This is a genomic window from Pedobacter sp. ISL-64, from assembly GCF_018613605.1.
GTDB lineage: Bacteria > Bacteroidota > Bacteroidia > Sphingobacteriales > Sphingobacteriaceae > Pedobacter.
This window is the reverse complement of sequence record NZ_JAGGPU010000019.1, coordinates 57672-115342: the sequence shown is the minus strand read 5'-3', so window position 1 is coordinate 115342 and position 57671 is coordinate 57672. Positions and strand designations below refer to the sequence as shown.

At 37.8% G+C, this 57671-nt stretch carries 41 protein-coding genes (1 of these 41 only partly in view); 12 read left to right on the top strand and 29 right to left on the bottom strand.

What is annotated here, in order from left to right; all coding sequences use genetic code 11:
• Positions 1-587, top strand: partial view of a GlxA family transcriptional regulator gene (locus J7E57_RS20660; protein WP_215125498.1) — the 3' portion only. It extends 400 nt beyond the left edge of the window; only the last 587 of its 987 coding nucleotides appear in the window; its start codon lies beyond the left edge, outside the window; the stop codon is at positions 585-587.
• Between the two features lie 257 nt (positions 588-844).
• On the opposite strand, the gene J7E57_RS20655 is transcribed toward J7E57_RS20660, so the two are convergent.
• The 22 genes from J7E57_RS20655 to surE form a co-directional block, all read right to left on the bottom strand.
• Positions 845-1027 (bottom strand): hypothetical protein, encoded by a 183-nt coding sequence (locus J7E57_RS20655; RefSeq protein ID WP_215125497.1) that lies wholly within the window; start codon positions 1025-1027, stop codon positions 845-847.
• Positions 1028-1110: 83 nt separating this feature from the next.
• Entirely contained in the window at positions 1111-1500 is a 390-nt protein-coding gene (locus J7E57_RS20650) for a LiaF transmembrane domain-containing protein (protein WP_215125496.1), read from the bottom strand.
• Between the two features lie 362 nt (positions 1501-1862).
• Entirely contained in the window at positions 1863-2552 is a 690-nt protein-coding gene (gene rpiA, locus J7E57_RS20645; RefSeq protein ID WP_215125495.1) for a ribose-5-phosphate isomerase RpiA, read from the bottom strand.
• A gap of 557 nt (positions 2553-3109) precedes the next feature.
• Positions 3110-5071 carry a hypothetical protein gene (locus J7E57_RS20640; RefSeq protein WP_215125494.1) on the bottom strand — a complete coding sequence of 654 codons (1962 nt, stop codon included), beginning with the start codon at positions 5069-5071 and terminating at the stop codon, positions 3110-3112.
• 11 nt (positions 5072-5082) lie between these two features.
• Positions 5083-6486 carry a DUF1080 domain-containing protein gene (locus tag J7E57_RS20635; protein WP_215125493.1) on the bottom strand — a complete coding sequence of 468 codons (1404 nt, stop codon included), beginning with the start codon at positions 6484-6486 and terminating at the stop codon, positions 5083-5085.
• 166 nt (positions 6487-6652) lie between these two features.
• Positions 6653-8941 (bottom strand): GH92 family glycosyl hydrolase, encoded by a 2289-nt coding sequence (locus tag J7E57_RS20630; RefSeq protein WP_215125492.1) that lies wholly within the window; start codon positions 8939-8941, stop codon positions 6653-6655.
• 35 nt (positions 8942-8976) lie between these two features.
• Entirely contained in the window at positions 8977-9648 is a 672-nt protein-coding gene (locus J7E57_RS20625) for a basic secretory protein-like protein (RefSeq protein WP_215125491.1), read from the bottom strand.
• A 338-nt stretch (positions 9649-9986) separates the two neighbouring features.
• Complete coding sequence (locus J7E57_RS20620; protein ID WP_215125490.1) at positions 9987-10967, bottom strand: basic secretory protein-like protein; 981 nt, start codon at positions 10965-10967, stop codon at positions 9987-9989.
• An 82-nt stretch (positions 10968-11049) separates the two neighbouring features.
• A complete protein-coding gene (locus tag J7E57_RS20615; protein ID WP_215125489.1) occupies positions 11050-12021 on the bottom strand; it encodes a hypothetical protein in 972 nt (323 codons plus the stop codon).
• A gap of 61 nt (positions 12022-12082) precedes the next feature.
• Complete coding sequence (locus J7E57_RS20610; protein ID WP_215125488.1) at positions 12083-13915, bottom strand: RagB/SusD family nutrient uptake outer membrane protein; 1833 nt, start codon at positions 13913-13915, stop codon at positions 12083-12085.
• Positions 13916-13925: 10 nt separating this feature from the next.
• On the bottom strand, positions 13926-17129 hold the full coding sequence (locus J7E57_RS20605) for a SusC/RagA family TonB-linked outer membrane protein (RefSeq protein ID WP_251029989.1): 3204 nt from the start codon (positions 17127-17129) through the stop codon (positions 13926-13928).
• Between the two features lie 132 nt (positions 17130-17261).
• A complete protein-coding gene (locus tag J7E57_RS20600; RefSeq protein WP_215125487.1) occupies positions 17262-17822 on the bottom strand; it encodes a discoidin domain-containing protein in 561 nt (186 codons plus the stop codon).
• A gap of 659 nt (positions 17823-18481) precedes the next feature.
• A complete protein-coding gene (locus J7E57_RS20595) occupies positions 18482-19363 on the bottom strand; it encodes an ROK family protein (RefSeq protein ID WP_215125486.1) in 882 nt (293 codons plus the stop codon).
• Between the two features lie 68 nt (positions 19364-19431).
• Positions 19432-21699, bottom strand: a complete 2268-nt coding sequence (locus J7E57_RS20590) for a GH92 family glycosyl hydrolase (protein ID WP_215125485.1) — start codon at positions 21697-21699, stop codon at positions 19432-19434.
• A gap of 19 nt (positions 21700-21718) precedes the next feature.
• Positions 21719-23899, bottom strand: a complete 2181-nt coding sequence (locus J7E57_RS20585; RefSeq protein WP_215125484.1) for a hypothetical protein — start codon at positions 23897-23899, stop codon at positions 21719-21721.
• Positions 23900-23932: 33 nt separating this feature from the next.
• Entirely contained in the window at positions 23933-26377 is a 2445-nt protein-coding gene (locus J7E57_RS20580; protein WP_215125483.1) for a glutaminase family protein, read from the bottom strand.
• A 212-nt stretch (positions 26378-26589) separates the two neighbouring features.
• Positions 26590-27594, bottom strand: coding sequence for a LacI family DNA-binding transcriptional regulator (locus J7E57_RS20575; protein ID WP_215125482.1), 1005 nt, complete (start codon positions 27592-27594; stop codon positions 26590-26592).
• 196 nt (positions 27595-27790) lie between these two features.
• A complete protein-coding gene (locus J7E57_RS20570) occupies positions 27791-29446 on the bottom strand; it encodes a RagB/SusD family nutrient uptake outer membrane protein (protein WP_215125481.1) in 1656 nt (551 codons plus the stop codon).
• Positions 29447-29457: 11 nt separating this feature from the next.
• The gene (locus tag J7E57_RS20565; RefSeq protein WP_215125480.1) at positions 29458-32682 is read right to left on the bottom strand and encodes a SusC/RagA family TonB-linked outer membrane protein; all 3225 of its coding nucleotides are present in this window, start codon (positions 32680-32682) and stop codon (positions 29458-29460) included.
• Between the two features lie 190 nt (positions 32683-32872).
• On the bottom strand, positions 32873-33976 hold the full coding sequence (lpxB, locus tag J7E57_RS20560; protein ID WP_215125479.1) for a lipid-A-disaccharide synthase: 1104 nt from the start codon (positions 33974-33976) through the stop codon (positions 32873-32875).
• 181 nt (positions 33977-34157) lie between these two features.
• Positions 34158-34430 carry a stationary phase survival protein SurE gene (locus J7E57_RS20555; RefSeq protein WP_215125478.1) on the bottom strand — a complete coding sequence of 91 codons (273 nt, stop codon included), beginning with the start codon at positions 34428-34430 and terminating at the stop codon, positions 34158-34160.
• A gap of 12 nt (positions 34431-34442) precedes the next feature.
• Positions 34443-35288 (bottom strand): 5'/3'-nucleotidase SurE, encoded by an 846-nt coding sequence (gene surE / locus J7E57_RS20550; protein WP_215125477.1) that lies wholly within the window; start codon positions 35286-35288, stop codon positions 34443-34445.
• Between the two features lie 222 nt (positions 35289-35510).
• On the opposite strand from surE, the gene J7E57_RS20545 reads away from it, so the two are divergent.
• Complete coding sequence (locus J7E57_RS20545) at positions 35511-38444, top strand: M16 family metallopeptidase (protein WP_215125476.1); 2934 nt, start codon at positions 35511-35513, stop codon at positions 38442-38444.
• Positions 38445-38688: 244 nt separating this feature from the next.
• On the opposite strand, the gene J7E57_RS20540 is transcribed toward J7E57_RS20545, so the two are convergent.
• From J7E57_RS20540 to J7E57_RS20520, 5 genes are all read right to left on the bottom strand, one after another.
• Positions 38689-40986 (bottom strand): DUF2357 domain-containing protein, encoded by a 2298-nt coding sequence (locus tag J7E57_RS20540; RefSeq protein WP_215125475.1) that lies wholly within the window; start codon positions 40984-40986, stop codon positions 38689-38691.
• 5 nt (positions 40987-40991) lie between these two features.
• The gene (locus tag J7E57_RS20535; RefSeq protein WP_215125474.1) at positions 40992-42908 is read right to left on the bottom strand and encodes an McrB family protein; all 1917 of its coding nucleotides are present in this window, start codon (positions 42906-42908) and stop codon (positions 40992-40994) included.
• A gap of 389 nt (positions 42909-43297) precedes the next feature.
• Positions 43298-44347, bottom strand: coding sequence for a glycoside hydrolase family 130 protein (locus J7E57_RS20530; RefSeq protein WP_215125473.1), 1050 nt, complete (start codon positions 44345-44347; stop codon positions 43298-43300).
• 67 nt (positions 44348-44414) lie between these two features.
• Positions 44415-44600: a CsbD family protein gene (locus J7E57_RS20525; RefSeq protein WP_029276197.1), complete on the bottom strand. Its 186-nt coding sequence runs from the start codon at positions 44598-44600 to the stop codon at positions 44415-44417.
• 102 nt (positions 44601-44702) lie between these two features.
• Positions 44703-45803 carry a trypsin-like serine protease gene (locus J7E57_RS20520; protein WP_215125472.1) on the bottom strand — a complete coding sequence of 367 codons (1101 nt, stop codon included), beginning with the start codon at positions 45801-45803 and terminating at the stop codon, positions 44703-44705.
• A 413-nt stretch (positions 45804-46216) separates the two neighbouring features.
• On the opposite strand from J7E57_RS20520, the gene J7E57_RS20515 reads away from it, so the two are divergent.
• Positions 46217-49225, top strand: coding sequence for a SusC/RagA family TonB-linked outer membrane protein (locus J7E57_RS20515; protein WP_251029988.1), 3009 nt, complete (start codon positions 46217-46219; stop codon positions 49223-49225).
• Between the two features lie 11 nt (positions 49226-49236).
• Entirely contained in the window at positions 49237-50604 is a 1368-nt protein-coding gene (locus tag J7E57_RS20510; RefSeq protein WP_215125471.1) for a RagB/SusD family nutrient uptake outer membrane protein, read from the top strand.
• Positions 50605-50667: 63 nt separating this feature from the next.
• Here J7E57_RS20510 and acs read toward each other — a convergent pair whose 3' ends face one another.
• A complete protein-coding gene (gene acs, locus J7E57_RS20505; RefSeq protein ID WP_215125470.1) occupies positions 50668-52563 on the bottom strand; it encodes an acetate--CoA ligase in 1896 nt (631 codons plus the stop codon).
• Between the two features lie 300 nt (positions 52564-52863).
• Between acs and rpmB the strand changes: the two genes are divergently transcribed.
• From rpmB to rimO, 8 genes are all read left to right on the top strand, one after another.
• Positions 52864-53097 (top strand): 50S ribosomal protein L28, encoded by a 234-nt coding sequence (rpmB, locus tag J7E57_RS20500; RefSeq protein ID WP_025145121.1) that lies wholly within the window; start codon positions 52864-52866, stop codon positions 53095-53097.
• 44 nt (positions 53098-53141) lie between these two features.
• Positions 53142-53324 carry a 50S ribosomal protein L33 gene (gene rpmG / locus J7E57_RS20495; protein ID WP_010599807.1) on the top strand — a complete coding sequence of 61 codons (183 nt, stop codon included), beginning with the start codon at positions 53142-53144 and terminating at the stop codon, positions 53322-53324.
• A gap of 83 nt (positions 53325-53407) precedes the next feature.
• Positions 53408-53563: a DUF4295 domain-containing protein gene (locus J7E57_RS20490; protein ID WP_010599808.1), complete on the top strand. Its 156-nt coding sequence runs from the start codon at positions 53408-53410 to the stop codon at positions 53561-53563.
• A 119-nt stretch (positions 53564-53682) separates the two neighbouring features.
• Positions 53683-53910, top strand: a complete 228-nt coding sequence (locus tag J7E57_RS20485; protein WP_116250259.1) for a hypothetical protein — start codon at positions 53683-53685, stop codon at positions 53908-53910.
• On the top strand, positions 53911-54327 hold the full coding sequence (locus J7E57_RS20480; RefSeq protein ID WP_215125469.1) for a type II toxin-antitoxin system VapC family toxin: 417 nt from the start codon (positions 53911-53913) through the stop codon (positions 54325-54327).
• Positions 54327-55289: a signal recognition particle-docking protein FtsY gene (gene ftsY, locus J7E57_RS20475; RefSeq protein ID WP_215125468.1), complete on the top strand. Its 963-nt coding sequence runs from the start codon at positions 54327-54329 to the stop codon at positions 55287-55289. Before J7E57_RS20480 ends, ftsY begins: the two co-directional genes overlap by 1 nt.
• 98 nt (positions 55290-55387) lie before the next feature.
• Positions 55388-55762, top strand: coding sequence for a GxxExxY protein (locus J7E57_RS20470; RefSeq protein WP_215125467.1), 375 nt, complete (start codon positions 55388-55390; stop codon positions 55760-55762).
• A gap of 92 nt (positions 55763-55854) precedes the next feature.
• Positions 55855-57186 carry a 30S ribosomal protein S12 methylthiotransferase RimO gene (gene rimO / locus J7E57_RS20465; protein WP_215125466.1) on the top strand — a complete coding sequence of 444 codons (1332 nt, stop codon included), beginning with the start codon at positions 55855-55857 and terminating at the stop codon, positions 57184-57186.
• Between the two features lie 78 nt (positions 57187-57264).
• Here rimO and J7E57_RS20460 read toward each other — a convergent pair whose 3' ends face one another.
• Positions 57265-57609 carry a hypothetical protein gene (locus J7E57_RS20460; RefSeq protein WP_215125465.1) on the bottom strand — a complete coding sequence of 115 codons (345 nt, stop codon included), beginning with the start codon at positions 57607-57609 and terminating at the stop codon, positions 57265-57267.
• Positions 57610-57671: the final 62 nt, after the last annotated feature.

Below are 57671 nucleotides of genomic sequence, written 5' to 3'. Positions count from 1 at the left end.
TGTTTGCCAACCAGTTTAGAGAGATGTTTCCTGAAGTAGAGCTGGTTGATGGTAGTATTATTACCGATGCTCAGGGTTTATACTCTAGCGGTGGTGCAAACTCTTACTGGAACTTACTTTTATACCTGGTTGAAAAACATACGGATAGAGATACCGCCATTTTAGCGGCAAAATACTTCGCTATTGATATCGATCGCGAGAGTCAGCTGGCTTTTATGATGTTTCAAGGACAGAAGGGGCATGAAGATGCAAAAATCAAAAAGGCACAGGAATTTATTGATGGCAATTACCAGGATCGGATTACGGTAGATCAACTGGCCGATATGCTGGCATTGGGTAGAAGAAGTTTTGAGCGGAGATTTAAAAGTGCGACCAAAAATACAGTAATTGAATACATTCAAAGGGTTAAAATTGAGGCTGCCAAGCGAAGTTTCGAGTCGAGCAGAAAAAACATAACTGAGGTGATGTTTGATGTAGGTTATACAGACACAAAATCGTTTAGAGATGTTTTCAAAAAAATTACCGGTTTAACACCGATTGAGTACCGGAACAAATACCATAAAGCCGTACCTGTTTTGCAGGTTTAACTCATTTATAGAAAAAAAAATAAAAAAAATTAAGCTGCACACAATATATTCTATTTACAGCGTTTATGTATGTGAGAGCGTTAATTTAGATGACGGGGATACTGCCTAAGGGTGGAATCCCCGTTTCTTTTTTGTTTGTCATTCTGAGGGATAATTTATTGTATAAAGTCAATATAAATGATAGATGGATAAAGCAGGTGAATAATCTTGAAATATCGTCATTTCGACCGCAGTGGAGAAATCTTTTAAATTTGATCTCAATAACTTGGTACAAAGATCTCTCTCCCGAAAGTTCGGGACTGCGCTACAGTCGAGATGACGCCCCTTCTATTGGGGTCTATCAATTGTAGCGTAGTCGAAGGATCTCTTAAACAGATTTCTCCGTTCCGCTTCACTTCAGTCGAAATGATGGTTAAGTAGCTAAATAATCTATCACGCATTTTTAGGCACGTTGTTTCAAATAAAAAAAAGGGGCATTGTTAAAAAATGTCCCTTTTTAAGATATATGATGGAGTTAAGAATTTTAGCTTTCTTTATCAGTAAAATCAACAGGTTTCTTTTCAAAATACTGATCGAAGTTTTGCACTTTTTTAGGTTTTAGAATTACATACAATCCTAATCCGATTAATATTAAAGCTGTACTGATTCTTGACAGGTCGAAATCAAAAATAGTTATCGCTCTAAGGGTAAATAAACCACCTATTATAGTTAAGGCTAACCAGCTGCTGCCCTGGAAGTTTTTGCGGTAACCCATCCACAAACCTACGCCTAACATGATGGTGTGCCATTTCAATATCCAGTATGGAACATCTATACCAGAATTTCTTAACAAGAACACCGAACCGATTGCGATGATTAAAACACCTAAACCAAATTGTTTATCTGCGTGATTTTTTTTGATTAAATTTTCCATGACTGTTTGTTTTTATGATTCAAATGTATCACGAATACCAATGCCGGGGAATGGCTTTTCCCTCAGTTGTGATGTTTTATCGGTGAGTGAAATAAAACTGTCGGTAAAAAAATTATGAAATTTTGAGGGAGGGAGGATTTATCGGTGAAAATGTCAGTTTTGCTGCGTAAACACCAAAGAAGACGGAATTAAAACTTAATTTTCTTAACTCCTTAATGTTAAAAATTTGGATCACCATGAAGAAGTTAATATAATTAAGAGAAATAATCTCAATCATTAAGATTTTGTCGTCATTCCGCTTAACAATAACGAAATAAGGGGCACAAATGAAACTAATGGCTAATGAACAAATGAACCAACTATCATTCGAAAATGATTATATCCGTTCCTTCGCTCATAATTACTTTTGAAGTGATGTTAATGAATAATCCATGAGCCAATAATCCGTTAATCTGGTTCAGGTTAGCAGATAATTTTGCAGGATCATCAATAAGGCCGAAATCGGCGTCGATAATCAGGTTACCATTGTCGGTAATAAATGTTTTGTTAGCTACAGACCTCAATATACCCTTTCCACCAAGCTCATTAATCTGATCGGACACGTATTGATAGGCCAATGGAATTACCTCAACAGGAACAGTAAATACGCCCAGTTTTTTAACTTTTTTCGAAGCATCGGTAATGATGATGGCATTTTTACTCAGTGAAGCAATTATCTTCTCTCTAAACAGCGCCCCGCCTCCGCCTTTAATCAGATCGAGTGATTCTGCAAATTCGTCGGCTCCATCGATGCTGATATCAATTTCGCTTAAATGCCCGAGATCAAGAATTTCGATGCCCAAAGATTTCGCGAGTTCTTCTGTTCGGATGGAACTTGCAGCAGCTTTTATCTTTAGCCCATCTTTTACACGTTTACCTAATTCTTTAATGGCAAAAGTCGTGGTAGATCCCGTACCTAAACCTACTACATCACCATCTTTAACAAATTTTACTGCAGCCAGGGCAGCCGCTAGTTTTTCTGCATCTTGTTGCGTTTTATCTATAGTAGCCATAAAGTAAAAATAGGTTTAAATGATAAACATCGCAAAAACGAAAAAAAATTTACTACTGATGCAATAAATCGTTTTTATAGCGTTTATGTATATGAGAGCGTTAATTTAGATGATGGGGATTCTGCAATAGTGGAATCCCCATTTCTTTTTTAGGTATTTTAACGTCCCAATAAGCAGATCGTCATTGCGAGCAGGCTTCTTCAGCCGTCGAAGCAATCTTACAACGACCGCTGTTATAGCCAAAACATTAAGATTGCTTCGTACCTCGCAATGACGGAATTTTCTGATAATAGATTTCTCTCCCGAAGGTTCGGGACTGTGCTTCATCCGATAGCTATCGGATCCAAATGACGATGACTCACAACGACTCAACTACCTCACACAAATCAAGGCGGAAAAATTTTACGCACAATACAATAAATCGTTTTTATAGCGTTTATGTATATGAGAGCGTTAATTTAGATGATGGGGATTCTGCAATAGTGGAATCCCCATTTCTTTTATAACAAAAAAACGGCTGGTATTTCTACCAACCGTTTCCTAACAATTAAACTCACTTATTTATTTAAAGAATTTATCCAGCCTGCAATTTTTAAAGCTTCTGCTTTGGTTACTTGTGGCATTGGAGGCATTTCTGTTGAGTAACCCGGCCAATTTTGTGGCTGTGGGTTGTGGATCAACTGAAATATTTTCTCTGCTGAATACTTACGTTTTGCAATTTCTACGAATGGCGGGCCAATCTGTCTTTTGGTTTGATTGTGGCAGGCCAGACAAGTATTTTTTGTTAATAAACCCTCAACTTCTTTAAAGGTAGGTGCTTTAGTCGTAGTTGTAGGCTTCACCGGAGTAGCCGCTCCTTTTGCTTCAGGCGCTTTCCCGGTTGTTGCCTTTGGAGCGGTTGTTTTCTTAGCAGGAGCATTTACCGGTGCCGCCGAGTTTTTAGTACTTACTTCACTGGTAGAAAGTTTATTTCCATCGGGAATCTGGTTCAAGGTATAATAAGCTACCGGATGAACTAAAGAATAAAAACCATCTTGAGATCTTAAACCATCTAATGTTAAGGTATGGATATAATATTGACGAAGGTTTTGTACAATAATTCTGGCTTTTAAACCATCTGCTGAAACTTTAACCCCTGATATTTTTAGTTTCTCGGTGTTTACAGGAGGTGAACCATATACAGGATGATATTTGTAAATAAAGCTTTCTGCATCATATGAAGCTAAATCTTCAGCCGATTTACGATCTACAGGCATGGTAAACTCCACTTCAAAACCATCAGGCATTGCCCTAACCGCTTTCATTTCGAAAGGGGTTTTATTATTGTATATCAGTCTTTCTAAACCTTCGTTAGCATCACCTGCCGATCCCCAACCGCGGTTGGTTTCACCAACAAATAACGAACCGTCAGTACCCCACTCTAATCTCAATACGCCTGAACGGAAACCTTTACGGAAAAGGAAGGCGGCGCCTTGTTCCTCACCTTTAACCGTTTCCATAAAAATCCTCGAAATGATACTCATTCCCTGATCGCCGACTAAAATCTGACCAGCAAACGGGCCGAATGTATTTGTAGGAATTTTAACAGGTTCTGCAGAAGAGATTCCCAAAATACCATATGGCAACCAAACCGATGGCAAACGTAATTCAGGGAATACTTTCTTCATCTCGAATAAGGTTTTGAATGTTTCATTTACCCTATTTTCTGGTTTAATGTATCTTCCTTGTTCGTTTTTGGTTCTACGCTCGTCTATTTGCGAGTAAAAGAAATCTGACTGCAGTTTAACCGGAGAGTTTGGTAAATTGGTCCATCTTAAACTGGCCGGATGCCCCATAAAATCACCTTTATTTACTTTCCATAAACCACCTGAACCTACCCAGTCGCCCTGATTTTCAGTATAATAAAACTGGCCATCAATAGTGCCAATCCCCGCTGGCGAGCGAAAACCCGCAGCATAAGGACTCATTTTACCATCTTCAGTAATGTTCATGGCCCAACCACGCATCGGCACACGGCTTTCTGCTCTCCACCATTCTTCATCGCCAAAGGCCACGTTTCCGGTAACCATAAAAGTACCATCGGGCATTAACTTCGGCCCAAAACTATATTCGTGATAATGTCCGCTTAACGGCCATGCATAAATGGTTTCGTAAACATCGGCTTTGCCATCCTGATCTTTATCAACCAGTTTGGTCAACTCGCCGCGCTGTGCTACATATAATGCACCATTTTTATAGGCGATGCCCAAAATTTCGTGCAAACCATAAGCAAACCTGCGCCAGTAAGGCTTGGCACTTGTAGGGTTTTCTACAATGTACACTTCTCCTCTACGGGTAGAAATGCCTAAATCGCCATTTGGCAAAGTAATCAGACCACCAACTTCTAAAATAGGGCCTTCGGGTACGCGTACTTTATTTATTCTGAAAAAATCTTCTTCTTTCGGTGTTTCTTGCGCAAAAACTGTAGTAAAGCTAAAACTTAATGCCAGTATTGCTAATTTTTTAAATGTATTTCTCATTGTCATTCCAATTAAAACAAAATGGTATAATTTAACTTAGTTCCAATAGCTACGATAACTTCTTTCTTGCCATCAACTTCTCTGATTACTGGTTTAGCAGATCCTTCAGCAAGTTGGATATAGTAAGATTTATCATCAAACAGGTATAAACCTTTGGCTACTTCTTCGATATTAGAAGCGGTTGCCAATAGAAAATATAGATCTTTTGATGCTTTATCAACGGCAATCTCTCTTGTTAAACCTTGTCCATTCTCCATCACTTTAATGGCATCGGTAACATTTGTTCCATTAATGATGTACTTAAACTCCGGACGGTCTTGTTTATCCATTATATAACCTTTGGTTCTGAAACCAGTACCAGTAGTATCAGCAATCCACTTATCCTGATCGTTCGCTAATTTTGCAATGGCTAAAATTGGCTTTTTAGTAAAACGGGTAACACTGCCCAAAGCACGCGAGGTACCATTTCCACGGCCATCCCACATTGGTGTAGCATCGATAAAATCGCCATGCCATCCTTGTAATAATGTACCATTATCTAAATCGTAGCTATAAGCAACTTTTTCTGGTCCGCCTACCGAAATAGCATGTACCGAACGTACTCTTGGCGCAACATCAACAAAACTTCTGATCATGTTGTTGCTTGTTGCTTCAATGTAAATTGGATCTGCCCCACCGTTTTGGTTTGGTTTTGGAATTTCTGATAGTTCGTTAATCTGGATATTTCTAAACGCTACCGAACCGTGATCGCCCTGTAAACGTAAAGGTCCTTTTGCTTTTTCGGCTCCTGCTGCTCCTCTCGTTGCACCAAATAGCTCAACATTTTCGTGAATCAGTACACCGTTTAGTTCTGTACTGATAATTTTAGCATTTTGCGTTTTCTTTCCTGATGCATCAAATTTTGGTGCCTGGAAGATAATTTTAATGTGCTGCCATAAACCTGGCGCTTTACTTGCATTTTGACGGGGAGCAACACCTCCAAACCCTTTTTCGGCTTCAGGTTTGCTATCATCCCAACGTTGGTAAATACCACCATTGTTTGATGAACTTGGGTTTTTCAGTCCCCATGCGTCATCAATCTGAATTTCGTAATTACCTTGAAGATAAATACCAGAATTTGTCCCTTTTGCAGTTAAATAATCTAATTCTACTGTTACATCACCGTATTCGTTTACGGTATATAAGTCAGAACCCGCTTTTTTTGCTGTAGATTGATTAATCAATATCCCTTCACCTTTGGTTGTTTTTAAAACATTTTCGGTGTTTAGGTCGGCCACCACATTTTGGGCGAGCGACCATGAATTTGAAGGATTTTTAAAGGCTGAAAGATCTTTGAGATCAATACGCTGGCCAAATGCCAACAGGGTTCCGCAAAGCCAGAAAATGGCTGTAAAACCCGTCTTTGAAATGTTCATATACTTGGTTTGTTAGTTTTAGCCCAATTAGGACTAAAGATTTTTCCTAAAATATGAGACTGTATCATAAAGCGTAAACTTAATCCGTCCTTCGACAGGCTCTCCGTAGGAGTCCTTTGGACGGGATGACAATTCTATATTTATGATACAGTCTCTATTGTTTTTTCTATTTTTCTGTTGATAATGAATAAGGGAAATCAGCTGGATTTGAACCTCTGGTTTTATTCGGCGTTGCTGTCATATTGAAATTTAACACCGCACCTTTTTGCAAACCACTGTGGCTGATCCAGTTTTTAGAATATGGTTTACCGTTCATCTGTAACGACTGAACATAACGGTTGTTATCGCTATTGGCAGCTGCATTAATCACCACAGTTTTACCATTTTCTAAAGTAACAGTTATCTTTTTAAACAAAGGGGCACCCAAAACATACTGATCAACCGCAGGTGTTACCGGATAGAAGCCCATTGCCGAAAAAACGTACCAGGCAGAAGTTTGCCCGTTATCTTCGTCACCACAATATCCATCAGGAGTAGGTTTATACATTCTGTTCATGGTTTCTCTTACCCAATATTGTGTTTTATAAGGTGCACCACCGTAGTTATACAGGTAAATCATGTGCTGGATCGGTTGGTTACCATGTGCGTACTGGCCCATGTTTGCAATCTGCATTTCGCGGATTTCGTGAATTACACCACCGTAGGCACTCTCATCAAATACCGGAGGCATAGAGAACACAGAATCCAATTTGGTTACAAATTTACTATGGCCACCCATTAATTTGGCTAAGCCATCAACATCCTGAAAAACAGACCAGGTATAATGCCAGCTGTTACCTTCGGTAAATGCACCGCCCCATTTAAATGGACTGAATAGGCTTTGGAAAGTTCCATCCTGATTTTTGCCACGCATTAAACCCGAAGCCGGATCGAAAAGATTTTTGTAATTCATAGCTCTTTTCTTATAAGTATCTATCTCCGAAGCCGGTTTGCCTAAAGCTCTTCCCAATTGATAAATGGTAAAGTCATCGTAAGAATACTCTAATGTTTTAGCGGCATTTTCATTCTTTTTCACATCGAAAGGCACATAACCCAATTCATTGTAATATTTAACACCGTCGCGACCAACGGCTTCCATAGGCCCCTCGTTATTTGCACCATGTTTTAAAGCCTGCCATAACGTTTCAATGTCGTAACCACGCATACCTTTAATATAAGCATCAGAAACTACCGAAGCAGAGTTGTTCCCCACCATAATGTTTGCATAACCCGGACTGCTCCACTCTGGCAACCAACCGCCTTCTTTGTAATCGTTGATTAGGCCTTGTTGCATTTCCTTGTTGATTGAAGGATAAACCAGGTTTAAGAATGGATATAATGCCCTAAAAGTGTCCCAGAAACCCGTACCAGCGAACATATAGCCTGGTAAAACCTGTCCGTTGTAAGGGCTCCAGTGTACAATCTGGTTTTGTGCATCAATCTCATATAATTTATTGGGGAAGAATAAGGTACGGTACATTGCTGAATAGAAAGTACGGGTTTGATCAATCGTACCCCCTTCAACCGAAATTTTACTTAAGGTTTTGTTCCAAGTTGCTCTACCTTTTGCTTTCGTAGCATCGAAACCATCGTTAGCCAATTCTCTTTTTAGGTTCAAATCGGCCTGCTCAAAACTGATAAATGAAGAGGCCACTTTTGCAATTACCTGCTCGCCTTTTTGTGTGGCGAAACCAATAACAGCACCGGCATGATCTACAGTTAATTCTAAATCTTTATCGTTAAGTTTTTTATCATCCCAGGTTTTAGCCAATTTGAAATCTTTGTTGAAATAGATTACAAAGTAATTTTTGAAATTTTTAGGCAGTGGGCCACGGGCATATTTAGTGGTATAACCGATAATTTTCCTTTCTGCCGGTATAATTTTAATGTAAGAACCTTTATTCTGTGCATCTACTACCACATAAGCACTATCCGTTTTAGGGAAGGTAAACCTGAACTGGGCAGCGCGTTCTGTTGGCGTAATTTCGGTGGTTACATCAGCATCTGCTAAATAAACACTGTAATAATATGGCTTAGAAACCTCTGCTTTATGGCTGAACCAGCTTGCGCGGTCATCATCTGTGAATTTTAATTTGCCGGTAACGGGCATAATAGAAAAAGCGCCGTAATCGTTCATCCAGGGCGAAGGCTGATGTGTTTGTTTAAAACCGCGGATTTTGTCGGCCTCATAAACATAAGCCCATCCATCACCGTTTTTACCGGTTTGTGGCGACCACATATTCATTCCCCATGGCAAACCAATTGCCGGATAGGTGTTTCCGTTAGATAATGATGGCTTGGATGCCGTTCCCATTAAAGGGTTTATCCAATCTACCGGATCTGTAATTTTGCCTATTGTTTGCGCGAAGCTGGTTGATGCCGCAACACTCAATAAAGCGATAAATAATCTTTTCATTTGTTGTGTTTGTGTTTTATATGCTGGTATTTATTTTAAACTTCCGAATTTTTAACGTAATCTGCCCAGAGCGCATCTAAATCTTTACCCGTTAATTTTGTCCAGATATCTTTGGTATAAGTGTGATCTCTTAAAGAAGCATCAACCGTTTTGATTATACCTGGTTTTACACTTTTCTCCATCCAGGCAAAAAAACCTGCAGTAATGCGGTAGCTATTTTTATAACTATGTTCTGGCTTTAAAGCAGGTAGCGACCATTTGGCGCCTTCATTATCTACGCCAAATTTATAGCGTGCATAATCGGCAATACCTTCTGTTAACCAGCCCGGGCCAACGCTTCGTCCATAATCTTGTACAATGTGCATCACCTCGTGGGTTACTACATCAATATCTTCAGGATGTTTCACCATCCAGATCGAACTGAAAGTTACTTTACCATCAGCAGTTGCCGCCACGCCTTTGTAAGCTGTATCTACAAAAAATTTCACTTCTTTTATGGTAGCTGGATTATACGCTTTGGCCAGTTTTGGGTAAACTTCGAAAAAAGTTTTGATTAACCGTTTCTTCAATTGAGGGTCTAATTCCTTAAAATTGCTCTCGAACGATAATGTATAACCACTTTTCTTTGTGATTTCCTGTGCTTTTAAATGAGCTGAAAAAGCCGAAACAAACATTAGGAAGATTGAAAAAGTAAATATTTTTTTCATCTGATTATATTTTTATTGTGATGGATTGTTACTTTGGTTAGCCTGTTTAGTTCTGCAAAATAAATATAATATGTAAAACGATTTAGTAAATGATCAAAAATTTTACTTTGGTGATTATTATTTTTACAAAACACGCACTGGAGCAGGCAGTTTTTATTTGCACATATCTTATAAAACTTGGCTTCTTTGTAAATTTTCTTTTAAGTGGTCGTCATTTCGAGCGGAGTGCAACGGAGTCGAAAACCACGATTGCTCAGCGAAGCTAAATCTGTCTAGATGGATCTCTCCATTCCACTGCGTTTTAGTCGAGATGACGGCGTTCCATGTAGATAAATTTCTTATTTTTTGCTGCTGTAAGTAAGGCTTACCTTTTGTGGTTCTTTGCTGTAATCTTCCCATAGCTGGTCGACAGTTTTTCCGGTTAAGGCTGCCCAAGATTCCTCCTTGTATTGATGCGCTCTTAACTGTTGATCTAAAGTAGCAATTAAGCCAGGTTTAACATTTTGCTCTAACCATGCAAAAAACCTCGCGGTAATACGGTAACTATTTTTATAACTCTGCTTTGCATTATAATCTGGCAAACTCCATTTCGAGCCTACATTATCAACACCATATTTATAACGTACATAATCGGCAATACCTTCGGTTAGCCAAACCGGACCAGCACTATAGCCATAACCCTGAACAATGTGCATGGTTTCGTGTGTTACCACATCAATATCGGTTGGATGTGCTTTCATGTAAGCAGCACTAAACAAAATTCTATTTCCGCTTGCTTCTGCAACTGCTTTGTAAGCTGTGTCCACCACAAATAACACATCGTGGGTAGATTTATCGTTAAATGTTTTAACTAGGGTTGGGTAGATTTCGAAATAAGTAGCAATTAACTTCTTTCTTACGGTCGGATCTAAATTTGGATCTTTGCTGATAAATGTTAATTCATACCCTTTGTGTTTTTCTTTACTGTAAGAAACCCAGTTTTTTGAGAGTGCATTAAATAATTCTTTATCGATTTTAGATTGCGATTTACCTTTTACCCAACCGCTATTAACCTTAATTTCTCCTGCTTTAGCTTTAATGGTTTCGGTTTCGTTGTTGGCAAATGTTAGCTCAACCTTTCTCTTGGTACGATACCCATCGGCCATGGCAAATTTTGGGTAAACGTGGATAAAAGCAGCCTTAAGTTTAGCATCTACAATGGCATTTGTTGCGCTATCTTTATCATTGATGGTAACTTTGTATTCTTTTTCTCTGTTTTGAGCGAAAGTATTAGCGCCTATAAAGGATATCGACACAAATATTAATAACTTCTTAATCATGATTTTATGTGTGAGTTTTTGAAAAAGCAGAAATGATTCTGCTATTGGCAAAATCATTTCTTTTGGTTTATTGTATTATAATTTAATAAGCGATGGCTGGGAAATCTGTTTTGGCTTTGGCCAGCATTGGAGCCCAGTCTGCTCCTTTTTCGTCCTTTGGTCCAAAAGCCGTTAATGCAAGTGGTGCCAAATCTGCTTTCGCGGCACCGCTCCAAAAGTGAATAAACTCGCCAAAATTTATTTTTCTAGTATATTGTTGATAGCTTTTGCCCTGCACTGTAATTTGTTGTTTAGGAAATTGTTGAGACAATAAGCCAAAGAAACCATTTAAAACCTTTGCTTTACCATAGTTATCATAAATTGGAAGAAACCAATTCTTGAACCATTGTGTTCCTGCCTTAGGATAATTATCGGTAACAGTCATCATTTTATTGTACCAACGTTGTGCATCGGTGGTTCTATTTAAGCCTAAATACACATCGTATTGATAAATCTCCATCCACTTACTATCATGCCAGATATCGAAAGCCGGCGATTCTTTTACCCCTTTTGATGCTCCTTCTACGATGTGGCCGATTTCGTGAGTAGACAAATCAATATCATTATCAACGCCGGTAGTCCAGGCATCGAAGCTGCTGGCACCGCAATCTGTTACGTTTCTATAATCATGGCCTGCGTCTAGGTAAGTACCCGGATGTCCTCCGCTATATTTACCTGCATGATAAATTACAAATAAGCGGCTATCATCTCCGAATTTGCCGTAAGTTTTTTTGGTATAGTTCCAGGCTTCTGCCATGTAGATTTTTGGCCAGGTAATAGTTGGTTTAACATCGCCATCGTAATAAACCACTACGCTAGTATCATAATAAACTCGGTTTAGCAATTGAACATGCTCAAACCAATGCTCCTTCCATGTTTTTGGTGGTGTATCTGGTGGATCTACACTTTCATCCAACGGTGGCGGTGGCTTTACGGTTTCTACTGGTGCTTTTTTACTGTTGCAAGCTAACACAGCAAATAGTACAATTGCCGATAACGATAAAATTTTTTTCATAGCGCTAGTATTAATTATTTAAAAAAAAGCACCGAGTGAAACACCCAGTACTATATGTATTTTACCAGCCTGTATTTTGTACTATTACAGGAACTTTTTGAATTTCTCCATTTGGTATAGGCCACAAATAGTGTTTCTTTTGGAAAACCCTGTTTTCAGTAACCACTGGTGTAAAAAATCCTGGTGCGTTTTGAACAATATTTAAACCCCTGATCTGTGTATCGGTAGTTTCTGCAATTTTCCATTCTCTGGTGTAGAAATAACGATCTAATTCGAAAGCCAATTCAACACGTCTTTCTCTGCGGATCGCATCCCTCATATCTGTTGGCACTGGTAATGCGCCAGCACCACTTCCGTATGGTGCAATGCCTGCCCTGGTACGGATTTTATTTAGGTAGATTAAGATATCAGGATCTGAAGGATTAGACTCTTGTAACGCCTCAATGTAATCTAAGTAAATCTCTGCCAATCTGATCGTGGTGAAAATAGTTCTACCAGATGTCCAACCTGCAACCGTTAAATGTTTTCTTGAAGTGTAACCAGTTTTGCTATAATCGTTATTCGCAATGGCTCCTTTACCCGCATTACCACTATTGGTAAAATCGGTAATAATATTCGAAGAGGTGTTAATCCATTTACGACCAGTATACGTAATATCGGCATAAAAACGTGGTTCACGGTTAACAAACATATTACTAATTGCCCTTGTAGCACCTTGATCGTTAGGATCTGGTGCCTGATAACTTGATGTTCCGTTAGCAGTATAAGTTGGATCGCTTTCTATAGGTAAACCATTTACGGTAAAGAATGCATCAACCAACTGTTGAGATGGAGATAAGAATGAACCGCCTTTATCGCCACCAGAAGCACCATTATGGTTAGGGGCTAATGAATATTGATAAAGTGTTACATCACCTCCTCTACCGAAAATGATCTCAGAGTTCCAACCGTTTAAAAACACATCCCTTGTGGCTATAAAAGCTCTGTTAAATGCCGTATTTGGCAAACCAGCTGGTGTAGCAGCAACACTATAAAGTGCATAACTAGAATAGTTTGGGTTATTTAAAAATGCTTTAGCAGCGGTAGCCAATCTGGTCCATTTTGCAGCACTGGCAGTTTGACTGATCAATTGTTTACCATCTTGATTTTTAAGACCCGCATAATCAGTATTACCATTAAACAATGGACGGGCTGCTGTTAATAACGCTTTGATTTTATAGGCATCAGCAACAGATGCTGTAATGTGCCCATAATCTTCACTCGCTTGTGGGGTAGCAGGAAGGCGTGCACTTGTTGCATCTAACTCACTTACAATATAATCAATACATTCGTCCATAGAGTTACGTGGCTTACTTATTTCAGCTAATGGTGCATCAGATGCGATCGGATCATTTCCCAATAACACAACCGGGCCATATTGCCTAACCAAATGGTAGTAATAAATAGCTCTTAAGGCCCTGGCCTCGTTGTAATAACGATTAGCAATATCAATACCTCCAAGATTACAATCTGTACATTTGGTTACATTTGCCATGAAGGAACTTGCAGCCTGTATACCACGGTAAAAGTTTTGCCAGTGATAATTTACTTGTCCACTTGTTGCATCCCATGCGCCTGTATTCACGTTTTCACTAAAATTGGGCAAGGTATAATCTGCTTCATCAGAAGCAGCCGTCCACGGGCCAATATTTCCATTTACTGATGGTGCACGATCCTGGTTCTGATCAGGAAGGGTAGAATAAACATTTGCTAATGCACGATCAACAGTAGCCTTTTTTTCGTACATCTGATCGAAGGTAAGCCTATCATCAGGTACTTGATTTAAAAATTTCTTACAGCCATAATTGCCTACTACCAGCAATGCGCCAACTGTATATATCAATATTTTTTTCATTCTTTTTATTTTAAAAATTAGCGGTAAGACCTAAAGAATAATTAGAGGTTAATGGGTACCTCGTACCATTATTTGTACCAAGCTCTGGGTCCCAAAGTTTGAATTTACTAATGGTAAAAACATTATAGCCAGTAGCATATATCCTTAAGCGTTTAACACCAATAGATTTTATGCCTTCCTTAAGGGTGTAACCCAGGTCTGCATTTTTTAATCTTAGGAAGCTAATATCACGTTTCCACCAGGTGCTCGACTGGTAATTGTTGTTGTTGGTACCACCATAAGATAAACGTGGGTAAACTGCATCCTGACGAGGGTTTGTTGGTGTCCAACGATCTGTAGCAACAGCAAGCATATTACCTAAACCACCTGAATTGGCGAATGAAGGTATATTTATAAGAATATCTGCATTATCCTGTCCCTGGAAGAACAAGCCGAAATCGAAGCTTTTGTAAGTTAACGAGAAACCGAAACCATAAGTAGTACTTGGAATATCCCCTCTACCGATTACAGTTTGGTCAAATGAATCAATTTTACCATCGCCGTTTAAATCTTTATACTTGATATCTCCTGGCATTAGTGTACCAAATTGTGTAGGGCTCGCATTGATCTCTGCCTGGCTGTCAAATAACTTCTCAGCAATATAGCCAACACGAGTAGCAGCTAGTACATTAAGGCCGCGTTGCTCCATCCACGGATAAGCTTTTGGTGCCTGATCATTCTCAATTACCTTATCTTTATTGAAAGTAAGGTTAGCTCTTAAATTAAGCGTTAAATCTTTACCTAACTGCGCATCATATTGCAAGGTACCATCGATACCCTTATTTTCTACAACACCTAAGTTACCAATTGGTGTGTTAGCCAAGCCAATATAGTTTGGTACGGTACCCCTGGTAATAAATTGGTCTTTTCTTCTTTCTTTAAAGAAATCGACGATTAAAGACAGGTTATTGTTTAATGTTTTTAATTCGAAACCTAAATCCTGTTTACGCGTTTCAGCCCAGGTTACATCAACTCCATAAGCAGTTACACCTAATCCATTATTTCCAAGATTTCCATTCTGTCCGAATGTATAACCACCAGCATCACCTACTTTGGTTAAATAATAGAAACGATCGCCCTCACTACCTGCATAACCAGAACCACTGCCACCACTACCCACAATACCATCTGAGTAACGGAATTTAACCATTTGGAAGGTATTTTTAAGTGGCTCGAAGAATTTCTCGCTAGAAAGCAACCATCCAATACCTATCGCAGGGAAGAAACCATAACGTTTATCTGGTGCAAAGTTTTCTGAACCATTGTAACCTACGTTAAATTCGAAAAAATACTTATTATCGTAAGCATAGGTAGCACGACTCGCAATACCTTGTAGCCTGTATGGAAGGGAAAGTGTTAAGTTACCTGCAAATGGATTGGTGTTATCATTTTGATTGTACAAAAACAAACCACTTACCGCATGTTTACCAAATGTACGGTTGTAGTTCACAGCAGCTTCAAAATACATTTTCTTATCACCACCGTTGGCAATACCATAATTTAAGAAATCTTGCCCCTGAAGAACTAAACCATATTTATAACCAGATGCAGCATTGCCCGCAACATTATAAGGATCATTAGGGTTAATTCTATAAATGGTTTCTCTCTTAGTCCTATTGATTGAATTGCTGTTGTTAACATCAAAAGAGAACATTGTAGTAACCGATAAACCTGGGGTTACCTCTTTTAGATCTTGGGTTAAACGCATATTTGAATACAACTGGTTGCTGTAACCTACCCTATACCCATTTCTGGTAACATCACCATACGGATTACGTTGATCGGCCTGCGGACTAATACCTGGCAAACTTCCATTTGAATAAAGAACCGGAAAAGAGGTTGGATTGATTAAGAAAGCCTGGCTAAAGATATCCTGTGCGCTGAAGCTACTTGGGTAGTTGTTTTGCGACAAAATACCTTTGATACCTAAATCTAATTTAGTGGTACCTGTAATATCCCAGTTTAAGTTTGCACTAACATTGTAACGGCCATAGTTTTGTTTAACTGCTGAATTTATCGCGTCGTCAGTTTTAAATAAACCATCTTCACCATAATAGCCTAATGATACATAATATTTTGCATTACTTACACCACCTGATAGGTTAGCTGTTGCTGATCTGTTTCTACCAAAATCATTATAAATGGCATCGAACCAATTTACATTCGGGTAAAGAATAGGATCAGTACCGGCAGCTGTTTTCTGAACGGCATCTATTGAATATGCTGGTGTAAATGCACCTGCTGCACCACCTCTTAAATAATCTGAATATTTAGCCTCATTAGCCAAGTTCATATAATCTACACCATCAATTAATTGAGGTCTTTTGGTGAAACGGCTGACGCCTTCATAATATTCTACATTGATTTTCGGCGTACCAATTTTACCTTGTTTGGTATTAATCAAGATTACGCCGTTTGCACCACGGATACCATATACCGCTGTTGCGGCAGCATCTTTCAGCACAGTAAAATTCTCCACATCATACACACTGATGTCGTTTAAGTTACGGTTAGGAACCCCATCGATAATCACTAGCGGCCCTCTATCACCAGCTGTTAGTGAAGATATTCCCCTGATGAAAATATCAGATCCTGTTGCACCCGGTTCACCATTTCTCGAAACATTTATCACACCAGGAATACGACCAGCCAATAACTGACTCATGCTAGAAACTGGTTGTTTTAAATCAGCAACGTTTACCGATGATTGTGCACCAACCAAACTTTCCTTTTTTTGCGTACCAAAACCTACAATGGCAACCTCTTGTAAATTAGCACCAGCTGTTTCCCTTAAACGGATATCTAATGAAGTTTGGGTTCCAACTGTAATTTCTTTGGTATCATAACCAACATAAGTTACAATCAAGACTGTATTTTGATCAGGAACAGTGATGGTAAATGCGCCATTCACGTCTGCAGCTGCACTGGTAGAACTGCCTTTTACCTTAACACCTGCTCCTGGTAATGGTGCACCTGTTTCGTCTTTTATTATACCACGTATCACAATATCAGCTTTGGTTTGATTTAGCAAAACCGAACTGCTTATATTAATAGCAGAAGCATTAGCCGATGCATAAAAACCACTGCTTAAAGCTAAAGTAAAAGCGATAGCCTTAAAAGCACAATCTTTAAGCCTGAGCCTGCCCCCAGTTAAATTTGTATTTTTTTTCATCATAAAATTAAGTTGTTGTTAACAGAATTACTGTTATTGGGTCTATTGATCAGTTGAAAATAAATTTATTGCCTACCGGTTAATTCGGAAGAATAAATCTTAGTATACCTATTTACAGAATAATTTAACCGCAAATTACTGTTGCTCCTCAGGCACTTCAATTACACGCCACTCAGATAACTGGAACAAAGAGCCGTTATTATTTGCCGTAATACTAAGTTTGTAGTATTTATACAGGACTTTGTTTTTGAAATTGTAGGTTTTGGTCAGGTTACGACCCGAAAATGTTTCACCTGTTCTCGTATCAAGATCTACCCAGTTGCTCCCATCTGTAGAACCGCTTAATTTCCAGTTTTTAGGATCCCTGTCAGGAGCATCGCCACCTGATGTTAAAGTATAAGATGCCACTTGTTGAGGTGAAGGGAAGGTTAACTGGATATAAAGGCTAGACTGATAAGGATTGATCAGGAATTTCGAGTTAATATCATTATCCACGACCTTTAAAGATCCTTCTCCGGCAGAAGCCCCGCCAGAGTTTTCTACGTTAACAGAGAGTGCGGCTTTTGCCGTTACATCAACTTTGGCTTTCCAGGTAAAAAGATCTACTGAGGGGTATTTTTCTTTACCACACCCAAGAAGCAAAACCAGGACCATACAAAGTCCGATAGCGCTCCTTGTAATTTTTAAAAGAGTCATAATTAATTTAAGGTTTATTAGTTAGTAAAAAGTAATGATGAGAGCCAGAATAATGGATAATCTGGCAGTTAAATCGGTTTTGGAAGTAGTTACATCCTTCAATTAGACCGAAATATTGTTGCAGGCTGTAATACCTACCAATAGCTGGTTTAGTAATTTTTGTTCATCTTGAGTTTTAGTTTGGTTTGTTATCCGCTGGGAACGGGATGGTATTTTTTAATAGGTGTAAATTTTAGTTCATAGTAAGTCTCCTTTGATTATTGATTAACAAATAGTCATTTTAAAGTAATACTAAAACGTTTTATCTATTTGCCTCAAAAAAAAGCCTCAATCATTAGATTAAAACTTTTCCTGATATATTTAAATAAATGGGACGTGGCTAGTTAGTTTGTTGATTAGCTAAAACGTTTTATTAAACAATTATAAGAATATTATTGCAAACGAAAAATTAATTTCAATCTTTTTGAAAAAAATTACAATATAATTCTCGCATTAGCTCTAAAATGTAATAAAAACAGGCTATTATGATTGATTAAATTACCTATTTATAAAAAATGAAGGATAAATAAGGAAAAGCCACAGAATTATTTTATTAAAATTATAATTCCGTGGCTTTTGATAGAAATTTGCTAAATAGTTTCAGCGCTTAAAACCAGCATTTAAGTTAAGCTCAAATCGCAACAGCTTGCGGCACCAATTAATGCTGCATGTTCTTTTAGTTCTGAAATTTTTATTTGAGTATCTATTCCATTGCCTTTAAGTGTTGCGATTAATTCGGGAGCAAATGCACTAAAAGATTGTGCAATATTACCTCCAACTATTACAGTGTCTATTTTGTGTTCCTTAATAATAGGGATCAAGAACAGCGCGAGGTTATAACCAAATTCCATAAATACCCGGGTGGCAAAATGATCGGTTTCTACCATTTCCACCAATTCTTTCACGCCATCCACCGTTTTGCCGCTAAGCTTGTTAAAACGTTTTACGAACCAGCGAGTAGAAAGGTAATCTTCCGCAATTCCGTCTAAAAATTCGGAGTTCCAGAGGTCAGCATCAAAAGCTTTATAATTATAATTGAGGCAAAGCGATGAGCCGAGGCCCGTACCAAGCGTTAAGCCCAGCACACTGGCATTTCCTTTGGCAGCGCCAGCAAAAACCTCACCTTGTAAAAAACCTGCTGCATCGTTTATAAAGTGAATATTCTCTACAGGGATATCCAGTCGTTTAGCCAGCTCTTCTTTTACATTGATCTGGTAAAGTGATTTAAACTTATCCTGGTCTTTAATTAATGAAATGCCTTCACTATAATTAAAAGGGCCAGGCATGGCAATTCCAACATTCCGGGCACCGTTTTTAATATTTTTAAAAGCCTTATTGATGATATCGCACCATGCCGATAAAATCACTTCTTTACTCTCCTGCGAATTCACAGGGCTACGTTTGATGGAATCCTTCACCAAAGTTCTCGTTTCTAAATCCACCAATGCGGCCGTAATATGCGAGCCGCCAATATCTACACCTAATGCAACAGGCTTTTCCATTCTATATATATTTCTGTTATCTATTCTTTATAATCTGAATTAATTCGCCAAAAGTAGCAATTCAATATCTATTTACTGATTGAAAATGGCTTATCTTCTTCTAATAATCCTCTATTTAACGAAGGTTTAACATTCATCTCTAATTTTAACACCCCTCCTTTTAACAAATCGCTATGGTTTATAAAATTTTTGGTATAATTTTTACCGTTTAAGCTTGCCGATTTTATATAAACATTGGCAGCATTATTGGCGGGTGCCTCAATCACGAATTTTTTGCCGTTTTCTAAATGAATAGTCGTTTTTTTAAACATTGGGCTTCCTAAAACGTACTCCCCAGTACCTGGCGTTACGCTGTAAAACCCTAGTGCGCTTAAAACATACCACGATGAAGTTTGCCCCTGGTCTTCGTCTCCAGGATAACCATTTTCTGTGGCATCGTACAGTTCATGCATCACCTTGCGGGCATAAAATTGTGCTTTCCAGGGTTGGTTGGCATAATTATACAAGTACACCATGTGCTGTATCGGTTGATTTCCATGTGCATATTGACCCATATTGGCCATTACCATTTCGGTCATTTCATGGATCATCCCGCCATACGAACCCACATTTACTTTATTAGGCTCGCTGAAAACAGAATCGAGCTTGGAGATAAAATTGCTTTTCCCTCCCATCAAATTAATTAAACCTTTGGTATCTTGAAAAACCGACCATTGCCAATGCCAGGCATTTCCTTCGGTGAACGGGCCTCCCCATTCCGTTGGGTCGAAATTTGGCGACCATTTTCCCTCTGCGTTCCTACCCCTCATAAAACGGGTAGAAGGATCATAAACATTTTTATAATTGAACATGGGTTTCTCAAAAACCTTCATATAATGCTTATCTCCAATCATTTCTGCCAAATGGTAAGCGCAATAGTCATCGTAGGCATACTCTAGTGTTTTGGCTGTAGCTTCTCTGTATTTTGGATAAGGTACATAACCCAATTGGTTATATTCTGTTACACCATCCCTACCATTTGCAGGGCCCCATGGACCCTTATTCATTGCTTCGTGATAATAAGCATCTAGCGCCTTTTTCGGATCAAACGTTCTGATTCCTTTCGCCCATGCATCGGTTAACAAAGAAATAGCGTGGTTCCCAATCATACTTCCAGCTTCGCTGGGAAAAGACCATGATGGCAACCAACCACATTGCTCATAGGCATCGAGCATGGCCTGCATATAACGACCGTGCATTTCTGGCTGCACCAGTGTGTTTAGTGGAAATTGCGCACGGAAGGTATCCCAGAAACCCGTATCGGTAAACATATATCCATCATGCACTTTACCGTCGTACGGACTAAAGTAATATGGTTTTCCGGCTTCATTTATTTCATAAAACTTTCTGGAGAACAGGCTTGCCCTAAAAAAGCAAGAATAAAAAGTTTCCATATCTGCTTTAGATCCGCCTTCTACTTCTATCTTACCGAGCGATTTATTCCACACCGCAGCAGCATGGGCTTTGGTATCTTCTAAGGTCTTATCATTACCCAGTTCTCTTTTTAAATTAAGTTCGGCCTGTTGTAAACTAATATAAGATGAAGCAGTTTTCACCTGCACCTTTGTACCAGATTCGAACTGTACAAATGCACCTTTTCCCAATCCTTCAGCAGAAATAGAATCTTTTGTAATGGTATTACGTTTATTCTCCCAAGTACCGTAAGACTTAATCGGTTGATCGAACTGAATTACGAAATAACTCTTCCAACCTCTTTTAAAGCCTTCGCCATTGTTTACCCAGCCCGTTATTTTATTTTCTTTTGGATAGATCTGAACACCACTTAATCTGTTGTATCCGTCTAAAATTAAAAAGCTTCTTTTGCCTTTTGGATAGCTAAACCTGAGGTGTGCACCACGCGCTGACGGTGAAATTTCGGTGGTAATATCATTTTCGAATGTTACTTTATAATAGTTTGGTTTAGCAATCTCATCCTGATGACTAAATTTAGTTTCGCGTTTATCTTCATTTACAATCAGTTCATCAACCATTGGCATTAAAGAAAATACCGCATAGTCTCTCGTCCATGAACTGCATTGGTGCGCTTGCTGAAAGCCTCTGATTTTATCTTTAAAATATTGATATTTCCAACCATCGCCATTTCTGCCGGTTTGGGGTGTCCAGGTGTGCATACCAAATGGCAGTGCCGTCGTTGGATAGGTATTCCCCCTGGTAAGTTCGTGCTTAGAATTTGTGCCCTGAAGTGTGTTAACGTAGTGAACCCAATCTTTCTGCTGCGCCAGTAAACTTTTGGCAGCAAGGCAGCATAAAATGGATGCGATTAATTTAAATTTCATTTGTGTGTGTTTGTGTTTATTATCTTAAGCTGATGTTAACGGCTACACCCTCGCTATAATTTTCGAATCCCAAAAGCAGAGTTTTCGACTGGTTATCCCACTCATTTTTAGTGAGCACTAAATCTTTTCCACTGGTTTTTGCAGTAACTGCTACCGGTTTTGCCGGCAATAAAATCCGCATGATGTTATTTGTGTTTGCCGGACTCTTGGAAATAAAGCTGTATCTATTTTTATCAATTAGCTCACCAGTTACCCTCGATGCAGCCGCTAAAACTTGCGGCTTATTTTTATTTTCGATTTTATTGAGATCGAAAAGATAAGCCTGCGTTTTTGGATCGATTACTTTATGCTTTAAGATCGGTAATTCGGGATTGAAAAGGTCTATATAACTTCCAGATAGTGTTAATGGTTCGTTGCTTGGGCTTTCATCTACCACGGCAGCGATAACAAAAGGCCCACGGTTTAACACAAAATTGTTTTTGATGATTAGCTCCCCAGCTTTCGCATCCGTTTCGTAAGCCGCTTTAAGCGCTGAGATGAAATCGGTATCGCCACCAGCTTTCATAATCAATTCTTTAGGATCTTTCCTGATCACATAAACTTTGCCGCTGCCAACTCTATAGGCAGAATCGGCATTGGTTGGTTTTATTCCAAGCAAACCAAAAAGATGTTCTGAAGGGGCCTTAAATGTATTTCCATTGGTATTCCACCACTCTTTGATGTTCTGAAATGGATCATTATCCCTTCCGAAATATAAAAGAACGCCCCCACTTTTAACCCATTTTGTTAATAGCTCATGGTATTCGGGACTTAAAGGTTTCATGTTCGAATAACTCATAATCAAAACCTTAATGTCTTTTAATGTATTCTTATTGGCGAGATTTTCGATGTGTACCGTTTCCACCGGAATGCCATGTTTCAATAAAGGAATGGCTAAACCATAGGTGTTGGAAAGATATGGATCGCTGTATCCCTGATGTGTTGGAAAATTCTGGAACATTAAAGAGTTTGACAGCAAAACACCTATCCCCTGACTGCCGTTCAACTTATTTTTGGATAAGGGCATCTGGTTGAGCGAATTTACCATTACCTGCATTTGGGTGGCATAATCAGGCGAAATCGGCTGTTTTTCTTTCATGCCTTCTACCACGAACTTGCCTTTATAAATCCGGTTTGGCCAGGGCATTACCTCATAGTTATCGACCATTGGGTACAATAGTTCTGCGGTAAAGGTTGCCTGATAATTCACTTTGTAATCATCCCAGGATCTTGCCCTATCTTCTATCGGGTCGGTTAGAAAGAATATTTTCCTCCCAGTTGGAGCCGTCATCGAAACCATCGATCCATATTCGAGAAAAGCATTTTCGAACACACGTTCCTTACTTTTTCCATTGTAAAAAACAGGTTCGCGTGACGTACCGGTCCATACCTGAGCGATATAACCGTCCATACCGTCAAGATTTGCCAAACTGGCTTCGGGGCTTACAATATGCCAGGAGGAATAATTGAGCAATGAATGTGTAGGCACATAACATTTAACCCGCTTGCCCTTGCTTAAGCTATAGGTTTTAACGTAGCTAAAAACTTCTTTTAAGGCATTAAAGTAAAGCTGATATTTTAATTTTGATGAAAGATAGGTTGCTTCGGGCGATTCGTGTTGGGCCATCCAAGGGAAGCCATAAAATTTTTGCCACTCTTTTTTAAATGCCTCACCATAACCAGCTCTTGCCCAAAACTCAGGTTCTTCTAAATAAATTGCCGTTACACCTGCATCAATTGCCCTTTTTACATGCGTTTTCATGTAAGCGAGGTAACTTGCTGACGGGACAGTATAGGGAACATTGTTGCCATGCCAGATGGTTTCGCCATTCTGCATGACCTGACCTTCATCTAAATGATTTTTACCATCCCATTCGCCCAGGAAATAATCTTTGTATTGGCCCCAGGCAATGCCAGTCATAAACTGAACTTCATAACCCTTATCGCGGTAACCTTTTACACGTTCTTCGAAACTAACATTGCCATCGTTTATACCGTAAACCATTGCAATATCCGATCTCACATCATAATCAGGACTCCAGGGTGCTGAAACCTGGAAAGAAGTTTTTTCTTTAGATTTTACCTGCGCAAAAACATTATTATGCATTGCAAAAGCTACAATTGATAATGAAATTAAGGTACAGGATTTAAAGGAGATCATATTTTTATGTTTTCAGGTTTATGCTTGCAACGGCTATTTAATATTCCATTTATCGGCTAACATCTTGATGAAATAACCGCCAACAACACTTCTTGCCTGAAAGCCTGTCATTTTCCCATTGGTAGTTTCATGCCAGTCGCTCAATGGCACCTTACTCTCCGTTTCGGTTGCAAAGCGGTATATCGGACTTACAAATTTTCGAAAATCTGCTTCGTTATCGGCCAAAGTCGCTGTCCACATAATCCAGTCAGACTTGGTGTAAGTTCTGCGACTATCCAATGGTAACCCGAAATCTTTTTGTTTGGTTAAATAGAAATTAATTTCCTTTTTGTATACCTCTCTTGGAAAAAGATCAAGTTTTAAAAGTTTATCCCAAACGAGGTTGTATTTCTGGCTCCAGGTATTTTTATCGTTAAAAGTTAGTGCATAGTGGTCGCCATCATCGGCAAGTTTCATCCAGTTCTGAGCCATCTGTAAAGCAGCGGTTCTATATTTGGTAGCAACGTCAGTTTTACCTAGTAACTGCGCCATTTGGGCATAACCTCCCAAAGCCACAATAGCCTTTACAGATAAGTTGGCATTACGGGCCAGGTGACCTGCAAAATCATCGGTACACAATTGGTTTGCCGGATCGAACCCTTCTCTTAACAGGTAATTTGCCCAAACAGACATTACTTCCCAGTGTTTTTCGGCATATTTTGCATTTCCTTCTGCTTTGGTAATAGCAGCCGTTAAGATGAGCATATTGCCAGCCTCTTCTACAGGCATATCTTCACCATAGGTTTGGCCGTTGGCTAAAGGATAAGTACCTAAATCGTGTGCAGCAAACGGTTTCTTCCATTTTCCACTTTCTGAATAATAGAAAATACCATTCAGCATTCCTTTTAACAATTCGGGATTGTACACCAAAAATTGTGGCGCTGATGGATAAGTTACATCCACTGTATTGATTGATCCGTTACTAAAATTTTCTTTCGATAGGAAGAGGATATCGCCATTCGGTGCATATACAATTTTGTGCGCTGCAATAGCCTGTCTATAAGCCAATTTACACATATCAGCATATTCTTTTCCACCAGCTTTTTCAGCATCAGCGTATAGTTTTGCATCAAAAATGGCACATTTGGTTTTTAACGAAGGGTATTGGGCGCTGGCCTCGGCCAGTTGATCTTCGAATTGCGGTGAACCAGACTGTCTCCAAACGGGCTGCAGTTTTTCACCAAAATATTCAACCGATTTTAGGTCATCATAACCCAACATCATATATTTATCTACCGGGCTTGAAGAAACCGAACCGAAAGGAATAATACTGCTTAGGTTTAGGCTTTTCGAATTTAAAACCTGTGTTTGTGTTGGATATTTGGAATCGACGAAACTTTTTAAGCTTTCGTTCTGTGTAGCTATAAACTGAGTGGCATTAAACTTAGCAGGAACGGCCACATATAAATAGCCCCAATCGATACGCAGATCATCGCCCCGTTTCTTTAATACTGGCTGTTCTACAGTACCTGTTTTTAAGATGGAGAGATTGTTTTTCGAATTCTTCCATGCCGAAACACTTTGGTTTGGCGTATTTACGGCCAGGTTCGATGATGCACCAAAGAAAATATCTACGCCGTGTGGCTTGGCATCTGTAGATTTTACAGCATAATTGATATAACTGATTGGCCTTGCTGTTAATTTAATATCGTTAAGCAATAATGGGGAGGTAAAAGCTACCTGTAGTTCTACATGGCCACAGCTAAAAGTATATTTGGTAGTGGTAGCCTCTATAGACACATTGGTTTGAGTGGCGGGAGCAATTTTTACATTATCTGCATCTTCTTCTACAATCCCGGCATCTAAATGCCTGCCACCTGCTGTATTTTTACAATGGATGGCCAATACGTTTTTTCCTGTTTTTAAGATACCATCCTCGATTGGTAAGTAGCTATAATCAGAAACCCATCCGTTCTTTTTGTAAATTACTTTACCATTTAAATAAACAATTACATTATCATCGTGATTGAGTTTCAGGTATTTTTTTGCAGCCGATACATTGTCTACATCGAAGGTCCTTCTAAAATAAAGATCATCGCTATTCCATTTTGTTTTGGCAGAATTATCGTCTCCAAAAGGGGCTTCAGCTTTTTTCCAACTATTATCATTATAACTGTTATCTTCCCAACCTGCTTCAGGTTTGTCGAAACTGTAGCTGGCCTGGTATTTTAATGCATCGGCAGCTGGGAGTATTTCTTTAAAGGTTTTGCTTTCCTCCCCTAAAAACCGGTAAAATTTACCATCTACTTTTATAATGCCCAGCAAAGATTGCTCCTTGCCTGTCCAATGTTTAGTTACCGATTGGTTAAGCCCATTGCCGAAAGACCAAATACTGAAATATGCATCATGTGTAATTAAAGGATAAGCGGGTGCTTTATCTTGTGCTTTTGTAATTAAATTAAAAAAAAGACAAAGTGCTACTAAGGAAAGTTTTCTCATAAATTAATATTTGGTTGATAAATCGTTTTACTTAATTTATCAACCAAATATTTTTATTCTGAAAACTGAACGTAAATATGGAAGATAATTCTAGTTTAAGATGGTTTTTTGTTGTTAGAGCCATATTAAAGTAAAACGTTTTACCTACCCAATATTAAAGAAATTAAAATCATATTAAAATAGCGCGTCGTAACATTTAAGTTACCAAAAATTTAATCTCTAATAATTAATTTGGCTGGAATAATAACCTGTTGGTTTTCTAATTTGGTTTTGGTTGACAGTTGCTTAAGGATGAGTTTAATTACATTCTCTGCAATTTCTTCAAGTGGCTGCTGAACCGTTGAGATTCCGGGGGTATGCAGTTCGAAAGCCTCATGATCATCATATGCGATAACTGCGAAGTCATCCCCTATTTTTTTATTGATCTTTTTCAATACTTTTAAACCGCTAATAGCCAAATAATTGGTTGCAAACAAAACCGCATCGATTTTTTTATGTTCAAAAAGTGTTTTGATCTGCTCGATAGTTTCACTTTCTTCCTGGTTAAAATGGATCTTTAAAACCAGACTGTCGTCATATTTGATTCCGTTATCTTCTAACGCTTTTTTATAACCATCGTAACGTTCGATAATTTGTTCTACATTGATATCGGTGGTAACCAACGCAATGTTCTTTTTGCCCTGATCGATGAAACTCTGTATAGATTGATAAGAAGCATTAAAATGATCGGCCCCAACGTAACTGGTATTTATGTCTGGTAAATTTCTATCAAACAAGATTACCGGATTGCCGTCATCCAAAAGCATCTGAATATCTTCTTCTATTCCTTTAATCGGTGAGATAATGTAGGCATCAACCTTACGCGATTTGAACATATTGATTAATTCTTTTGCTTTATCTACGCTGTTTTCGGTGCTGGAATAAATAATTTTATATCCTTTTTTATAGGCCTTATCTTCGATTAACCTCGCTATTCTCGAAAAGAAAGAGTTAGATATATCTTCAATAATTAAACCAATGATGTTGGAGTTACCGGTACGTAAACTCCGCGCAATCTGATTAGGTTTATAACCACTTTCTTCGATAATTTTTTCTACTTTCTCTATTACTGCTTCGCTTATCGATTTCTCTTTAGCTTTACCATTAATAATAAAGGAAACTGTGGTAATGGATACGTTTGCTTTTACAGCTATATCTTTGATAGAAAGCGATTTCATTTGGTTGGATTTCTTTTAAGTTAATCAATTCAAAGCTAAATAAAAATTGCAGCTTTTAAATTTTGCATATTATAGAAACGCAATTTAACATTTTTTATGTTAATCGTTTTAGAAACGCTTGTTAAAGGGCGGCACAGCATAAATATGAAAGCTTAAAACAACAAAAGGCGCTATTGAAGCGCCTTTTGTATCAAAATTAATATCCAGGGTTTTGGGTGAGTTTCGTATTTAAGTCTCTCTGTCTTTGTGGAATCGGATATAAATTCCTAAAAGCTGACGAGGCTGTGTGATCCCACCAAGTAGTAGTTGTAAACTTACTGAAACGGATAAGGTCATCTCGTCTAAAACCCTCGAAAATGAATTCTCTTCCCCTTTCTGCAAGCAATTCATCTAAAGATAGTGAAGCAGTTGTATATTCATGAGACGGCCAGGTAGCTGCTGTATAAGCCCTTTTTTTACAGGTATTGATTAAGGCTACAGCATCTGCAGTTGCAACACCACCATTTTTGCGCATTATTGCTTCTGCTTTGGCAAAATAAATCCAGGTTAAACGGTAAACATTCCAATCGGTATTGTTGTAATTTGGATCTGGTTCTACACGTACACCATTAACAATGCCAGGTAAAGAGTTACCTAACTTATACTTGTTAAAACGGACGCCGCTGTTTTCTTCTCCTTCACTCATGTTTGATACCGTAGAATTTTTGGTGTTTTTTTGGATGTTATCTACAAATGAAAGGGGCTTACCCGCATATTCTACTGTACCAAGTACCGGAGAAGCAGGATCAGTAAACTTAAACTGCGGACCGAACAATAACCAGTTCGTTTTGCGAAGATCATCAGTTTTAAATGTTTCATAGACTCCTGGAACCAACACGATACCATCATTGCCATTTCTACCTCCACCATAAATATCTCTTTGTGCAAAGTGATAAAACTCTCCTGTCCACGATGGTTCAAATTTGGCTCTTGTAAAATCGTAGGCTATAGAAAATATTACCTCTTTTGACAAATCGTTGGTGTTTTTAAACTGATCGGAAATGTTAGGATCAAGATCCATATTGCCGTTTTGGCCACCTGCTTCATTATTGATTAATTTATCGGCGGCCGCAATACATTCATCCCAACGTGGCGTACCTGTCCAAACTTCTGCATTGAGGTACAGTTCTACCAGCATAGCATAACCGCTTGCCTGGCTCATTCGGCCCAACTGTGCCTTTGATAATTTAGGAACAGCGTTAATGTTATCTTTTATCTCTTTTTCAATAAAAGCAAAAACATCCTTACGGCTGGTTGTATTTGGCAAAACCGGATTGGCAGGATCTACAATATCGGTTGCCAGTGGAATATTTCCAAACAAATCCATCAATTTAAGATAGTGAAATGCGCGGAGCAGTTTTAATTCAGCAATGTAGCCGTCTTTTTCTTGTTGAGTAATGCCCATGGTAGAAATATCCCTTGATCCAATATTTGCAATCGGATCATTACAGTAGCCAACCCCGCCATACATTAAAGCCCAGGCATTGTTGATTCCTCCTTCGTCTACCGTCCATGAGTGGTAATGCAATCTTTTCCATTTACCGCCATCTTCGCCATGCGGACCTTTTGTTGGCCAGGCCAGCTGATCGGCAGAAAGTTCTGCCAGGCGCCACCAGCCATCTTGTTGTGATGGTGTTACCCAGGCATTGGCATGGGTATATGGTCTTAATACGGCAGAAATTACCTCATTTTTATTAGTGTAAAATTTTTCTGCAGGAATAACATCGTATGCATTCTCATCTAAGTTGGTGCAGGCAGAAGCCATACCAACAAATAGCGCAAGCGCCGTATATATTATTGATTTGTTTTTCATTTTATTTTCTATTAGAATCCTACATTAACACCGAACAAAAATGATCTCGTACTTGGATAAGCACCACGGCTATCAATACCGGGACCTAAGCCCGTATCTTGAACGAAATCCGGATCGTTGCCCGTGTAACCGGTAATGGTTGCTAAGTTTTGACCCGTAGCATAAATACGTAGGTTGCGGATGTATTTAGTTTTTAACTTAAAGCTGTAACCAAGCGTAACCTCATCAATTTTAACGTTTGTACCACTTTCGATATAATAGTCGGAGTACATGTAGGTATCTTTGATCTGGCTATATTTTCCGAATGCATCTCTCAGATAATTAGATCCGGTAATGGCCGGGTTACCATAAGATAGTGCTGTTGTGTTTAAGATATCGTAATCGAATTTACCTCTCAAGAACACCCTGAAATCGAAGTTTTTATAAGTAAAATTAGCGGTATAGGATGCATAATATTTCGGAATGGCATTACCTATTGGCGCTAAGTCTGATACGTTTTTATCTTTTGAATTGTTGATCTGATCATTACGTACCGGAACACCATTTCTATTAAAGAACAGCCATTTACCATCGGCATCGAAACCAGCAAAACGTTTGCCATAGAAAACACCAACATCTTCACCTTCGTAAGTGGTAATGGCATCCCCTAAATCTCCAGCACCACCAATTCCACCAAATGTTTTGTATTTAACAGCAAAAACATCGTTCGAATAAGAATTAAGCGTGTTTTTAATCGTACTACCTGTAAAATCCATACTAAACGTAAAATCTTTTGTTTTAACGGCCTGGTAGCTTAGGGCAAGCTCTATACCTCTTGATGAAATATTACCAACATTAGCGTAAATTGTAGATTGAACATAAGGTGGCTGAGGCGTAATGTAAGTATCCAATAAATCTTTAGTTGTTCTATCAAATACGTCTAATGAACCTGTTAACTTACTATTAAACAAGGTAAAATCGGCACCAATATTGGTTTCGCGTTTGGATTCCCATTTAAGAAAAGGATTTGGATTAATTGTTGGCCCATAGGTTTCGCGGTAGCTACCATCAGGATACAGATATTTACCACCTCCACCAAGCGTTACCCTTGATGCATTGTTAGCAAAGCCTGAGTTACCGGTTACACCGTAACCTGCCCTTAATTTTAGATAATTAACCCATTTCACATCCTTCATAAAACCTTCTTCGGTAACATTCCAACCCAATGAAACAGCGGGGAAATTACCCCATTTGTTATTGTCACCAAATCTGGAAGAACCTTCGTGCCTTAAAATTAACTGCAACAAATATTTGTTATCGTATGAGTAGTTAATCCTTCCAAAGAAGGCGATTAAGGTATTGTCATTTTTGTAACTGTCCATCCCTGCTTTACCATCAGCCAAAGCTTGGCCGGCCCCTAAATTATCTTCGTTAAACTGATCGTTTAAGAAGCCGCGGGTATTTGATTTTGCACCCTCTTCTATGTTATAGCGATAACTGTAACCTGCCATTGCGGTAAAAGAATGTTTATCGGCTATCGTTGTATTGTACTGTAAAGTTGGCTCAAAAGCATAACCTTGAGAAAGGAAATTATTTTTAAAGGCGTAACCCCCACTTGGGTAATCACTATTTTCTACCGAATTTTCACTCTTTAGTTGAGCATAACCACCATCAACAAAGTAATCTCTTTGTAATGATCCAAATACTGATGCTTTTAAACCTTTAACAATATCGAAATCAGCTTTCAGATCGGCAGAAGTTGTTTGCTGCTTACGGTAACTGGTTTGGTTAAACAGTTTTGCGTATTGATTGGTACTCTGGTTATCATAATAGAATGAACCATCAGAATTATAAATCTGCTTTGTAGGATTTTTAGCCAATTCTTCTTCCCAACCACTTCCATTTAGTTCATTATCAAAAAATGATGAGGTGACTCCGTTAGAAAGTAAGTTCGCATTATTAATATTGGTGGCTAAATTTAACTGGATATTTAATTTATCATCAAAACCTTTTTGATTGATATTTAACCTTCCGGTGTATTCTTTCCTGCCGTTTTCTAAGGCAATACCCTGTAGATCGCGGAAGTTTAAACTTGCCCGATAGCTTGTTTTATCCGTTCCTCCAGATAGTGCCAGATTATGGTTTTGAGATAAATTGTCATGATTGACCAATTTATCATATAGATCTTCACTTCCACCATAATCTACTGCATTAATTTCGCCAGCATTAATTTTAGCCCTGAATTCATCTGCCGTTAAAAAGTCTAATCTGTTTTGGATAAACTCCTTACGGATATAACTGGAATACGTAAATGTTGGCGGTCCTGGTTTACCTTTTTTAGTAGTAATCAGAATTACACCTGCATTGGCACTGGTACCGTAAATTGCTGCACCTGATCCATCTTTTAATACATCCACCGATAAGATATCATCTTGCTGCAAAAGATCAGGATTACCACCTGGGATACCATCAATTACATACAGCGGACTTGCGCTTCCGGCTACAGAAACCACTCCACGCAATTGTACACTTGGCCCTGAATTGGGATTTGAGCTATTTGCCCGGGTAATGTTTAATCCAGCAACCTTACCCTGCACCAGATCTAAGGCACTACGGGCGCCACTTTGCCTAAATTGCGAAGTATCTACATGGGCAACTGATGAGGTAACTTCTTTTGTTTTTAATGTACCGTAACCAACCACTACTACTTCATCTAATTTTTGAGATTGCGACGGGACTAAATTGATGGTTAATGGCGTTGCTCCATTACCAGCCGGAACAGATCTAGTTTGGTAACCGATATAGCTAAATATGAGCACATCGGTTGGGGCAGTAACATTGATACTGAATTTACCATTCTCTTGTGTTACGGTACCACCAGTTTTGCCCTGGATTTTAATACCAACACCAGGTAAACCGATTTTCTGCTCATCTACAACGGTACCGGTAATTGTTTTTTGAGCTGCTACACCTGCAGGAGTAGTACCCGCAGGTGTAGCAGGCGCTGCTGTAGTTGGGGCCGGTGAAGGGGCAGTTACCGGACGCGAGCCACCAAGCGGGTTTGGTGGTACTTTTACCGAATCAGCAGGTTTTGCAACTGGCACCTTTTTGGTTGTGTCTTGTTTTTTAGTTGTGTCTTGCTGAAAATAATAGCGGTTGAAATTGATTTTTTCGCTCTTAATTTTTGCAAACAACTGGGGGCTTGAAAGTAGGACCAGGCATAGGAATCCTGTCGTCCTGAGTAAAATGTTTTTCATTGGCACTCACTAGTTTAGTTTATAATTAGTTACGCAATGCGGCCAACATTTTTACCAAATTAATAAGAGCAATGAGATTAATTAGCTTTAGTTAGGATTTCCGCAAAACGATTTAGTAACGCCTTAAACAGCATATTGTTTTAAAAAAAACGAAAAAACCTTAAATTGTTACGTTTGAGGAAGAGCTAGTTTAGTGCAGATATTTGGAGATTAGCTTAGCCGTTTTTGCCGAGGCACCTGGTTTTCCCATGAGTAAAAGCAGTTCATCATAATGTTTTAACATCTCACTCCTGCCCTCCCCTGTTAAGATAATTTTGAGTTCTCCGTTCACCTTTTGGGTGTTACAATCTTCCTGGATAAGTTCGGTTACAATCTTCTTGTTTACGATAAGATTAACCAATGAAATAAACTTAATTTTCACCAACATCCTGGCAATGGCAATTGAAATCGCGCCCCCTTTATAAACCACCACTTGTGGCACTTTAAACAAAGCAGTTTCTAGCGTAGCTGTTCCTGAAGCTACAATTGCAGCATGGGCATGGTGCAATAAATTATAGGTACTGTTAAAAAGAAGATGAACTTTTTTATCGCCCGTAAACTGGCGATAATAACTTTCGGTAAAGGTTGGTGCGGCTGCTATGGCGAAAATATAATCGGGATGGTTTTCGGTAACGCTCAACATCACCGGGAGTAAACGTTCTATTTCCTGCTTGCGGCTACCAGGCAACAGGGCGATAATTTTTCCATCTCCTAATTGATGGTTTTCGCGAAAATTTAAATCAGGCGTAAATTGCGCAATTTCGTCTAATAATGGATTGCCTACATAATCTACCTGCATGCCCCATTCTTTGTAGAAATCTACTTCGAAAGGCAAAATGCAGAACATATGATCGACAACCTTTTTGATTTTCAGCACCCGTTTTTGGTTCCATGCCCAAACTTTAGGCGAAATATAATAACATACTTTAATACCATTGGCCTTTGCAAACGCTGCGATTTTTAAGTTAAATCCCGGAAAATCGATCAGGATCAGTACATCGGGCTTCCATTGTAAAATATCGTTCTTGCAGGCTTTAAGATTTTTGAAAATGGTCCTTAAATTTAGAATTACCTCTGTAAAGCCCATAAAAGCCATATCAGCATAGTGTTTAACCAATTCGCCACCTTCGGCCTGCATTTTATCCCCCCCGAAATACCTGAACACAGCTTCGCCGTCCTCAGCTTTTAAGGCTTTCATTAAGTTGGCGCCATGTAAATCGCCTGAGGCTTCTCCGGCTACGAGGTAGTATTTCATGTTATAATTTTTATAGAAAAAACGTCATTGTATGTAAGAAAAAAGTGATCTTCATTCCCGCGCAGGCGGGAACCACGAAGTGCTCAGCAAAGCTAATCTTAAAGCCTATAGCAGTAGGATTCCCAATCAAGTTGGGAATGACGAACCGACTTGATCAGTCATTGTTACTCTTGTATTTCTCTTAAAAAACTTTATAAGCAAAAAATACAAAAGCGCACAAAAACGTTGCGGCCAATATACCCCTGCCAATATTTTCTTTGTTGTATTTAAAAAAGTATTGCATGGTATAGGCATTTATGGCAATCCCGCCGATATACAAAAGATCGGCTTTTGCAAGAGACGCCACATGGTTAATGATGTACCAGGCTATTGAACAACAGATTCCAGGTATTAGTAATCCAATGCCCAAGCCAACCCATACCGAATTATTTAATCTTTTCAACCGATCAATCATAATGGCAAGCGCTTAACCTAAATTAATGCCATCTGGCGCTGAAACTTTAGTGCCGGCACTTGTAGATTTAGCAGCATTATTGCCAATAAAATCCCAACTGTTTATTGCTTGTATGGCATGGTGCGCCGTTAAATCAAACTGGACCGGAACAATAGAAACATAATTGTGCTCCAATGCCCAAACATCGGTATCTTCTCCTTTATCAAAATTTTCAAAAACACCGGTTAGCCAATAGTATGGGCGTTTGTAAGGGTCAGTTCTTTCATCAAATTCTTCCATCCACTTTGCATTGGCCTGACGGCAAACCTTAACGCCTTTTAGCTGATCGCCTTTTGGGAAATTCACATTTAAAAGGGTTCCTTCTGGTAAACCATTCACCAAAACCTGCTCACAGATGTTTTTAATGTATTTTTTGGTATGACTAAAATCGGCATCAGCTGCAAAATCGTCTAATGAGAAACCAATAGATGGAATTTTTTCAATTGCGCCCTCTACCGCAGCAGACATGGTACCTGAATAAAGTACATTAATCGAATTATTTAGTCCATGGTTAATTCCTGAAACGCATAAATCAGGTTTTTTACCTTTAAAAATCTTATTTACAGCAATTTTAACGCAATCAACCGGGGTTCCGCTGCATTTATACATTTCTACACCTGCATAAAGATCAACCTTATCAAAACGGATCGGCTTACCTATGGTAATGGCATGTCCCATTCCGCTCTGCGGACTATCTGGTGCAACCACCACTACATTGCCCAGCTCCTGCATTACTTCCATTAAATTCTTTATGCCCGTAGCTGTAATCCCGTCATCATTTACAACTAAAATATTTGGCTTTGTGCCCTGCTTTGTCATGCCGGTAAAAATACAGATTATAAATTCAAGGCACAATAAGCCATGATTTATATGCTAAAATCATTTATTCCTAGATTTTTAGTTTTGAAATCAAAATTATTTCATTCCCTGCCAGAAAGCATATATATTTGGATAAATAACTTATTAAAAATGAAGGCTGTATTTGAGATCATGCTTAAACCAACAGGTACACACTCATTATCATAAACCAAAACCAATTCAATGAAATTCAAACTATTTACTTTGGCTTGTTTTCTAATTACAGGTGTTTTAGCGAAGGCGCAAACAACCTATCAATGGAAAACAGGAACATCTGGTGGCTTTAGCTACAGGTATGTAACCAACGATCCGACCAAAACACGTTTTTATACTTTAAAAAACGGTTTGACAGTAATTTTATCCCAGAACAATAAAGAGCCGAATATTACCTATAAAATGGCGGTAAGAGCGGGCAGTAATACCGATCCGCGTACCAATACCGGTTTAGCGCACTATTTAGAACACCTTTTGTTTAAAGGAACGGATAAATTTGGAACCTTAAATTATGCCAAAGAAAAACCACTTTTAGATAAGATCGAGGCACTTTACGAAACCTACAACAAAACTACCGATCCGGCTAAACGTAAAGAGATTTATAAGGAAATTGATAAAACTTCGGGCGAAGCTTCTAATTATTCTATCGCAAACGAATACGATAAAATGATGAAATCAATCGGGAGTAATTCTACCAATGCCCATACTTCGGTAGAGGAAACCGTGTACGAAGAGGATCTTCCATCAAATGCCATTGATAAATTTTTGGCCGTACAGGCAGAACGTTTCCGCGCCCCTGTTTTCCGCATCTTCCATACAGAGTTAGAAGCTGTTTACGAAGAAAAAAACATCGGTATGGATAACGATGGCCGTAAAATGTATGAGAAAATGCTGTATGCTTTATTTCCAACACATAACTACGGACAACAAACCACCATTGGTACCATCGAGCATTTAAAAAACCCATCGTTAATCGAAATCAGAAAATATTACAACAAATATTATGTGCCCAATAATATGGCCTTAATTATGAGTGGCGATATTAACTATGATGATTTAATTAAAAAAATCGACAAGGACTTCGCTTATATGGCACCTAAACCTTTGTCGCTTTATAACCCTGCACCAGAAAAACCATTAACACAGGTTCAAACGGTTGATATTTATGGCCCAAGTGCCGAAAATTTATATGTTGCATACAGGGGTTTTGCCCAAAATACGCACCAAAGTTTATTGTTAGATTTAATCGGTAGCATTTTAGCCAACGGTAAAGCGGGTTTAATGGATATCAACATCAATAAACAGCAAAAAATGTTGAGGGCAGGCGCCGGTTATAACTCGATGAAAGATTATGGAATCTTCATCTTATCTGGCTCACCTAAAGCCGGACAAAGCTTAGAAGAAGCGCAAAAATTATTGTTAGAGCAGGTAGAACTGCTTAAAAAAGGCGAGTTTGATGAAAGCCTGATTAAAGCAACTGTTGCAAACATTAAATTAGCGGAGTTACAAAGCTTCGATAATAACGATGTGCGTGCAGATTTCGCGATGAATGCCTTTATCCAAAACCGTGGTACGGAGTGGGATAAAACCCTGGCATCAACCGATGCAATGGCTAAAGTAACCAAAAAGGAAATTGTAGATTTTGCCAATAAATTTTTCGTCAACAACTATGTTTCTATCTTAAAACATAAAGGTGAAGATAAAAGTATCGTTAAAGTAGAAAAGCCAGCCATTACCGCTGTAAAAACCAATGTTAATGAGGTTTCTCCATTTACGAAAGACATTATTGCTGCGCCGGTAAAACCCATCGCCCCTAAGTTTTTAGATTATACCAAAGATCTTAATTTCGGTAAAGCAGGCATTGCTGATGTAATTACGGTTCAAAACACCGAAAACGGAATTTTCCGTTTAGGCTACCGTTTTGATATGGGCTCGTACAACTATAAATTGTTGCCTTATGCTGCTCAATATTTAGCGTTCTTAAGTACCGATAAATATTCGGCAGAGGATATTAGTAAAGCATTTTACAACATTGCCTGTAGCTACAGCATAAACGTAGGTACCGATGTAACTACAGTTTCTATCAGTGGTTTACAAGAAAACTTTGATAAAGCTGTTGCCCTGGTAGAAGATGTACTGGCAAATTGCAAAGCAAACGAAAAAGCCTTAGAAGATTTAAAAGGCCGTTTGTTAAAATCGAGAGATAACGCAAAATTAAACAAATCATCAATTCTTGGTGGTTTAATGAGTTATGCACAGTACGGTGCCGATAATCCTTTCAATTACGGATTAACCAATGATGAGATCAAAAATATGAAATCGGCAGATCTGATCTATATCTTGCACAACCTTACCAATTACAAACACACCATTACTTATTACGGCCCTAAAACTTTAACAGCATTTTCTGCTGATATTGCAAAAGCACACCCATTGGCTAAAGAATTTACAGATGCGGCGCCAATTAAGAAATTTGTATACACCAAAACCGATTCGAACAAAGTTTACTTTGCCGATTACGATATGGTGCAGGCAGAAATCCGTTGGGTACGCAATGGTGGCTTATACGACCCTGCCAATGCTGCAAAAATCGCCTTGTTTAACAACTATTTCGGTGGTGGCATGGGCTCAGTAGTATTCCAAACCATTCGCGAGTCTAAAGCACTGGCTTATTCTACTTTTGCGGTATATTCTTCTCCAAATACCAAAGAAAAAGAAAATACCATTATCGCTTATGTAGGTACACAGGCAGATAAAATGAACGAAGCAGTTGCCGGTATGAATGAGTTATTAACCACTTTACCAGAGTCTGATAAATCATTTGCATTATCAAAAACCAACTCATTAAATGGCTTAGAAACCAGCCGTATTACCAAAGACGGAATTATCTATAGCTATTTGGCAGATAAAAAATTAGGTTTCGATCACGACTCGAGGGTTGATGAATACGCCAACTTAAAACCATTAACTTTTAATGATGTAAAATCATTCCACCAGACCAATCTTTCTGGCAAACCTTACAGCTACTGTATTGTTGCTTCAGAAAAGAAAATCAACATGGCTGATTTAGCAAAATTTGGTCCGGTAACTAAATTAAGCCTGGAGCAGATTTTTGGATATTAATAAGGCGGAAGGTAAAAGGTTGAAGGCTTAAGGTAAAGGCCTGATGCTTTAATATCAAAATTACTAGCGATTCCCGGAAACGGGGATCGCTTTTTTTGTTTGGTTATTAGTTCATTGGCTATTGATCCATTGCCTAGGGGGTAATGCTTAAGTCGGTTAGCTAAATGCCAAACGCTAATCGCTAGCCCCAAAAGTGTTTTTCGGATCATTGAACTGTGGATTTGTAATCCACGCCGAAGAAGACTTATTTAACCTTTACAGTCATGAGTTCTGACAAAGAAGCGGTGAATGGTAATGCAGAATTTCTATTTGTTTTATAGCCGTCAAGAAGCGTAATATCCCATTTAATATTTTTGAGCTCCTGCTCTTTAACTTCTTCAAAATCATAAACCAAATAAAAATCTTGGCTTGGATCTGGGTATCCCCTCTCTATTAAATTTTGCTTAGAAAATATATTAAGTCCTGGCATTTTCACTTTATAAAGTTGGTTGGTTATGGTTTCGTTAGGTCCATGCAGTAAGAGATATTTGACAGAAGCTAAATTAACATCTAACACTTGTGTACCTTTCGATTCTCTCGTACGCGTATTATAGAGCCGATGTTCATTTATCCAGTCACGTTGTTTATCCTGATAATAGCCAATCAACACATAAGTATCGTCTGGTTGTAAATCTCTATTTATTCCAAAAGCTTCTGGCAAACGCTCCCGAACTTCATTATTTGGTTTATTTTTATGAATTTCATAAGCTCTAAATGCTGTTTTCTCTCTCTGTGATGCCCTGTTTAGGAAATGTTTAACTACTTCAGTTAAAAAGCCTTTTAGTGCTAATGTTCCGTCATCAAATTTATCAGGCCTAATTGCAAAAGCGCCTAAACCGGGAAGTACTTCATGAAATCCTTTTGTTTGATAAGCATCTTCATTTTTTCCGGGATAAAGAACGTATGCTCCTCCCGTTCTTCTTATTGCATCTTTATAAGCATGCATTTTAAGTAAGTCACCTCTTTTGGAATTGCCTTTTAACTCCTCTGTCTTTTCACTTGTTAGTACTTCTTGGGTTAAGTCGTCACTGTGTTCATCTGTATCATCACCAAGTATATCTGCTATTCTTTCAAGTTTGTACTTAGCATCGAAATGAATATGAACAATAAGTTCTTCTGTTTCCGCATTACCCTGATCGATTCCTTCAGGCCAAACAGAAAGTGTATAATCCGGTCTCATGCTTTTCGTCCAACTTCCACTGTTAGGATACTCATTCTTACCTGAAAAAGTACGGTTAAAATTGAATTGAATATTTAAATCCCTTACTTCATTTTTATATACACCATTAATAGCGATATGATTTCCTTGTTTGAGCTGTAACCCTAAATCATCACTTGTTGGCTTAATTAATTGTTCCAGTTCTTTCGATTCAATTCTAAATAAGTCTTTAATAACATCTAACAACTTAAAAAACAACCAATACTCATAGAGCGTTGCAATATCCCTTTTACCTGCAGCATATACGTCTTCACCACCTCTCCAAATTAGTTTCGCAGCAAGATCAAACATCAGCCACGATCTAAAAACCTCTCTATATCCTTCTTTACGTTGTAAAATAGGGCTATTAAAGGGTATTGTATCTAGATTAAATATTTCTTTGAATATGGGATGCCCAAGATATTGTTCCAATTTACCCTCTAAAACTGTTGCTTCTGTTTTCAACCTTGAGTTATTCCTAGCCAACAATTTTATCTTACTCACCAATTCTAGGAACGAATCTAAAGCAAATTTTATAAATCTATTCTCGGGTGTATCAATCGATTCTTTATTATGAAAACCTAATATTTTTTGCGGCACCGATTTCAGAATCTGCTTTTGAACCAAATGATGTTCTTTTGGCAAACTCATTCTATTGGAACAAGATGAGATTTGTCTAATTGTTTTGTTATCAAAACGCCTAAAACTTCTGATATCTTTTTCAATTTCTGTAGCTACCCATTTCGTTACTGGGCTCGAAAACACCTTATGTAAAGCATCACCAAATTCGTCTGATTCTAGTATAGATTTTATAAAAGCAAAACGTTGATAAAGTGTTTTAGGATCGCTATCAAAATCACTCACTAAATTTTGAGTAACTGGTGAAGAATGAAGCAAAACCAAGTCTGTTGCACGCTCAGTAATATCTTCAAGCATTATCCTATAGTCGTCACGATAACTTGTTTTTTGCGACTGAACCTCTAAAACTAAAGTACCGCATTGGTTTCCTTTCGAATAAATATTAAGAGATAAAGTTCCTACAAAAATATTAGGTACAATTCTTCCAACATTCGGATGTGCATTAGATCTCTTAATCAGCTCATGGTTGCCTAAAGTATATCCAGCAGGAAGCTCATATTCGTAAGAATGGCCTTCTATAAGCTGAATATTCGCCTCACCATTTTCGAACGCCTCAATATCATCAATTTTAAAAATTGTTTGTTCGCCAGATTTCTCTCCCCAAAGTTTACATGCAATAAACGATTTATCCTGTAATAGGATCTCAAATTGAAGATCACTTCTCATGCTTTTTAAGCTTCAGCATAACTGGTAAATCCATTGTCCATTAAATTGCTATACATTCTTGCAATTTTTTCCAATGAAATGGGATAAAGTGCAACTGCAGCATAATCTGTTTCAATCTTAGCATCAAAAACGTCTGCAATTTTTATATCCTCTTTTAAACACAAATTACCTAGGCTTTCTAAAACCGGTGCTAACTTTTTACGCGATCCATGCACTTTGGGCAATAATTTTTGCATAATAGCTGCATCGAATATTTCTTTTAAATCCCAATCAGGTTTTATCATTTGAGCTATTGAAACAAATCGCAATATTTCGGCTGCACTGCGATAACCAAATTCAGAGCCTGTTTTTTTTAGTTCTTTAAAAAACGCTAGCATTGGTTCTTTAATTTCATCTTGCCCAGCTGCAGAAGTAATCTTTTGTTTAACTAGAGAAAGGAATTGCGCAGCCATGTTGCTTCCTTGGGCAGCCAATACTTCAAGATTTACTTCAGCTACATTATTTAAGTAAGTACTCATTTCTTCTGTTGTAACCCTGAACTCGATTACATTTGCCCGATCTAAAACTTTTGGGCTAAACATATAGGTAGTTTCATCAATATTTACCGTACCAATGATGAATAAATTGCTTGGCAATTCAATTTTATGTGGCACACTGTCCAAATCACCTTTAGAATGTAACTCTATACCACATTTAGATTCCATGGCGCTTAAAAAGTCTGCAAAATAGCGTTCTACATGGCTTAAGTTCATTTCATCAAGAATTAAGAAATAAGGCTTGTCCTGATTCTTATTTGCATTAATTATTAAATTTAATGCACCATTTTGTGGCAGAATATACTCATTGGTATCTAAAGCACTAGGAAAACCTAAAAGTGGTTCTCTATTTGTCCAATCGGCACCAACCGAAACAATGCAATATTGACTATCATTTTCACAAATCCAACTGGCAAAAGCCTGTGCCAATTTGGTTTTACCTGAACCTGAAAGACCGGTTAAGATTACGAATGGTTTGGTGAGTAACGAGGAAATAAAACGGGTGACTAAGCTCTCTGAGAATTGGAGGTTAGACTCTACAGTGTCATTAAGAAATATATTAATATCAAATTTATCATCATTATAGTCCCCTATATTTTCTATTAGATTAGATAAATGCGGAAGATTTTTCTTGTAGATATTGTAGTAGCTTTCATTAATCAAATAGGCTAACTTAAGAGGGCACTTTGTGAGATAAGCTCCCTGATTCAAATCAAGCTTCTTATTATAAAACACTCTTTCATCGAATCGTATTGAGTCTAATAACTTTCTGTTAGATTCTTTAAGTATATTTTCTCTATTAAGAATTTCAACATTTTGAAAATCTTTTAAATTAATTTTATACGCAGGGCCATTAAAACCAGTACCTTTTATTCCTGCTACCTCTTGATAACTAGAACTTACCACCGAAACCCCTACAATTCCCTTATTATCAACAAGGTGAAGAACAATATCACCTTCTTGTACTTTCCTCATGTTTGAATAAATATCAGCTTTTCCTTTATCTTTTTGTGGAGACCAGAGAATTTTACCAAGTGCGGCATCTCCTACGATTCTGTGTTGCTTATTTTTTACTAAAGTTTTTTCCACCCAAACATTTGTAGGGTGTGGTTTATCAGAATGATCTTTCTTCATTATAATGAAATTATTCTTTTCGAGAAGGTTAAAACAAGGGGTCTTTAACCCACCTTCAAATGAAGATCGATCTAGTTCGACTCCATTTGCAAATATGTTAGCAAATGAAACGACAAGTTTCGGCGGATAAAAGTTATTATTATAAACTAAGTCATAATATTTGGAATCCGAACCTGAAGGTATTCCTTCCAAATCTATTTTTTTAATTGCTTTAAGTAAGTGATCTTTATTAATATTTGGAGGTATTGCCATTATTTTACTTAGATAAGCGAATATATTAAATGTTCTCGTATAAATTCCTGAACTCTCACACTTAAAAGGATATTGATGAATAATTAAAAATGATATTTTTATGTATATCTTTTTTACTAAATTGCTCTCCTAGCTTGGAAGGCAGGGTTCCGTAGGTTTTGATTAGTGTTTCTTCCGGCTTTCCGCTACTATCTTTTTTGCCCAATACCAAAACGCTCAGGCCGCAAAAAAGGATCTCCCCTTCAATCCGGTTTAAAAACGAAATTTTGTGGTACTACCAGGGCTGCAAAGTGCATAAAGAAATTCCTTCCTGCCTAAAAGTTCATTAATTCATTACTACAAAGTACAAAAAAACCTAATCTCGTCTTGGTGTCTTCATGGTTCAACAGCTAAAAATATTTCAGCGCCTCCAAAATTTCCTTCACCGAAAATTTAGCGCCACAAACAAATTCATCAGCTGCTCCATAGTAAATGATTAGTTCATCACCGTTAACGATGTGGCCGTTTGTAAACACAACCTCGCCAAAGAAACCATGCAGTTCGTAATCTGTTGTTGGTACCATAATCGGTTCTTCGGTTCTGGCCAATACTTTCGATGGATCATTTAAATCCATTAGAAAAGCGCCTAAACAATATTGATGTTTTCCGTTTGCACCGTGATAAACTTCGAGCCATCCTTCTGCGGTTTTTATGGGTGCTGCCCCGGCGCCCACACGTGCACTATCCCAGTGGTTAGGCCTGGTTTTAATGATACACCTGTGTTTGCCCCAATGAATACCATCCGGAGATTCGGCCAGCCAGATATAATTACCACCCAAAGCTACACTGCTAGGGCGGTGCAAAGCGTAAAATTTACCGTTAATGCGTTCTTCAAATATGGCACAGTCTTTATTGTGCGGCGGGATAATCATGCCGTGTTTCTCAAAGCTTTTCCAATCTTTTGTTGTTCTTAATCCAACCCCTACCCCATGGGCAGATACCGAAGTAAAGGTTAAATAGTAGATTTTATCGATTAAGGATACGCGGCAATCTTCTATTCCAAACGTTTCATCTTCTCCCTCACCCTGTAATAAAGGATAACCGGCCGATTGATAAAAATGCACACCATCATCACTGCAAACGAGCCTTAAGTGCGACAATGTGGTTAAATAATCAGCACCCTGATAATTGATCACCCGTGGATCATTATCTACCAAACCAGGATCGGCCTCCGCTATCTCGATAATTTCGATACCGTTTTTCCTTAAAACCGGAAAAGAAATAAGTCCTTGTTTTTGCCCCGGCCGTTCTGCTACCCGCACCAGAAGCCATATTTTATTTTGAAAGGTAAAAACACCGGGATTTAAAAGGCATGCAATTTCCAGGCCCGCTGTACTCGGTACTAAATCTTTTGGACAAAGTATTGGGTTTTGAATAAACCGTTGTGCAATATCGGCCATAAAAAATGATGTTAAAGCAAACAGGCGACCAAAATTGGCCGCCTGTATTTTATTAATAAAATTGATGTTATAATGAATTGATCCATTTTACAAGCTCATCTCTTCCTTTTCCTGTTTTTTGTTGCAGTTTCCCCAACAATTCGTCGTCTTGTCCTTCTTCGTGTTTTAAATCATCGTCAGTTAAATCGGCATAAGCTTGTTTAACCTTTCCTTTTATTTCATTCCACTTCCCTTTTAATTCTAACTTATCCATGCTCGTGTTTTTTTAAAAAATAAACTTATATACTATAAAAACAGGAATAATTTTTTTTTGTTTTAAAACACCAAAATTATTGCAAAAAAGGCAATATCTTACTTATCTTCCTGATTTAAGCCTAATTGCATAGGACACGGTTTTAGTATTCCCATTAGTGTCAATCACTTTCAGTTTTATACTTGAATCTATTACTTGCGTACCTACTGAGGTCGTAAAAATCGTAACATGATGAGTGCCTTGCCCATCAGTTATCGTTCCTACACTCGATGGCAATGTCCAAGTAAGTGTAGCACCTGGAGGTATGTTCTTTCCTGAATAGCTATACTCAATTCCGCCCCTTGAAATTGTACTTGGCCCCAAAATACTTGTATATATTGCGGGAATTCCTGTAATTCCAGTTTCAGATAATATCCAATCAGCATATGCTGAAACTCGTGCGTATCCTTTTGCGCCTACATTACAATCACCCCAACCATTCACAATTCCAACTAATAATTTACCTGGATAGCCACTTCCTATTGTTAAAGGTCCTCCACTATCACCATAACAAGGTGCTTGTTGAGAGGAACTAGTAGAAGATGTATGTAAAAAATTTGGTTCGATTGTCGAAATTTTAACATCGGCAGCGTATAAATTTGTTGGCGATGTCCCAGAGTGAGTACTTAAATCATATGAAATAAGCCCCCAACCAGAGACTATAGCTAAATCATCTATAGCTATACTATTTGAATTTTTATCATAATTAATTGGTAGAATATTTACATCATAACTTAGAGGTGTGGCCAACCTTATTAAAGCTATATCATTATTAATAGAAGATGATGTATAGTTTGGATGCCTGATGATCTGATCGACATTTAAAGTTACACCTGCATTAACATTTGTAGAACCAGCTTTAATGGTTATTTGATTTGCAACTAACTGTTGACCATTACTACCATCAGTCACAACATGGGCAGCTGTCAGTATCCAATTTTCACTTAATATAACTCCTCCAGCCATTCCTCCATCACTTCTGAAAACAGCAATTTGATATGGAGCATCGTTAATCGATATTTGATTTCCCCCAATTACATCTTTCAGCTTATTTTTTATACTCATAGTAGAATTCTCAGGGTCTTCTGAAATATTCTTCTTTTCTTTTTTACAGCTGCTCACAAAAATAGCAAATACGGCAATGATAAAAATTTTTTGTTTCATAGTTTTCATTATTAGTTCGAGTGTTTAAGACTACAATATAACTATTATAAAGAACAAACTATATACAAAAATATCATACATTTTTAACGAAAAATAAATACAAAACTACAATCTGATTTGCCTTTTTAAGCGATTCATATATCTTTAGATTTGCTAAATATATGAATCCAAGTATTTACAATGGATTACATTACGTTTACATAACGTTTATTTTATCCCTAACTAAGCCTAGAATAACTAATATCATTTTTCAGTTAATTATACCACTACTACAATACCCTATTTACATTTTCATTATTAAAATAATAACACCAGATATTTCAACTCACTTCGATTTTTTTGCAAATTTTTAACTACATTAATAGTATTATTTCTATTAATTACTAAACATTACTAATTAAACTACCAATTTGATGAAAAAACTACTCTTAAGTATGCTTTTGTATCTCGGTGCAATTTCATTTGCTTTCGCACAAGGCAAAGTGATTACCGGGAAAGTTACGTCTACCTCCGGGCCAATTCCGGGTGTCAGCGTATTTGTAAAAGGCTCACCAGCTAACGGCACACAAAGTGATGCCTCGGGAGCCTTTAAATTAACCGTTTCGGATGATGCTAAAACACTTGTTTTTAGCTTTATTGGTTACAAAACCAAAGAAGTGCCTATTACAGGGCAAACCATTAACGTAAATCTGGATGAAGAGAACAACACTTTATCGGATGTAATTGTGGTTGGCTACGGTACGCAAAACAGAAGAGATGTAACGGGATCAATAGCGAAAGTAACAGCTGCCGATCTAAAAGACAAGCCCCTAACAACCGTCGAAAGTGCTTTACAAGGCAAAGCACCTGGCGTATTTATCAACTCTAGCAGTGGTAAACTGGGCCAGGCACTTCAAATTCGGGTAAGGGGTATTTCTTCCATTTCGGCAAGTAACCAACCTTTATTTGTTATTGATGGCGTTCCTATTGTAAGTGAAGCATTAGGAACCTATACTGAAGCCGATAACCCGCTTGCAGCCATTAGTCCTGACGATATAGAATCAATGGAAGTTTTAAAAGATGCAGCATCTGCAGCAATTTATGGGGCAAGAGGATCGAATGGGGTTGTGCTTATTACCACCAAAAAAGGCAAGCAAGGAAGAACCAATATCGATTTTGGATATTACGCAGGGTTTAGCGATCCAACCAAAAAAGGCGATTTTTTAAATGCTGACCAATACCGTCAATTATTAGATGCAGCTTTTAAGTATAACAACTATGATGATGGAGATTACGCCAATGCTGCAGAAATGTGGAAAGATTATACGGGCACAGATGATTGGACGAACAACAACAATACCAATTGGGTAAACGAAGCTTTTAGAAAAGGGCACACACAACAATATAGCTTAAATATTAATGGCGGTGATGCAAAAACCAGGTTTATGCTTTCGGGAAACTACAATAATAATGATGGAATTATAGTTAACAACCGTTATGTACGTACTGGTGGCCGGTTAAGTTTAGACCATACAGTTTCGAAAATCTTAGATGTTGGAGGATCAGTTAACATTTCTAAAGTAGATAATTACCGTATCCCTACTGATAATGCTTTCTCTAATCCATTACAATTAAATGCTTTGCCTCCTATTCAACCGGTACGCGATGCATCAGGTCAATTAAATGGTTCTACTGTTTATTATAACAGTTTAATTGATTATGAAAATGGTAAAAATCTATCAACCACATATAGAACTTTTGCCAATGCATATGCAAGCTTAAAAATCACACCCGATTTAGTTTTTAGAAGTGAATACGGCTTTGATTTTAACAATTTGGAAGAAGAGCAGTTTTTAGGATCTAAAACACAGGATGGCGGTAGCACAGGAGGTTCTTCTACAGATTATATGGCCAAATCCATAAACTTCAATACTAATAATACCTTTAACTATACCAAAACTATTAACGAAAAACATAGCCTAAATGTATTGGCTGGTTTTGCCTTTCAAGATACGAAGTTCAGGTACTCATCTGTAACGGGAACTACTTTACCATCTGATAATTTCACCAAAATTGCCAGCGCAGCGATCATCTCTGCGGGTACTTCTTCAGAAACACGACACACATTTGTTTCGTATCTGGCCAGGGTAAATTATAAATACGAAGAGAAATACTTGTTAAGTGCTTCGATAAGAACAGATGGTTCGTCGAGGTTTGGCGTTAACAATAGATATGGAACCTTCCCGGCTGTTTCGGCAGGCTGGATTATTAACCAGGAAGAGTTTCTAAAATCGAGTAGCTGGTTAAGTTTATTAAAACTTAGAGGAAGTTATGGCTTAACAGGTAATGCAGAAATTGGCGATTTTGCCTCTAGAAATTTATATCAGGGCGTTAATTATGCTGGCATTGGCGGTACGCGTCCGAGCCAGTTAGGAGATCCGAATTTAAGCTGGGAAAACACAACCAATTATAACATAGGTTTAGATTTTGGTTTTTTCTCAGACCGGATTTCGGGCACAGTAGAATATTATAAAAAGAAAACAACCGATTTATTATTAAATGCACCAATTGCTGCAACAAACGGTTTTTCATCCATTACAAGGAACATTGGCGATATGCAAAACAAGGGATTTGAATTCTCCTTAAATACCAGAAATTTTGACGGGGAGTTTAAATGGTCTACTTCTTTTAATATCTCACTTAACAGAAATAAGGTTTTACGCTTGGTTGATGACCAACCTATTTATCCCGGAGGAAGATTTTTGGGAAGAGTATCCGTTGGAGAGCCATTAGGTTACTTTTACGGAAAAGCATATGCCGGTGTAGACCCCGCTAATGGCGACGCACTTTATTATGTTGATGCATCAAGAACAAAAACAACCAATGAATACGCTGTTGCACAAAACCAAAAGCTGGGCGATCCAAACCCTAAATTCTTTGGTGGCTTTGGAAATCGTTTCTCTTTTAAAAATTTCGATCTGGACATTCAGTCGCAATTCGTTAGCGGTAATGATATTTATAATATGGCAGGTGTTTTTCAATCAGCAAACGGCGATTATTTTGATAACCAAACCATTGAACAGTTAAATTATTGGACACCTACCAACACCAACACCCCTATACCACAACCAAGGTTTGGTGAAGGAAATGGAACAAGCCCATCATCCAGATGGATACAAGATGGGGCTTATCTAAGGATAAAGAGTGTAACCTTTGGCTATAACATCCCTAAAGCCTTTATAAATAAGTATAAATTACAGAATGTAAGGATATTCGCATCTGCACTTAACCTATTCACCATAACTGGTTATAAAGGTTACGATCCGGAGGTGAATACCCCAAGTGGTGGTTCGCTCCAGTCTGACAACATTCAGCTCGGTCACGATTTTTATACTCCACCACAAGCAAGAACAATTACTTTCGGTGTAAACATTGGCTTATAAAAACATTAGATATGAAAAATTATAAAAATATATTAGCTGCATTTCTTATTGTTCTAAGCGTATCTGGCTGTAAAAAACAATTAGAAATAGATCCTAAACAAAATATAGATGCCAGTGTGGCATTAAATAATACTGCCGATGTGCAAAACGCATTAATTGGTGCATATACTTTCTTAGCAACTGGTGATCTGTATGGAACAAATCTTGTTTTCTTACCCGATATTTATGCCAGCGACAACTATCTAACCTGGCGCGGCAGTTTTACAACTTACCGTAACATTTCGAGCAAGGCTATTGTAGCGGATAATGCTGATGCGAGAAGAACATGGGTAACCGCTTACAGTGCAATTAACACCGCAAACATTGTGCTTTCTGCTTTAAATGTAGTAAGTGATGCCGAAACGAAAAACGTAATAGAAGGTAAAGCCTTGTTTATAAGAGGGATTATGCATTTTGAACTGGTAAGATTGTACGCTTTGCCTTACGATGCATCCGGTGCTAATACAAATTTAGGGGTTCCTATTATTACAAAAGCAGTAAAAACCATTGATAATGTTACCAACAGTGTTGCCAGAAATACGGTTATAGAAGTTTACACGGCTGTTGAAAATGATTTAAAATCTGCCATAACTAAATTGGCATCGGTAGATGATCAATACGCCGCCAAAGCATTTTTAGCAAGGGTATATTTACAAGAAGGTAAATATGATTTGGCAAGGGATGTTGCCAATGATATTATTACCAACAGTCCATATCACCTAATTACCAATTCTCTTGAAGCGCCTTTCAGAACCAAAAATTCGAGTGAGGGGATTTTCGAAATCAAACAGAACGAACAAAGTAACGCAGGAACATCTAACGATGGTTTAGCTACTTTTTATGCCAGTTATCAAAATGCTACTGGTGGAGATGTTGGTAGGGCTGATGCATTGGTAAATACCACATTTTACGATTCATTTGAAACAGGTGATAAAAGACAGACCGAAATGATTTATGATGGTACCGGTGCCAGAACAGGACTATTTACAAAGAAATGGTATAGCTTTTATGATAATATTCCGGTTTGTAGAATTACTGAACAATATCTAATCAGGGCAGAATGTAATTTTAGGTTAGGTACTAATGTTGGAGCTACTCCAGCTGAAGACATTAATACATTAAGAACCAGGGCTGGATTGGGAAATGTTGTGCCAACACTAACAATTATCTTAAACGAACGCGAAAAGGAGTTAGATTATGAAGGTTTTAGGCTTCATGATTATAAACGCACTAAACGTTCTATCGGAACCTTTGCCTATGACGATCCTAAATTGGTTTTCCCAATTCCAGATCGTGAAATAAATGTGAATAAAGCTTTGAAGCAAAACCCAGGTTATTAAAATTATATACCAACAAAAATGCCCCAAAAAATTTGGGGCATTTTTGTTATCTGTCACTTAAATTTAAAGTTTTTTTGCTGCCGCTATAATTTCTTCTACCACGCCTGGATCAAGCAGCGTAGAAGTATCGCCTAAATTAGTGGTATCCCCTTCGGCAATTTTACGCAGAATTCTACGCATAATTTTGCCCGAACGTGTTTTGGGCAAACCAGAAACAAACAATATTTTATCAGGTTTGGCTATCGCACCAATTACACGGGTAACCGTTTGTAAAATATCCTTTTTAGATAATTCTGCTTCGCCATGCATTTCAGGGTAAATTACAAAAGCATAAATGCCCTGGCCTTTTACATCATGCGGATAACCCACAACTGCACTTTCTACCACACCAGCGTGCATATTAATGGCATTTTCTACTTCAGCGGTACCAATTCTATGTCCGGAAACATTTAATACGTCATCTACGCGGCCGGTAATTCTATAATAACCATCCTCATCACGTAAACAGCCGTCGCCTGTAAAATATAAATTCTCGTAAGTAGAGAAATAAGTTTGTTTGCAACGTTCGTGATCGCCGTAAGTGGTACGCAACATGCCCGGCCAGGGGAATTTGATACAAAGATTTCCCATTACGCCATTTCCTTCAATTTCATTACCATTTTCATCAACTAAAATTGGCTGAATTCCTGGTAAAGGCAATGTAGCAAAACTTGGTTTGGTTGGTGTTACCGTAGCAATAGGCGAAATCATAATGCCACCCGTTTCCGTTTGCCACCAGGTATCAACAATAGGCGCTTTACCGTGCCCGATTTTCTCATCGAACCAATGCCATGCTTCTTCATTGATCGGCTCTCCTACCGACCCTAAAACGCGGATTGAGCTTAAATCTTTGCCGTTTAATGGGTCTTCACCAAAACTCATTAATGAGCGGATAGCCGTTGGAGCAGTGTATAAAGTATTTACTTTATGTTTTTCTACAATATCCCAAAAACGAGATGGGCTTGGATAAGTAGGAATACCTTCGAAAAGAACTGAAGTAGCACCTTGCGAAAGCGGTCCGTAAACAATATAAGAGTGACCGGTTATCCAGCCAATATCGGCCGTACAAAAATAAACCTCACCAGGCTGATAGTTAAATACATTCGAAAAAGTATAACCAGCATAAACCATATAACCACCACAGGTATGCACCACACCTTTGGGTTTTCCGGTAGAGCCAGATGTGTAGAGAATGAACAGCATATCTTCTGCATCCATTTCTTCCGCTTCACAAATATCATTTACGTGTTTAACTTCATCTTCCCACCACACATCCCTGCCTTTCAGCATCGAAACAGGTGTACGGATATGGGTTAACACGATACATTTTTCTACGGTTGGGCAACCAATTAAGGCATCGTCAATTACATCTTTTAAAGGAATTTGTTTATTGCCACGATAAGAACCATCGGCCGTAATCACTACTTTACATTGCGAATCGTTAATCCTGTCGGCAATAGATTTAGCAGAAAATCCACCAAAAATAACCGAGTGAACGGCACCAATTCTTGCACAGGCCAAAACAGCAATAGCCAGCTCGGGCACCATAGGCATATAAATACAAATACGGTCGCCCTTTTTTGCGCCATTACGTTTTAAAACGTTGGCAAAACGGCAAACGCGTTCGTGCAACATTTTATAAGTATAAGTAACACTTTCTTCTTCAGGATTATTAGGTTCCCAAACAATAGCAGGTTTATCTCCATTGGTGGCTAAGTGCCGATCTAAACAATTTTCGGTAATATTAAGTTTAGCACCTTCGAACCACTTGATATTTGGTTCGTTAAAGTTCCATGATAATACTTTGAACCAAGGCTTGCGCCATTGAAAGTTTTGCGCCACTTCGCCCCAAAATTGTTCTGGGTTTTCTACGCTTTTCTTATAATCTTCTTCGTATTGCTTAAAAGATGTAATTTGCATTGCTCGTTCTATATTTTGGATTAGTGGGGGCTAATTTAAATAAATAATAATAAGGAGAAATAGTCTAATCGTATCAAAATGAATATCAAACGTTTGATAAGAAAAAATTATTTTAAATAGATGTAATATAGGAAGAATTTAAGATTTGGCATTAACAAACGTTGCACCAACCTTTTGCGCCCACAAATATTAATTATAAAAATAATTAGCTACGCTATTGCTGTTTACAATTATTATTCAGATATTTGCACACTCTTAAAAAAATTAAGCGGACGATATTAACAACTATATTTACAAGTCATGTCAAGAGTTTGTGATTTAACAGGAAAAAAAGCAATGGTAGGTAACAACGTTTCTCACTCAAACGTTAAAACCAAACGCAAATTTTACCCAAACCTACAACTTCAGAAATTTTATATTCCTGAAGAAAACCGTTGGATTACGTTGAAAGTTTCTACTTCAGCGATTAAAACCATCAATAAAGTGGGCATTAGCGAAGCAATTAACCGTTTCGTAAAAAAAGGATTTTTGTAAAAAACATTAACTGTTGAGATTAACAGTTTTCAATTTATATTAAAATGGCAAAAAAAGGTAACAGAGTTCAGGTTATTTTAGAATGTACTGAACATAAAGAAAGTGGCATGCCAGGTATGTCTAGATATATTTCTACCAAAAACCGTAAAAACACTACTGAAAGATTAGAATTGAAAAAATTCAATCCAGTATTGAGAAAAGTAACCGTACATAAAGAGATTAAATAAGGTTGAAGGTAAAAGGCTTAAGGTTGAGGGTTTAACCGCTCATTCAATCTTTCTATCATTCAATCATTTAAAATTATAAGAACATGGCAAAGAAAGTAGTTGCAACCCTTAAAACAGGTACAGGTAAAGAATATTCGAAAGTAATTACAATGGTAAAATCACCAAAAACCGGTGCTTACTCATTCAAAGAACTTATCGTACACAACGACCACGTAAAAGATGCTATTGCATCTAAATAAGGTTAATATTTTTTAATATTAAAAATATTAAAGGCCGTTCCGTTTTAACCGGAAGGGCTTTTTTTGTTAGTGAAATTTACGTTCGGAAATAATTGATTATCTTTGAAAAAAGCATAACCATGGAAGCGTATAAGTTTAAAGCAAAAGTTTCTGAAAACGGAACTATTGTTGTTCCTGACGGATTTGATATAAAAAATAAAGAAGTTGAAGTGATTATTTTGGATGAAGTGATTCAAAACGCACCAAAAAATAAGATGAAAGATTTTCTTGACAAATTTTCGGGAGTATTGGAAGGGATTGATCCAGATAAGGCTAAATACGACTATCTTATGGACAAGCATAAGTAAATGAATATTCTATTTGACACCAATATTTTTATAGATATAAGTCTTAAAAGGGATCCTTTTTTTGATGACTCTTTCGAGGCACTGAACAAGGTTGATGACATAAATATAAATGGATTCATTTTGGCCTCAACTTTTACTGATATATATTACATCTGCAAAAAAAATATAGGTCACGTTAAAACAATAGATATTCTTCTTACGCTTATAAGTACAATAAACATTCTTGGCATTAATAAAGATACAATCATCTTCGCAATTCATTCTAATTTTCCAGATTTTGAAGATGCAGTACAAAATGCTGCTGCAGAACTAAATCAGATTGATCTTATTATAACCAGGAATACGAAAGATTTCACCGACAGTAAGATACCTACGCAAACGCCTACCGATTTCCTAAAAAAATATAAAAATAACTAATGGGTTTATTCGATTTTTTCAAAAAGAAAGAAACTGCACCTGAAGCTCAGGAAGCACTGGATAAAGGTTTAGAGAAAACTAAAGACGGTTTCTTTAATAAAATTACCAAAGCTGTAGCAGGAAAATCTTCTGTTGATGATGAAGTGCTCGATAATCTGGAAGAAGTTTTGGTTACTTCTGATGTTGGTGTAAGTACTACATTAAAAATTATCAAACGTATCGAAGAACGTGTTGCCAAAGATAAATACCTCAATACCTCAGAACTAAATTTTATCCTTCGTGACGAAATCCAGTTACTTTTATCCGAAAACAACAGTAACGATTTCCGCCAGTTCGAATACGGCGATCATAAACCTTATGTAATTATGGTGGTTGGCGTAAATGGTGTTGGTAAAACAACCACTATTGGCAAACTGGCTCATAAACTTAAAGAATCAGGCTTAAAAGTTGTATTAGGAGCAGCCGATACCTTTAGGGCAGCTGCCGTTGAACAGATTAAACTTTGGGGCGAGCGCGTTGGCGTGAGGGTTGTGGCACAGGCTATGGGTTCTGATCCTGCTTCAGTTGCTTTTGATACCCTACAATCGGCTGTAGCCAATGATGAAGATGTAGTAATTATCGATACCGCTGGACGTTTGCATAACAAAATCGGATTAATGAACGAGTTGGGTAAAATTAAACAGGTAATGCAAAAGGTAGTACCAGGCGCACCACACGAAATTTTATTGGTGTTAGATGCCTCGACCGGACAAAACGCTTTTGAACAGTGCAAACAGTTTACCGAAGCTACTGATGTTAATGCATTGGCCATTACAAAATTAGACGGAACAGCAAAAGGCGGTGTAGTAATCGGAATTTCAGATCAGTTCAGAATTCCCGTTAAATATATTGGCGTAGGAGAAAAAATTGGCGACTTACAGCTTTTTGATAAGAAAGAGTTTGTGAATAGTTTGTTTAAATAGCACTCCGTGGTTGATTCCACTGAGGATTTAGTCTACAATTCACTTCGTGGTTGATTACACAGATTACAGGATTACACAGATTTTTATTAATTTCAGTAATGGAAGAATATGAAAATCATGAGCTTACAGGAATTATAATTGGTTGTTGCTACAATGTTCATACGCAGTTGGGACCAGGTTTTTTGGAGAAAATCTACGTGAATGCGCTAAAAATCAAACTTCAACAAGCAGGTTTAAATTACACGGCGGAAAAAGAATTTAGTGTTGTATTTGAGAACGTTGTTGTAGGAAAATTTAGGTGTGATCTTTTTGTTGAAGACAAGGTAATTGTAGAATTAAAATCAGTAACAGGGTATCAACCTAAGTTATTTCAAAGTCAACTTATATCATACCTAAAAGCCAGCAAAATTAAAACCGGATTATTGATTAACTTTGGCAATACAAGTTGTGAAGTAAAACGGTTATCTGTTTAACAGCTTGAATAGATATTAAAACCTTAAATCTATTAATCCGACAATAAGATTAATCACCGAAATCATTAATAATCGGTGTAATCACATATTATATGAATACCAAAATAGTAAGAAGTAAAAGCGCAATTAAACAACCAAAAATTAATGTAATTACATTAGGTTGTTCAAAAAACATATACGATTCGGAAGTATTGATGGGCCAGCTGCGTGGCAACAATTTAAATGTTGTGCACGAATCAGACAAGATGGGCAAAGATGATATCGTTGTAATTAATACCTGCGGTTTTATCGATAATGCTAAACAAGAATCAATCGATACCATTCTACAGTTCAGTGAACTAAAAGAAGCCGGCAAAATTGGTAAGGTAGTGGTTACAGGTTGTTTATCTGAACGCTACAAACCCGAACTGGAATCAGAAATCACCAACGTTGATGCCTTTTTCGGCACTAACGATCTACAGAATATTTTACACGAGTTAGGTGCCAATTACAAGCACGAACTTATTGGCGAGCGTTTGCTCACCACTCCTTCTCATTTCGCTTATTTCAAAATTGCCGAAGGCTGTAACCGTCCGTGTTCTTTCTGTGCCATCCCGTTAATGCGTGGCAAACACTTGAGTAAACCAATGGAAGAATTGGTTAACGAGGCTAAAATACTAGCTAAAAACGGTACAAAAGAATTGATTTTAATTGCTCAGGACCTTACCTATTATGGTTTAGACCTTTATGGTGTGCGCAAGTTAGATGAGTTGATGCGTCGTTTATCGGATGTTCCCGGAATCGAATGGATCCGTTTGCAATACGCCTACCCTTCTGGTTTCCCCATGGAAATTTTAGATGCCATGAACGAGCGCGATAACATCTGCAAATACCTGGATATGCCATTACAGCACATTACCGATAATATGTTGAAATCGATGCGCCGTGGTACCACCAAACAAAAAACCATCGATTTAGTCAATCAAATCCGTGATAAAGTACCAAACATCGCCATGCGTACCACGCTAATCTGTGGTTATCCTGGCGAAACTGAACATGATTTCGAAGAAATGAAGGAATGGGTTGCAGAAACCAAATTCGATCGTTTGGGCTGCTTTACTTATTCGCATGAAGAAAAAACACATGCACATACCTTAGTTGATGATATTTCTGACGAAGTAAAACAACAACGTGTTGATGATATTATGGAAATACAACAAGGTATTTCGTTCGATATTAATCAGGATAAAGTAGGCAAAACCTTCAAGGTGCTGGTAGATAAAAAAGAAGGCGATTTCTTTGTAGGCAGAACCGAATTTGATTCGCCTGAGGTTGATAATGAGGTTTTAATCGATGCAGCTACAGGTTATGCCGCTAACGGAAGCTTTGTTAATGTGAAGATAGACAGGGCTGAAGATTTCGATCTGTATGGTACGATAGTATAAAACAAACCCTCAGTTTTGCCTATAAAAGAGAAGTCCAGTTTTGAAAACTAGACTTCTCTCTGATCGCATATTTTACTACTATTTCTTATCTACAGGTCTATTTTTAATCTGACTAGGTTTTAACCAGATTTTAGCACCTTTCGAGTTTACATAATATTTTTCATTCTTCGCATTGATGTAAACATTAGATCCATCTGGAGCCATTTTACCTTTCCAGGTTTTATCTGCAACTTTCGAACCGCCTTTTACTGCTACTTCGGCAGTTTTATTACCTACAGATTTAGCACCTTTACCAATTGCTTTACCGGTATGATCTAATGCTTTACCTACTTCAGTTTTTTTCTTTTCCTGAGCATTTACAGTTAAGGCTGCACCTCCAAATAAGGCCAGCGTTAATAAACCCATTACTAATTTTCTTTTCATGACAGCTATATTTTGTTTAGAGAATAACAGTTGATCATAAGATTTGTTTTATTTCTGTTACA

Bases quoted from the DNA above. Each gene is read 5' to 3' on its own strand.
- J7E57_RS20655 (WP_215125497.1), bottom strand. From the start codon at position 1,027: ATGCGTGATAGATTATTTAGCTACTTAACCATCATTTCGACTGAAGTG.
- J7E57_RS20650 (WP_215125496.1), bottom strand. From the start codon at position 1,500: ATGGAAAATTTAATCAAAAAAAATCACGCAGATAAACAATTTGGTTTA.
- rpiA (WP_215125495.1), bottom strand. From the start codon at position 2,552: ATGGCTACTATAGATAAAACGCAACAAGATGCAGAAAAACTAGCGGCT.
- J7E57_RS20640 (WP_215125494.1), bottom strand. From the start codon at position 5,071: ATGAGAAATACATTTAAAAAATTAGCAATACTGGCATTAAGTTTTAGC.
- J7E57_RS20635 (WP_215125493.1), bottom strand. From the start codon at position 6,486: ATGAACATTTCAAAGACGGGTTTTACAGCCATTTTCTGGCTTTGCGGA.
- J7E57_RS20630 (WP_215125492.1), bottom strand. From the start codon at position 8,941: ATGAAAAGATTATTTATCGCTTTATTGAGTGTTGCGGCATCAACCAGC.
- J7E57_RS20625 (WP_215125491.1), bottom strand. From the start codon at position 9,648: ATGAAAAAAATATTTACTTTTTCAATCTTCCTAATGTTTGTTTCGGCT.
- J7E57_RS20620 (WP_215125490.1), bottom strand. From the start codon at position 10,967: ATGATTAAGAAGTTATTAATATTTGTGTCGATATCCTTTATAGGCGCT.
- J7E57_RS20615 (WP_215125489.1), bottom strand. From the start codon at position 12,021: ATGAAAAAAATTTTATCGTTATCGGCAATTGTACTATTTGCTGTGTTA.
- J7E57_RS20610 (WP_215125488.1), bottom strand. From the start codon at position 13,915: ATGAAAAAAATATTGATATATACAGTTGGCGCATTGCTGGTAGTAGGC.
- J7E57_RS20605 (WP_251029989.1), bottom strand. From the start codon at position 17,129: ATGATGAAAAAAAATACAAATTTAACTGGGGGCAGGCTCAGGCTTAAA.
- J7E57_RS20600 (WP_215125487.1), bottom strand. From the start codon at position 17,822: ATGACTCTTTTAAAAATTACAAGGAGCGCTATCGGACTTTGTATGGTC.
- J7E57_RS20595 (WP_215125486.1), bottom strand. From the start codon at position 19,363: ATGGAAAAGCCTGTTGCATTAGGTGTAGATATTGGCGGCTCGCATATT.
- J7E57_RS20590 (WP_215125485.1), bottom strand. From the start codon at position 21,699: ATGAAATTTAAATTAATCGCATCCATTTTATGCTGCCTTGCTGCCAAA.
- J7E57_RS20585 (WP_215125484.1), bottom strand. From the start codon at position 23,899: ATGATCTCCTTTAAATCCTGTACCTTAATTTCATTATCAATTGTAGCT.
- J7E57_RS20580 (WP_215125483.1), bottom strand. From the start codon at position 26,377: ATGAGAAAACTTTCCTTAGTAGCACTTTGTCTTTTTTTTAATTTAATT.
- J7E57_RS20575 (WP_215125482.1), bottom strand. From the start codon at position 27,594: ATGAAATCGCTTTCTATCAAAGATATAGCTGTAAAAGCAAACGTATCC.
- J7E57_RS20570 (WP_215125481.1), bottom strand. From the start codon at position 29,446: ATGAAAAACAAATCAATAATATATACGGCGCTTGCGCTATTTGTTGGT.
- J7E57_RS20565 (WP_215125480.1), bottom strand. From the start codon at position 32,682: ATGAAAAACATTTTACTCAGGACGACAGGATTCCTATGCCTGGTCCTA.
- lpxB (WP_215125479.1), bottom strand. From the start codon at position 33,976: ATGAAATACTACCTCGTAGCCGGAGAAGCCTCAGGCGATTTACATGGC.
- J7E57_RS20555 (WP_215125478.1), bottom strand. From the start codon at position 34,430: ATGATTGATCGGTTGAAAAGATTAAATAATTCGGTATGGGTTGGCTTG.
- surE (WP_215125477.1), bottom strand. From the start codon at position 35,288: ATGACAAAGCAGGGCACAAAGCCAAATATTTTAGTTGTAAATGATGAC.
- J7E57_RS20545 (WP_215125476.1), top strand. From the start codon at position 35,511: ATGAAATTCAAACTATTTACTTTGGCTTGTTTTCTAATTACAGGTGTT.
- J7E57_RS20540 (WP_215125475.1), bottom strand. From the start codon at position 40,986: ATGAGAAGTGATCTTCAATTTGAGATCCTATTACAGGATAAATCGTTT.
- J7E57_RS20535 (WP_215125474.1), bottom strand. From the start codon at position 42,908: ATGGCAATACCTCCAAATATTAATAAAGATCACTTACTTAAAGCAATT.
- J7E57_RS20530 (WP_215125473.1), bottom strand. From the start codon at position 44,347: ATGGCCGATATTGCACAACGGTTTATTCAAAACCCAATACTTTGTCCA.
- J7E57_RS20525 (WP_029276197.1), bottom strand. From the start codon at position 44,600: ATGGATAAGTTAGAATTAAAAGGGAAGTGGAATGAAATAAAAGGAAAG.
- J7E57_RS20520 (WP_215125472.1), bottom strand. From the start codon at position 45,803: ATGAAACAAAAAATTTTTATCATTGCCGTATTTGCTATTTTTGTGAGC.
- J7E57_RS20515 (WP_251029988.1), top strand. From the start codon at position 46,217: ATGAAAAAACTACTCTTAAGTATGCTTTTGTATCTCGGTGCAATTTCA.
- J7E57_RS20510 (WP_215125471.1), top strand. From the start codon at position 49,237: ATGAAAAATTATAAAAATATATTAGCTGCATTTCTTATTGTTCTAAGC.
- acs (WP_215125470.1), bottom strand. From the start codon at position 52,563: ATGCAAATTACATCTTTTAAGCAATACGAAGAAGATTATAAGAAAAGC.
- rpmB (WP_025145121.1), top strand. From the start codon at position 52,864: ATGTCAAGAGTTTGTGATTTAACAGGAAAAAAAGCAATGGTAGGTAAC.
- rpmG (WP_010599807.1), top strand. From the start codon at position 53,142: ATGGCAAAAAAAGGTAACAGAGTTCAGGTTATTTTAGAATGTACTGAA.
- J7E57_RS20490 (WP_010599808.1), top strand. From the start codon at position 53,408: ATGGCAAAGAAAGTAGTTGCAACCCTTAAAACAGGTACAGGTAAAGAA.
- J7E57_RS20485 (WP_116250259.1), top strand. From the start codon at position 53,683: ATGGAAGCGTATAAGTTTAAAGCAAAAGTTTCTGAAAACGGAACTATT.
- J7E57_RS20480 (WP_215125469.1), top strand. From the start codon at position 53,911: ATGAATATTCTATTTGACACCAATATTTTTATAGATATAAGTCTTAAA.
- ftsY (WP_215125468.1), top strand. From the start codon at position 54,327: ATGGGTTTATTCGATTTTTTCAAAAAGAAAGAAACTGCACCTGAAGCT.
- J7E57_RS20470 (WP_215125467.1), top strand. From the start codon at position 55,388: ATGGAAGAATATGAAAATCATGAGCTTACAGGAATTATAATTGGTTGT.
- rimO (WP_215125466.1), top strand. From the start codon at position 55,855: ATGAATACCAAAATAGTAAGAAGTAAAAGCGCAATTAAACAACCAAAA.
- J7E57_RS20460 (WP_215125465.1), bottom strand. From the start codon at position 57,609: ATGAAAAGAAAATTAGTAATGGGTTTATTAACGCTGGCCTTATTTGGA.